The 54,259-nt window shown below is 71.1% G+C and carries 59 protein-coding genes and 1 riboswitch (1 of these 60 cut by a window edge); of the genes, 22 read left to right on the forward strand and 37 right to left on the reverse strand.

From position 1 onward, the window contains the following. Positions 1-115: 115 nt before the first annotated feature. From ACFWPS_RS25080 to ACFWPS_RS25105, 6 genes are all read right to left on the reverse strand, one after another. A complete protein-coding gene (locus tag ACFWPS_RS25080) occupies positions 116-736 on the reverse strand; it encodes a DUF305 domain-containing protein (protein ID WP_383708403.1) in 621 nt (206 codons plus the stop codon). An 82-nt stretch (positions 737-818) separates the two neighbouring features. Next, complete coding sequence (locus ACFWPS_RS25085; RefSeq protein WP_383708404.1) at positions 819-1,226, reverse strand: DUF6153 family protein; 408 nt, start codon at positions 1,224-1,226, stop codon at positions 819-821. 166 nt (positions 1,227-1,392) lie between these two features. Continuing rightward, positions 1,393-2,556, reverse strand: a complete 1,164-nt coding sequence (gene mtnK / locus ACFWPS_RS25090; protein WP_383708405.1) for an S-methyl-5-thioribose kinase — start codon at positions 2,554-2,556, stop codon at positions 1,393-1,395. Positions 2,557-2,569: 13 nt separating this feature from the next. Continuing rightward, positions 2,570-3,616, reverse strand: coding sequence for an ABC transporter permease (locus tag ACFWPS_RS25095; protein ID WP_383708406.1), 1,047 nt, complete (start codon positions 3,614-3,616; stop codon positions 2,570-2,572). A gap of 35 nt (positions 3,617-3,651) precedes the next feature. After that, positions 3,652-5,187: a sugar ABC transporter ATP-binding protein gene (locus ACFWPS_RS25100; protein WP_383708407.1), complete on the reverse strand. Its 1,536-nt coding sequence runs from the start codon at positions 5,185-5,187 to the stop codon at positions 3,652-3,654. After that, positions 5,174-6,271, reverse strand: a complete 1,098-nt coding sequence (locus tag ACFWPS_RS25105) for a substrate-binding domain-containing protein (protein WP_383708408.1) — start codon at positions 6,269-6,271, stop codon at positions 5,174-5,176. The genes ACFWPS_RS25100 and ACFWPS_RS25105 overlap by 14 nt, the downstream gene beginning before the upstream one ends. Positions 6,272-6,844: 573 nt before the next feature. Between ACFWPS_RS25105 and ACFWPS_RS25110 the strand changes: the two genes are divergently transcribed. From ACFWPS_RS25110 to mtnB, 3 genes are read left to right on the forward strand one after another with little or no spacing between them, the layout of a single operon-like run. After that, on the forward strand, positions 6,845-7,444 hold the full coding sequence (locus tag ACFWPS_RS25110; protein ID WP_383708409.1) for an acireductone dioxygenase: 600 nt from the start codon (positions 6,845-6,847) through the stop codon (positions 7,442-7,444). Between the two features lie 2 nt (positions 7,445-7,446). Further along, complete coding sequence (gene mtnC, locus ACFWPS_RS25115; protein ID WP_383708492.1) at positions 7,447-8,181, forward strand: acireductone synthase; 735 nt, start codon at positions 7,447-7,449, stop codon at positions 8,179-8,181. Next, complete coding sequence (mtnB, locus tag ACFWPS_RS25120; protein ID WP_383708410.1) at positions 8,178-8,786, forward strand: methylthioribulose 1-phosphate dehydratase; 609 nt, start codon at positions 8,178-8,180, stop codon at positions 8,784-8,786. The genes mtnC and mtnB overlap by 4 nt, the downstream gene beginning before the upstream one ends. A gap of 66 nt (positions 8,787-8,852) precedes the next feature. Here mtnB and mtnA read toward each other — a convergent pair whose 3' ends face one another. Next, a complete protein-coding gene (gene mtnA, locus ACFWPS_RS25125) occupies positions 8,853-9,884 on the reverse strand; it encodes an S-methyl-5-thioribose-1-phosphate isomerase (protein WP_383708411.1) in 1,032 nt (343 codons plus the stop codon). A gap of 326 nt (positions 9,885-10,210) precedes the next feature. Here mtnA and ACFWPS_RS25130 point away from each other — a divergent pair, with 326 nt between their 5' ends. The 8 genes from ACFWPS_RS25130 to ACFWPS_RS25165 are packed head-to-tail and all read left to right on the forward strand — an operon-like array spanning position 10,211 to position 18,285. Continuing rightward, a complete protein-coding gene (locus ACFWPS_RS25130) occupies positions 10,211-11,263 on the forward strand; it encodes a BMP family ABC transporter substrate-binding protein (RefSeq protein WP_383708412.1) in 1,053 nt (350 codons plus the stop codon). Then, positions 11,244-12,812 (forward strand): ABC transporter ATP-binding protein, encoded by a 1,569-nt coding sequence (locus ACFWPS_RS25135; protein ID WP_383708413.1) that lies wholly within the window; start codon positions 11,244-11,246, stop codon positions 12,810-12,812. Before ACFWPS_RS25130 ends, ACFWPS_RS25135 begins: the two co-directional genes overlap by 20 nt. A gap of 19 nt (positions 12,813-12,831) precedes the next feature. Then, positions 12,832-13,890, forward strand: a complete 1,059-nt coding sequence (locus ACFWPS_RS25140) for an ABC transporter permease (protein WP_383708414.1) — start codon at positions 12,832-12,834, stop codon at positions 13,888-13,890. Next, positions 13,890-14,804, forward strand: a complete 915-nt coding sequence (locus ACFWPS_RS25145) for an ABC transporter permease (protein WP_383708415.1) — start codon at positions 13,890-13,892, stop codon at positions 14,802-14,804. Before ACFWPS_RS25140 ends, ACFWPS_RS25145 begins: the two co-directional genes overlap by 1 nt. Next, positions 14,801-15,577 carry a nucleoside phosphorylase gene (locus tag ACFWPS_RS25150; protein WP_383708416.1) on the forward strand — a complete coding sequence of 259 codons (777 nt, stop codon included), beginning with the start codon at positions 14,801-14,803 and terminating at the stop codon, positions 15,575-15,577. The genes ACFWPS_RS25145 and ACFWPS_RS25150 overlap by 4 nt, the downstream gene beginning before the upstream one ends. Continuing rightward, positions 15,574-16,917, forward strand: coding sequence for an amidohydrolase (locus ACFWPS_RS25155; protein ID WP_383708417.1), 1,344 nt, complete (start codon positions 15,574-15,576; stop codon positions 16,915-16,917). The genes ACFWPS_RS25150 and ACFWPS_RS25155 overlap by 4 nt, the downstream gene beginning before the upstream one ends. Beyond that, a complete protein-coding gene (locus ACFWPS_RS25160; protein WP_383708418.1) occupies positions 16,914-17,525 on the forward strand; it encodes a sulfite oxidase-like oxidoreductase in 612 nt (203 codons plus the stop codon). Before ACFWPS_RS25155 ends, ACFWPS_RS25160 begins: the two co-directional genes overlap by 4 nt. Then, positions 17,518-18,285 carry a ferredoxin reductase gene (locus ACFWPS_RS25165; RefSeq protein WP_383708419.1) on the forward strand — a complete coding sequence of 256 codons (768 nt, stop codon included), beginning with the start codon at positions 17,518-17,520 and terminating at the stop codon, positions 18,283-18,285. The genes ACFWPS_RS25160 and ACFWPS_RS25165 overlap by 8 nt, the downstream gene beginning before the upstream one ends. A gap of 25 nt (positions 18,286-18,310) precedes the next feature. Here the strand turns inward: ACFWPS_RS25165 and ACFWPS_RS25170 are convergent, their stop codons facing one another. Genes ACFWPS_RS25170 through ACFWPS_RS25185 form a run of 4 tightly spaced genes read right to left on the reverse strand, consistent with a single transcriptional unit; the run spans position 18,311 to position 22,126 of the window. Continuing rightward, complete coding sequence (locus tag ACFWPS_RS25170; protein ID WP_383708493.1) at positions 18,311-19,588, reverse strand: LLM class flavin-dependent oxidoreductase; 1,278 nt, start codon at positions 19,586-19,588, stop codon at positions 18,311-18,313. Beyond that, complete coding sequence (locus ACFWPS_RS25175) at positions 19,543-19,761, reverse strand: hypothetical protein (protein WP_383708420.1); 219 nt, start codon at positions 19,759-19,761, stop codon at positions 19,543-19,545. The genes ACFWPS_RS25170 and ACFWPS_RS25175 overlap by 46 nt, the downstream gene beginning before the upstream one ends. A gap of 35 nt (positions 19,762-19,796) precedes the next feature. Further along, positions 19,797-21,101, reverse strand: a complete 1,305-nt coding sequence (locus tag ACFWPS_RS25180; protein WP_383708421.1) for an O-acetylhomoserine aminocarboxypropyltransferase/cysteine synthase family protein — start codon at positions 21,099-21,101, stop codon at positions 19,797-19,799. Then, a complete protein-coding gene (locus tag ACFWPS_RS25185; protein ID WP_383708422.1) occupies positions 21,098-22,126 on the reverse strand; it encodes an isopenicillin N synthase family dioxygenase in 1,029 nt (342 codons plus the stop codon). The genes ACFWPS_RS25180 and ACFWPS_RS25185 overlap by 4 nt, the downstream gene beginning before the upstream one ends. Positions 22,127-22,755: 629 nt before the next feature. Between ACFWPS_RS25185 and ACFWPS_RS25190 the strand changes: the two genes are divergently transcribed. Both ACFWPS_RS25190 and ACFWPS_RS25195 read left to right on the forward strand, forming a co-directional pair. Next, complete coding sequence (locus ACFWPS_RS25190) at positions 22,756-23,790, forward strand: MDR family NADP-dependent oxidoreductase (protein ID WP_383708423.1); 1,035 nt, start codon at positions 22,756-22,758, stop codon at positions 23,788-23,790. A gap of 49 nt (positions 23,791-23,839) precedes the next feature. Continuing rightward, complete coding sequence (locus tag ACFWPS_RS25195) at positions 23,840-24,211, forward strand: MerR family transcriptional regulator (RefSeq protein ID WP_383708424.1); 372 nt, start codon at positions 23,840-23,842, stop codon at positions 24,209-24,211. A gap of 35 nt (positions 24,212-24,246) precedes the next feature. Here ACFWPS_RS25195 and ACFWPS_RS25200 read toward each other — a convergent pair whose 3' ends face one another. The 11 genes from ACFWPS_RS25200 to ACFWPS_RS25250 form a co-directional block, all read right to left on the reverse strand. Then, positions 24,247-24,579, reverse strand: a complete 333-nt coding sequence (locus ACFWPS_RS25200; protein ID WP_383708425.1) for a 4Fe-4S binding protein — start codon at positions 24,577-24,579, stop codon at positions 24,247-24,249. After that, on the reverse strand, positions 24,576-26,180 hold the full coding sequence (locus tag ACFWPS_RS25205; RefSeq protein WP_383708426.1) for an FAD-dependent oxidoreductase: 1,605 nt from the start codon (positions 26,178-26,180) through the stop codon (positions 24,576-24,578). The genes ACFWPS_RS25200 and ACFWPS_RS25205 overlap by 4 nt, the downstream gene beginning before the upstream one ends. Before the next feature lie 35 nt (positions 26,181-26,215). After that, on the reverse strand, positions 26,216-27,034 hold the full coding sequence (locus tag ACFWPS_RS25210) for an ABC transporter permease (RefSeq protein ID WP_383708427.1): 819 nt from the start codon (positions 27,032-27,034) through the stop codon (positions 26,216-26,218). After that, complete coding sequence (locus tag ACFWPS_RS25215; protein ID WP_383708428.1) at positions 27,031-27,777, reverse strand: ABC transporter ATP-binding protein; 747 nt, start codon at positions 27,775-27,777, stop codon at positions 27,031-27,033. Before ACFWPS_RS25215 ends, ACFWPS_RS25210 begins: the two co-directional genes overlap by 4 nt. Beyond that, a complete protein-coding gene (locus ACFWPS_RS25220; RefSeq protein ID WP_383708429.1) occupies positions 27,770-29,140 on the reverse strand; it encodes an LLM class flavin-dependent oxidoreductase in 1,371 nt (456 codons plus the stop codon). Before ACFWPS_RS25220 ends, ACFWPS_RS25215 begins: the two co-directional genes overlap by 8 nt. Further along, on the reverse strand, positions 29,137-30,192 hold the full coding sequence (locus tag ACFWPS_RS25225; protein ID WP_383708430.1) for an aliphatic sulfonate ABC transporter substrate-binding protein: 1,056 nt from the start codon (positions 30,190-30,192) through the stop codon (positions 29,137-29,139). Before ACFWPS_RS25225 ends, ACFWPS_RS25220 begins: the two co-directional genes overlap by 4 nt. Before the next feature lie 82 nt (positions 30,193-30,274). Then, positions 30,275-31,006: an ABC transporter ATP-binding protein gene (locus tag ACFWPS_RS25230; RefSeq protein WP_383708431.1), complete on the reverse strand. Its 732-nt coding sequence runs from the start codon at positions 31,004-31,006 to the stop codon at positions 30,275-30,277. Next, complete coding sequence (locus ACFWPS_RS25235; RefSeq protein ID WP_383708432.1) at positions 31,003-31,893, reverse strand: ABC transporter permease; 891 nt, start codon at positions 31,891-31,893, stop codon at positions 31,003-31,005. Before ACFWPS_RS25235 ends, ACFWPS_RS25230 begins: the two co-directional genes overlap by 4 nt. Then, entirely contained in the window at positions 31,890-32,615 is a 726-nt protein-coding gene (locus ACFWPS_RS25240; protein WP_383708433.1) for a TauD/TfdA dioxygenase family protein, read from the reverse strand. The genes ACFWPS_RS25235 and ACFWPS_RS25240 overlap by 4 nt, the downstream gene beginning before the upstream one ends. Positions 32,616-33,226: 611 nt before the next feature. Then, on the reverse strand, positions 33,227-34,042 hold the full coding sequence (locus ACFWPS_RS25245) for a DUF427 domain-containing protein (protein WP_383708434.1): 816 nt from the start codon (positions 34,040-34,042) through the stop codon (positions 33,227-33,229). A gap of 22 nt (positions 34,043-34,064) precedes the next feature. Further along, on the reverse strand, positions 34,065-34,979 hold the full coding sequence (locus tag ACFWPS_RS25250) for a 2OG-Fe(II) oxygenase family protein (protein ID WP_383708435.1): 915 nt from the start codon (positions 34,977-34,979) through the stop codon (positions 34,065-34,067). Between ACFWPS_RS25250 and ACFWPS_RS25255 the strand changes: the two genes are divergently transcribed. Further along, positions 34,978-35,763, forward strand: coding sequence for a winged helix-turn-helix domain-containing protein (locus ACFWPS_RS25255; protein WP_383708436.1), 786 nt, complete (start codon positions 34,978-34,980; stop codon positions 35,761-35,763). The two genes, ACFWPS_RS25250 and ACFWPS_RS25255, sit on opposite strands and share 2 nt — an antisense overlap. Positions 35,764-36,023: 260 nt before the next feature. Beyond that, positions 36,024-36,749: a lysophospholipid acyltransferase family protein gene (locus ACFWPS_RS25260; protein WP_383708437.1), complete on the forward strand. Its 726-nt coding sequence runs from the start codon at positions 36,024-36,026 to the stop codon at positions 36,747-36,749. A gap of 67 nt (positions 36,750-36,816) precedes the next feature. Here ACFWPS_RS25260 and ACFWPS_RS25265 read toward each other — a convergent pair whose 3' ends face one another. From ACFWPS_RS25265 to ACFWPS_RS25300, 8 genes are all read right to left on the reverse strand, one after another. After that, positions 36,817-38,421 (reverse strand): alpha/beta hydrolase, encoded by a 1,605-nt coding sequence (locus ACFWPS_RS25265; RefSeq protein WP_383708438.1) that lies wholly within the window; start codon positions 38,419-38,421, stop codon positions 36,817-36,819. Positions 38,422-38,560: 139 nt separating this feature from the next. Then, positions 38,561-39,322, reverse strand: coding sequence for an urease accessory protein UreD (locus ACFWPS_RS25270; RefSeq protein ID WP_383708439.1), 762 nt, complete (start codon positions 39,320-39,322; stop codon positions 38,561-38,563). Beyond that, complete coding sequence (ureG, locus tag ACFWPS_RS25275; protein ID WP_383708440.1) at positions 39,319-39,999, reverse strand: urease accessory protein UreG; 681 nt, start codon at positions 39,997-39,999, stop codon at positions 39,319-39,321. Before ureG ends, ACFWPS_RS25270 begins: the two co-directional genes overlap by 4 nt. A gap of 208 nt (positions 40,000-40,207) precedes the next feature. Continuing rightward, positions 40,208-40,885, reverse strand: a complete 678-nt coding sequence (locus ACFWPS_RS25280) for an urease accessory protein UreF (protein WP_383708441.1) — start codon at positions 40,883-40,885, stop codon at positions 40,208-40,210. A gap of 15 nt (positions 40,886-40,900) precedes the next feature. After that, the gene (locus tag ACFWPS_RS25285) at positions 40,901-42,622 is read right to left on the reverse strand and encodes an urease subunit alpha (protein ID WP_383708442.1); all 1,722 of its coding nucleotides are present in this window, start codon (positions 42,620-42,622) and stop codon (positions 40,901-40,903) included. Further along, complete coding sequence (locus tag ACFWPS_RS25290) at positions 42,615-42,926, reverse strand: urease subunit beta (protein ID WP_383708443.1); 312 nt, start codon at positions 42,924-42,926, stop codon at positions 42,615-42,617. Before ACFWPS_RS25290 ends, ACFWPS_RS25285 begins: the two co-directional genes overlap by 8 nt. An 11-nt stretch (positions 42,927-42,937) precedes the next feature. Continuing rightward, positions 42,938-43,240, reverse strand: a complete 303-nt coding sequence (locus tag ACFWPS_RS25295) for an urease subunit gamma (RefSeq protein ID WP_037782101.1) — start codon at positions 43,238-43,240, stop codon at positions 42,938-42,940. A 163-nt stretch (positions 43,241-43,403) separates the two neighbouring features. Beyond that, positions 43,404-43,976 carry a TetR/AcrR family transcriptional regulator gene (locus ACFWPS_RS25300; protein ID WP_383708444.1) on the reverse strand — a complete coding sequence of 191 codons (573 nt, stop codon included), beginning with the start codon at positions 43,974-43,976 and terminating at the stop codon, positions 43,404-43,406. Between the two features lie 74 nt (positions 43,977-44,050). On the opposite strand from ACFWPS_RS25300, the gene ACFWPS_RS25305 reads away from it, so the two are divergent. Continuing rightward, positions 44,051-44,737, forward strand: a complete 687-nt coding sequence (locus tag ACFWPS_RS25305; protein WP_383708445.1) for an SDR family oxidoreductase — start codon at positions 44,051-44,053, stop codon at positions 44,735-44,737. Between the two features lie 69 nt (positions 44,738-44,806). Here ACFWPS_RS25305 and ACFWPS_RS25310 read toward each other — a convergent pair whose 3' ends face one another. After that, complete coding sequence (locus tag ACFWPS_RS25310; protein ID WP_383708446.1) at positions 44,807-45,097, reverse strand: type II toxin-antitoxin system Phd/YefM family antitoxin; 291 nt, start codon at positions 45,095-45,097, stop codon at positions 44,807-44,809. A 139-nt stretch (positions 45,098-45,236) separates the two neighbouring features. Here ACFWPS_RS25310 and ACFWPS_RS25315 point away from each other — a divergent pair, with 139 nt between their 5' ends. The 3 genes from ACFWPS_RS25315 to ACFWPS_RS25325 all read left to right on the forward strand — a co-directional run bounded on the left by ACFWPS_RS25315 (position 45,237) and on the right by ACFWPS_RS25325 (position 47,211). After that, a complete protein-coding gene (locus ACFWPS_RS25315) occupies positions 45,237-45,872 on the forward strand; it encodes an ATP-dependent Clp protease proteolytic subunit (RefSeq protein ID WP_383708447.1) in 636 nt (211 codons plus the stop codon). A gap of 7 nt (positions 45,873-45,879) precedes the next feature. Next, on the forward strand, positions 45,880-46,188 hold the full coding sequence (locus ACFWPS_RS25320) for a hypothetical protein (protein ID WP_217551763.1): 309 nt from the start codon (positions 45,880-45,882) through the stop codon (positions 46,186-46,188). A gap of 361 nt (positions 46,189-46,549) precedes the next feature. Beyond that, positions 46,550-46,734, forward strand: a riboswitch (cyclic di-AMP (ydaO/yuaA leader). A gap of 3 nt (positions 46,735-46,737) precedes the next feature. Further along, entirely contained in the window at positions 46,738-47,211 is a 474-nt protein-coding gene (locus ACFWPS_RS25325; RefSeq protein WP_383708448.1) for a C40 family peptidase, read from the forward strand. Positions 47,212-47,241: 30 nt separating this feature from the next. Here ACFWPS_RS25325 and ACFWPS_RS25330 read toward each other — a convergent pair whose 3' ends face one another. Continuing rightward, the gene (locus tag ACFWPS_RS25330; RefSeq protein WP_383708494.1) at positions 47,242-47,700 is read right to left on the reverse strand and encodes an ATP-binding protein; all 459 of its coding nucleotides are present in this window, start codon (positions 47,698-47,700) and stop codon (positions 47,242-47,244) included. 211 nt (positions 47,701-47,911) lie between these two features. On the opposite strand from ACFWPS_RS25330, the gene ACFWPS_RS25335 reads away from it, so the two are divergent. Together ACFWPS_RS25335 and ACFWPS_RS25340 are read left to right on the forward strand one after the other, a co-directional pair. Beyond that, positions 47,912-48,772: a helix-turn-helix domain-containing protein gene (locus ACFWPS_RS25335; protein WP_383708449.1), complete on the forward strand. Its 861-nt coding sequence runs from the start codon at positions 47,912-47,914 to the stop codon at positions 48,770-48,772. A gap of 9 nt (positions 48,773-48,781) precedes the next feature. Then, a complete protein-coding gene (locus tag ACFWPS_RS25340; RefSeq protein WP_383708450.1) occupies positions 48,782-49,009 on the forward strand; it encodes a DUF397 domain-containing protein in 228 nt (75 codons plus the stop codon). A gap of 128 nt (positions 49,010-49,137) precedes the next feature. Here ACFWPS_RS25340 and ACFWPS_RS25345 read toward each other — a convergent pair whose 3' ends face one another. From ACFWPS_RS25345 to ACFWPS_RS25360, 4 genes are all read right to left on the reverse strand, one after another. Continuing rightward, positions 49,138-50,265 carry an 8-amino-7-oxononanoate synthase gene (locus ACFWPS_RS25345; protein ID WP_383708451.1) on the reverse strand — a complete coding sequence of 376 codons (1,128 nt, stop codon included), beginning with the start codon at positions 50,263-50,265 and terminating at the stop codon, positions 49,138-49,140. A 603-nt stretch (positions 50,266-50,868) separates the two neighbouring features. Beyond that, positions 50,869-51,114, reverse strand: a complete 246-nt coding sequence (locus tag ACFWPS_RS25350; protein ID WP_383708452.1) for a hypothetical protein — start codon at positions 51,112-51,114, stop codon at positions 50,869-50,871. A gap of 19 nt (positions 51,115-51,133) precedes the next feature. Then, a complete protein-coding gene (locus ACFWPS_RS25355; protein WP_383708453.1) occupies positions 51,134-51,886 on the reverse strand; it encodes an IS3 family transposase in 753 nt (250 codons plus the stop codon). Between the two features lie 3 nt (positions 51,887-51,889). Then, the gene (locus tag ACFWPS_RS25360) at positions 51,890-52,138 is read right to left on the reverse strand and encodes a transposase (protein WP_383708454.1); all 249 of its coding nucleotides are present in this window, start codon (positions 52,136-52,138) and stop codon (positions 51,890-51,892) included. 75 nt (positions 52,139-52,213) lie between these two features. Here ACFWPS_RS25360 and ACFWPS_RS25365 point away from each other — a divergent pair, with 75 nt between their 5' ends. Continuing rightward, positions 52,214-52,477, forward strand: coding sequence for a hypothetical protein (locus tag ACFWPS_RS25365; protein WP_383708455.1), 264 nt, complete (start codon positions 52,214-52,216; stop codon positions 52,475-52,477). A gap of 107 nt (positions 52,478-52,584) precedes the next feature. On the opposite strand, the gene ACFWPS_RS25370 is transcribed toward ACFWPS_RS25365, so the two are convergent. Further along, a protein-coding gene (locus tag ACFWPS_RS25370) for an alpha-L-fucosidase (RefSeq protein WP_383708456.1) crosses the window boundary here: on the reverse strand, positions 52,585-54,259 show its 3' portion. It continues 251 nt past the right edge of the window; 1,675 of the gene's 1,926 nt are visible here — the last part of the coding sequence; its start codon lies beyond the right edge, outside the window; the stop codon is at positions 52,585-52,587.

Below are 54,259 nucleotides of genomic sequence, written 5' to 3' on the forward strand. Positions count from 1 at the left end.
GAGGCACCCTGCAAGCGCCGGTAAGCGAGGCGCCCCCCCCCCCCCCCCCCCCCCCCCCGGACGGGCCCCCCCGGGGGGGGGCGGGGGCGGCCGCCCCCCCCGCCCCGATCGGTGATCAGCCCTTGCCGAGGAGCTTGTTCATCTCCTTGATCTCGGCGTTCTGGGCGGTGACGATGCCGGCGGCCAGGCTCGTGGCCGGGGCGTAGTCACCCTTGGCCTTCTCGGTGCCGGCCATTTCGACGGCGCCCTGGTGGTGCTCGACCATCATGGTCAGGAACATCGTGTCGAAGTCCGTCCCCTTGGCCTGCTTGAGCATGGTCATGTCCTTGTCGGACATCATCCCGGCCATGCCGGCGTGACCGCTGTGGTCCATGCCCGCCATGGGCACCTCCTCGCCCCACGCCGTGAGCCAGCCGGTCATGGTCTTGATCTCCGGGTCCTGGGCCTTCTCGATCCGGGCGGCGAGGTCCTTCACCTGGGCGGAGGAGGCACGGTCGGCGGCGAGCCCGGCCATCTCCACGGCCTGCTGGTGGTGGGGGATCATGGTCTGCGCGAAGGACACGTCCTGCGCGTTGTGGGCACCGGCGGTGGCGGTGGCGCCGGCTGCCGCCGAGTGCGACGCGTGTGCGGTGCTGGCGGTGTCGGCACTGTCGTCGCCGCTGCCGCACGCGGTGAGGGCGAGGGCGGCGGTCGCGGTGAGCGCGACGAGGACGGCACGGGTACGCGTGGTGGTCATGCTGGATCTCCTGCGATAGGTCTGAGCGGGCACGCGGGAGCACGACCGCCGCGCTGTCCGCGCGCGGCCGGCTCGGGTGCCTCTAGATCCGCAGGAGCTGGAGTTCGGCCAGGTCGGGGGGTGCCCGTGCGCCTTCCGGTGCCGTGACCGGGCCGACGGGCACGGGGCAGGCGGTCACGAGTACGGGACCCGGGTCCGGGACCAGCGCGGGCAGCGCCGGTCCGCCGCTCACCGCACCGGAGGCGCAGGTCGCGTCGGCGTGGTGCGCATGGTGGTCGCCGCAGTGGCCGTCGTCGTCGGAGCAGCCGTCGTACGCGGTGATCATGGCCGCCGTGGCGGAGACGGCGCGCTCGTGGCCGCCGTGCCGTCCCATGACACCGCCGGGTGCCAGCGCGTGCATGCCGAGCAGTCCGGTCAGCAGTCCCAGCACGAGCAGGGCGCGCCACCGCCGGTACGGCGGTCGCGGGGCGGGCTGCTCGGTGGGGCGCATCGGGGCCATCCTATGCATGCCCTGAGAGCCGGCCGGCACAGGCCCGCTTCAAGACGAGCCGTTCGGAGGCAGACTCACCCCGTGCCGCCCCGCGCCCGGGAGACGTGGGCCCGGTCGTCCCAGGTCTTCAGGCGGTCGGCGTGGAGGTATCCGGTTCGCGGCTCTGTCACCGTACGCGGATGGACTCGGGGTCTCCCAGTTCGGCGCGGCGGACGACGAGTTCGCGGCCCAGCAGCAGGGCATGGCGGGAGGCGGCCACCTGAAGGGGGTCGGGCAGTGTGGTCAGGTCGGTGAGATGGGCGAAGCCGATGACGCGGCGGATGATCTCCGTACCCGCGAAGCCGACCGACTCCGTCCAGACCCGGCCCAGGAACCGCTCCAGATAGGCGTCGTCGAAGAAGGTGTCGACACGCGACGGCCACAGGCGGCGGAACTCGGCCTCGAACCCCTCCCAGCTCAGCCCCAGTTGACCGGCGTGATCGCCCTCGGCGCCCAGCGCGTGCGCACGGGCCCCGGAGACGAGGACGTTCGCCCAGTACAGGCCGAGGTCGAAGCCGACCGGGCCGACGAAGGAGAACTCGGGGTCGAAGACCCGGACGACGTCGGTGCCGTCCCGTCGGCCGACCATGACGCTGCCGGTGTGCAGGTCGCCGTGGAGCAGTGCCTGACCGCTCGTCATGAAGACGTGGCGGAGTTCGGCGACCTCGGTGCGCAGCCGGGTGTCGGCGCGGAACTCGGCGGCCAGGTCGTCGAGTCCGGGGTGCCAGTGGTTGTGCTCGTGCTCGACGTACGGCTCCGACAGCACCACGTCCTCGGTGATCTTGCAGAGTTCGGGGTTGACGGAGGCGGCGATCAGGGCCTTGCGTTCGGCGGAGGGCATGCCGAAGTCGCTGGTGGCGAAGGAGAGCTGGGCGACGAGTTCGCCGATGCGGGCCGAGGTGTGCGGGCCGTAGGAGCCGCCCTCGTTGAGGTGCGTGCGGAGGACCTTCAGGTCGGACAGGTCCTCCATGACGAGGGCGTGGTTCTCGGCGTCGTAGCCGTGGATCGCGGGGATCTTGTCCGGGGCGACCTTGGCGATCTGCTCGTAGGCGCGGGCCTCGGCGTCTGAGCGGTCGGGGCTCAGCGGCCACGAGGGGCCGGCGACGCGGACCCAGGGCAGGGCCTGCTTCACGGCGAGGCTACGGGTGCCGGCGCTGTTCGCCGCCAGGAACACGCGGTTGAGATTGCCGTCGGAGACCTCGCGGACGTGGATGTCGTCGAGGTCGTCCCAGTGGCCGCGCTCGCGCAGGTAGCCCGGGATGTCGTCGGTGTCCAGGATGCGGTAGCCCATGGTGTCGGTCTCCTTATGCGATACGGCGCTTGGACAGGGTGAAGCTGAAGACCAGGGCCAGGATGAGGACGGCGCCCTCGACCACGTCCTGTGTGTAGTACGGCAGGCCCTTGATGGTCAGGCCGGTGGTGATGATGCCGATGAGGACCGCGCCCAGGGCCGTGCCCCAGACGTTGGGGCGGCCCCGGCCCAGCACCGAGGTGCCCACCAGGGCGACGGCGACCGCTTCCAGGAGCTGGGAGGTGCCGGCGCTCACGTCGCCCTGGCCGATGCGGGAGGCCAGGATCAGGCCGCCGACCGAGGCGAGCACACCGGAGATGACGTAGGCCAGCGCGCGGTAGGCACCGACGCGGATGCCGGCCAGCCGGGAGGCCTCCGGGTTGGCGCCGATGGCGTACAGGATCCGGCCCCAGCGGGTGCGGGCGAGGAAGACCCAGGCGGCGACCGTCAGCGCGCCGAAGATCAGGACCGAGACGGGGATCCCCAGGACCGTGCCGCGGTCGATGCGCAGGAAGCCCGCGGTGAACTTCCCGGGTGCCGTGCTGCCGTCGGACATCGTCATGCCCGGGGTGATGGACTGGCCGTCGACCAGGATGAGTTTGCCGCCCTGGATCACGAACATGGTGCCGAGGGTGGCCAGCATGTCGGGGATCTTGAGTACGACGATCAGGAGCGCGTTGAGCAGGCCCGCGAGGGCGCCGGCCGCCAGCACCGCGACGATCGCGACCGTGCCGATCTGGTTGTGGACGACCATCGTCTGGGCGGCGACCGAGACGCCGAGTCCGGCGACGGCACCGACGGACATGTCCATTCCTCCGACGGCCATGGTGAGGGTGACACCGAGTCCGAGGATCGCGGCGACGGAGACGTACCGGAGCGTGTCGAGGAGGGTCGCGGACTCGCGGAAGGTGCCCTCGCTCAGCGCGAAGTACAGGAAGAGCGCGACCGTGACGAGGATGAAGCCGTACTTGATCACGACGTTCTGGACGCGTGCGGCGGCGGTGGCCGTGGGCCGGGTCGCCGCCTTGGCGGGGGTCCCGGTGCTCTGGGTGGTGGTCATGGGTGCTGCTTCCTTCGGCGGCCGGTGTCGGGGGCTCAGACGGACCCGGCGATGGTCTGGATCACGCGGTCGCGCTCCGCTTCCTCGCCGTACGCGTCGAGGTGGACCTCGCCGGCCGCGAGGACGACGACCCGGTCGGCGATCTCGAGGATCTCGTCGACGTCGGCGGACAGGACGAGCACGGCCGCGCCCTCGGCGGCCAGGGTGCGGGCGCGGCGGCCGATGTCGCGGCGGGCGCCGATGTCCACTCCTCGGAACGGCTCGTCCAGGATGAGGACACGGGGGGTCTCGGCGAGCCAGCGACCGACGACCACCTTCTGCTGGTTGCCGCCGGAGAGTTCCTCCACGGTGCTGTGCTCGTCGCGGGCGACGACCCCGAGGGCGTCGATGGTGGCGCGGCCGAGGGCGTCCTCGCGGGAGCGGTTCACCAGGCCCGCGAGGGAAAGGGACCTGAGGAACGGCAGCGAGATGTTCTGCGCCACCGACCAGCCCGGGACGAGCGCGTCGGCGTGCCGGTCCTCGGGGACCAGGTGGACACCGGCCCGGATCGCGTCGGCCGGGCGGCGGGGCGCGTAGGCCCTGCCGTCCAGTGCGACGGTCCCGGTGCGGAAGGGCTCGGCGCCGAACAGGCCGCGGGCCAGCTCGGTCTTGCCCGCACCCAGCAGGCCGACGACACCGGTGACTTCGCCGGTGCGCAGGTCGAGGTCGAGCGGGGCACTGCCGTCGAAGAGCTGCACCCCGCGCAGGGAGAGGACGGTCCCGCCCTGGTCGCCCTCGCGGGTGGGGCGGGCCGTCCGGGCCTCGTGCGTCTGGGCGAGCATCGCGCGCAGGGCGGCGTCCCAGTCGAAGGGCCTGGCCTGGTCCTCGGTGAGACGGCCGTCGCGCAGCACGACCAGCCGGTCGGCGAGGGCGTCGATCTCGCCGAGGCGGTGGGAGACGTAGAGCACCGCGATGCCGTCGTCGCGCATCTTCGCGACCAGCGCGAAGAGGCGTTCGGCCTCGGCCGCCGAGAGCGCGGAGGTGGGTTCGTCGAGGACGAGGAGGCGGGGGCGGGTGGCCAGGGCGCGGGCGAGGACCAGCAACTGGCGGTCGGAGATGCCGAGTTCGGTGACGTCCTGGCGCAGGACCGCGTCGCTCCAGTCCAGGCCGAGGCCTGCCTGGATCTCGCGGGCACGGGCCAGGGTGCGGCCGCCGCTCAGGAACGGGTTGCCGCGCCTTTGGGCCAGTTCCTCGAAGACCAGGTTCTCGGCCACGCCGAGGCCGGGCACGATGCCCTCGCCGATGCGCTGGTGGACCGTCTGGATACCCAACTGGCGGGCCTCATGGGGGGATTGGAGAGCTACGGGCTCCCCTGCGACCCGTACCTCACCGCCGTGACCCGCGTGCACGCCCGAAAGGATCTTGATCAGCGTTGATTTTCCGGCGCCGTTCGCGCCGAGCAGCGCGACCACGCTGCCCGGGGCGATGTCGAGCGACACGCCGGCGAGCACCGTCCTGCCGCCGAAGGCCATGCTGACGTCCGTCAGGCTGACGGCGGGCGTCCCCTCAAGTGCCGTCTCAGTGGGCGACATCGGGGATCCAGTCCGCGGTGCTGACCTTGGAGAGGTTCAGCGCGGGCAGGGCGGTGCGCAGCTGGTCCATGTTCTCGATCTTGTTCTTGACCAGGAAGTCCCGGGTGATGGCGACGGCCGGGAACTCGACGGAGGACTTGTCCAGCTGACCGGCCAGTTCCAGCGCGGCCGTGCGGACCACGGCCGCGCCCACGGCGGACGGGTCGGTGCCGGCGGTGGCGACCCAGGGGCTGCCGGCGGCCGTCATGTTCTGGATGTCGGCGTTGGAGACGTCCGCGCCGAAGACCTTCACCTTGTTCTGCAGCTTCTTGTTCTGCACGGCGAGGACGGTGCCCTTGGCGAGCTCGTCGTAGGGCGCGAAGACGCCCGTCACGTCGGAGTGCTGGGTCAGCGCGGCGGAGACCAGCGGGACGTTGTCGGTGGCGGTCGAGTCGGTGACCTTGCCGACCTTGAACTCCTGGGTCCAGCCGTTGGCGGTGAGCGCCTTCTTCCAGACCGAGTCGCGCTTGTCGAGGGCGGCGTAGCCGGCCACGTTGACATAGCCGACCTTGGTGTTCTTGCCGACCGTCTTGGCCATCACGTCGAGGACGGCCTGCGCCATGCTGGCGTCGTCCTGCTCGGTGCTGACCACGGACTTGTTGGTCTGGTCGACGTCGTACACGACGACCTTGATGCCCTTCTTCACGGCCTGGTCGATCTCCGGCTGGATGGTGGCCGGGAACCCGTGGTCGATGATGATCGCCTGTGCGCCGGAGTTGATGGCGGAGGAGAGGTCGGTGGCCTGCTTGGCGTTGTCGGCCTGGGCGTCGTACACCGTCAGGTCGATACCGAGGGCCTTGGCCTGGGCCTTGGCACCGTTGCCCCACTGCTCGAAGTAGTCGCCGGCGCCGCTCTGCCGGACCAGGGCGACCTTGACCGTGCCCTTGCTGAACGGGGCGGGCTTCCTGCCGGTGGCGGCCGAGGCCGAGGCGGCGGTGTCGCTGCCCGTCCTGGTGGAGGCGTCCGAGGACTGCGAGCAGCCGGAGAGGACCAGGGCGGAGACGGACGCCAGGGAGAGCGCGAGAGGCAGGCGGACACGGGACATGACGGGCTCCAGGTGCAAGGGGTGGTGCGAGGGGTACGCGGAGAGGGAACGCGGGACAACGCGCGGAAACGCGGGACAACGCGCCGAAGAAGACGGTGGCTTGGACCGGAGCGGGAACAGGAATGCGCCACTGCACCACATGCGGCATGCGGGCGTGCGGGGGCTCCGGGAGAGGTCAGCGACAGCTGGCCGTGGTCGACCGGAGCAGGTCCACGTACAGCCGCCGCACCAGCAGCAGCGTCTTCATAGGCAGATCATGGGAACGTTTTCAGCCGTCCGTCAAAGAAATGGAAGCGGTTTCTCAGCACGTGAGACGACGAAGCGTCACAGCCGGTGATCGTCCGGCCGGGAGTTACCATCACGGAACCGGCACCCGATCCGGCACAGTGAGGCCCCGATGACGACACCCTGCGCGAACGCGCTGCCCATGCATGGCATGTGCCGCTGTACCCGCGCGCACTGTCGCGGCTGATCCGCCGTCCGCCGCTGTTGCGTGCCGTCTCCGATTCCCCTCCCGCTCGTCCGGTCCGTCTCGGTATCCGGACTTTCCTTCCCTCTCCTGGAGTTGCTCCCATGACGCTGCTGACGACGTGGTCCGAGTCCGGCCCCGAGACCCCGATCCGCCGCACCTCGGACCCCACCGAGATCGCGGAGGCGCTCAAGCCGCTCGGTGTGCGCTACGAGCAGTGGCCGATCCGCGAGGACGTGCCGTTCGACGCCGACAGCGAGACCGTGTTCGCCTCGTACGGTCCCGAGATCGACAAGCTGAACGCCGAGGAGGGCTTCACCACGGTCGACGTCCTCGGCCTGCACCCCAGCGACGACCCCGAGTTCCCGGCGAAGGCGAAGGCCGCGCGGGAGAAGTTCCTGCAGGAACACACCCACGACGACGATGACGAGGTCCGCTTCTTCGTCTCCGGCTCCGGCATCTTCTACCTGCACGTGAACGGGGAGGTGCACGCGGTCTTCTGCGAGAAGGGCGACCTGCTGGGCGTGCCGCGCGGCACCACCCACTGGTTCGACATGGGCACGAAGCCGTCGTTCACCGCGATCCGCTTCTTCCACGAGGAGGACGGCTGGATCGGCAACTTCACCGGCGCGACCATCTCGTCCCGCTTCCCGGACTACGACACGATCGCGGCCGGGTACGAGGCGGACAAGGGCGCGGTGTGAGCCTGCCGGTCCCGGCCCTCCGGTTCGACGTGGACGCCGTGGTGCTCGACATCGAGGGCACCACGAGCGCCACCGGCTTCGTCGTGGACGTGCTGTACCCGTACTCGCGCGCTCGCTTCGCGGCACTGCTCGCCGAGCGGAGCGGCGATCCGGAGGTGGCACGGGCTCTCGCGCAGGTGCGCGAGCTGACCGGCGACCCGCACGCCGACGCGGCCGCGGTCGTGAAGACCCTTGACGCCTGGCTCGACGAGGACCGCAAGGCGACCCCGCTGAAGACACTGCAGGGCCTCATCTGGTCGGAGGGCTTCGCCCTCGGCGACCTCGTCTCGCACTTCTACGACGACGTCGTACCGGCCCTGCGCGCCTGGCACGCTGCGGGCCTGCGGCTGTACGTGTACTCGTCCGGTTCGGTGGCGGCCCAGCGGGCGTGGTTCTCCTCGACCCCCGAGGGCGATCTGCTGCCCCTGGTCTCCGGCCTGTACGACACCGAGAACGCCGGTCCCAAGCAGGAGCCGGAGTCCTACCGCCGTATCGCGGAGTCGACGGGTCTCGCGCCCGGGCGGCTCCTGTTCCTCTCCGACCGGCCCGGCGAGCTGGACGCGGCCCGCGCGGCGGGCTGGCGCACCGTCGGGATCCGGCGCCCCGGAGAGCCCTTCTACCAGCAAGGCGTCGGCGACCACGCACAGGCCGGGACGTTCGACGAGATCAGCATCAGCACGACCGGGAGCACCACGTGAGCGCCGACATCACCGCATCCGACCTTGAGGAGGCGGGGGCGGTCCTCGCCGCCGAGTCCGCCCGGTTCGCCTCCTTCGGCTGGATGCGCGGCACGTCCGGCAACCTGTCCGTGGTGCTCTCCCGGGAGCCGCTGCGCCTTGCGGTCACCGCGAGCGGCCACGACAAGGGCGAACTGACGCCCGCGGACGTGGTGCTGGTCGACGGTCAGGGCGCTGCCGTGGGCGAGGGCAGGCCTTCGGCGGAGGCCGAGCTGCACGCGCGCGTGGCCGCGCTGACGGGCGCGGGCGCGGTGGTGCACGTGCACACCGTGGCGTCGGTGGCGATGGGTCACCGGCAGCCGGGCGGGATCGTCTTCCGGGACCTGGAGATGCTCAAGGGCGTCGGACAGCCGGCCCATGACGTCGAGGTGACGCTCCCGGTCATCGCCAACAGCCAGGACATGAAGGTGCTCGGGGACCGGCTGGCGGCGGCGCGGGAGCCGCGGATGCCCGCGGTGGTCGTCGCCGGGCACGGGCTGTACGTGTGGGGCGCCGATCCGCGGCAGGCCCGGCACCACACGGAAGTCGTGGAATGGCTGCTGGAGTTGGAGCTGACGCGGCGTTGAGTTGAGTCTGGTCGAGCGGTGAGAGGAACGAAGGCCACGGTCGGTCGACCGTGGCCTTCGGCGTGTTCAGCGCAGCCGGTCGCCGGGCAGTTCCCCCGCCGACACCTCCAGGACGCCGCGCTCGGTCACCAGCCCCGTCACCAGCCGGCCCGGCGTCACGTCGAACGCCGGGTTGTGGCCGCGTGACTGGGCGGGCGCAGTGCGGACGCCGGCCCACTCCAGCACCTCGTCCTCGCCGCGGAGTTCGATGTGGATGTCGTCGCCGGTCGGCGTGGACAGGTCGACCGTGGTCGTCGGCGCCGCCACCAGGAACGGGATCCCGGCGTACGCGCACGCGAGGGCCACACCCACCGTGCCCACCTTGTTCGCCGTGTCGCCGTTGGCCGCGATCCGGTCGGCGCCGACGATCGCCGCGTCGACCTCGCCGCGCAGAATGGTCCCGGCGGCGGCCGCGTCGGCCTGGACGTAGTGCGGGATGCCCTCCTGGACGAGTTCCCAGGCGGTCAGGCGGGAGCCCTGGAGCAGCGGGCGCGTCTCGTCGGCGTGGACGACCTCCAGGCGCCCGCGCGCGTGGAGTTCACGGATGACACCGAGCGCCGTGCCCCAGCCGGCCGTGGCCAGTGCGCCCGTGTTGCAGTGGGTGAGGATCCTCAGCGGCCGGTCCGCGCCGGCCTTCTTCAGCAGCCAGTCGGCTCCGTACGCGCCCATCGCGCGGTTGGCCTCGACGTCCTCGCGCTGGACGGCGACGGCCTCCGCCAGCACGGCGTCGAGGCCCTCCGCGAAGCGGGCCATGACCCGGTCCACGCACACCATCAGGTTGACCGCGGTCGGGCGGGCTTCGCGTATGCGGGCCACGGCCGCACGCACCTGGGCCTCGCTCCAGCCCTCCCGCTCGCCTTCGAGCAACGCGAGAGCGACGCCGTAGGCGCCCGCCGCCCCGATCGCGGGCGCGCCCCGCACCACGAGCCGCTGGATCGCGTCCACCAGGGTGTCCACATCCCGGACATCCACCGTCTCGGTGCGATGCGGCAGCCGGGTCTGGTCTATGAGCGTGAGACCGGTTCCCGTCCAGTCGACGGCACGCAGTTCCTGGGACATAACGGGACACTCCTGATGTTCTGACGGCGCTTGCCACCGTACATGACCTGGGAGAACCACAGTTCGAGACAGATGGGCGGTTGGCCGGATCCGGGTGTTACAGTCCAGCACCCGCATTCCACGGGGCGATACCCCCGTTCCGCGGTTCGAGACGACGAAGGAGGACACATGCCGATGCTCACCCGGCGTCTGTTCCTCGACTTCGGCCGCTGCACCGGCGACTGCTGTCCCTGCTGAGCCTTCCCCCCTCAGCACACCGTCGTCCGATCACCCACTCTCACGCGCCCACCGCCGAGCGCGCCTTGCCGTATCCGGAAGGTCCCCCGATGCACCGCAGACACCGCCGTACCCTCCAGCTGACCGCGCTCGCCGCCGGCACCGTCCTCCTCGCCACCGCCTGCAACGCGGCCGCCAAGAAGGACGACACGTCCGCCTCCGCGGGCAGCAGCGGCAAGTCCTTCACCCTCGTCACCCCGGACTCCGTCGGGGAGAACGAGTTCCTGAAGCTGGCCGTCAGCGGCATCAAGGAAGCGGCGGAGCAGCATGACGGGACCTCGAAGGTCTACGAGTCCACGGACACCGCCTCCCAGCAGCAGAACGTGCAGGCCGCCGTCGACGCCAAGCCGGACGTCATCGTGCTGGTCGGCTTCGAGTTCGCCGACATCGTCGCGCAGCAGGCCGAGAAGAACCCGAAGCAGCAGTTCCTGATGGTCGACGCGTGCACCACCAAGACGTACAAGAACGTCAGTTGCGCGGTCTTCCGCGAGCACGAGGGTGTCTACCTCGCGGGCGCCGAGGCGGGCCTGCTCAGCAGGTCGGGCAAGGTCGGCGCGGTGGACGTGCTCGACACACCCCAGTTCCGCCGCTACAGCGACCCGTTCGCGGCCGGCGCCGAGAAGGTCGCCGCGAAGACCGAGACCTCCACCCGCTTCGTCGGCGGCCAGTCCCCGTTCGACGACTCCGCCCGCGCCAAGGAGCAGGCCAACACCCTGCTGTCCAAGGGCTACGACCAGATCATGGCGGCCGCCGCGGCCGGCAACTACGGCGTCTTCGAGGCCGCGAAGGCCAAGGGCGCCTTCGCGTACGGCGTCGACGTCAACCAGTGCCCGTCGGCGCCCGGCACCGTCGTCGACAACGTGATCAAGCGCACGGACGTCGCCGTGGAGAAGGGCGTCGAGACGGTCCTCGGCGGCAGGACGGGCACGACCGTGTCGTACGGCCTGAAGGAGGGCGGCATCAGCCTGACGGGGCTGGAGGCCGGCGTCGACTCGTCCAAGTGCGTGATCGCCCAGCACAAGGACGTCCTGACGAAGGTCAAGGCGCTGCGTGACCAGATAGTTTCCGGTGAGCTGACGGTCGATGACCCCGCAGCCAAGTGACCGGCCGGCCAGGGCCGTCGAGGCCCCGGCCGTCGAACTCCGGGGCGTCACCAAGCGGTTCCCCGGCACGCTCGCCAACGACGCCGTCGACCTGACCGTCCGCCATGGCGAGATCCACGCCCTGATGGGTGAGAACGGCGCGGGCAAGTCCACGCTGATGTCGGTGCTGTACGGGATGGAACGGCCCGACGCCGGTTCCGTACGCATCGACGGGCGCGAGGTGTCCTTCGGCGACCCGGGGGACGCGATGGCCGCCGGGCTCGGCATGGTCCACCAGAGCTTCAAGCTGTTCGACTCGCTGACCGTCGCCGAGAACGTCGTCTACGCGGCCGAGCCGCGCCGGTTCGGTCTGGTGGACCGGGCCGCCGCGCGCAGCCGCGTACGCGAACTCGCCGAGGAGCACGGCCTCTCCGTCGATCCGGACGCCCGGGTCGGCGACCTGCCGGTGGGGCTGCGGCAGCGCGTCGAGATCCTGAAGCTGCTCCACCGCGGCGCCCGCACCCTCATCCTCGACGAACCGACCGCGGTACTCACACCGGCCGAGGCCGACGCCCTGTTCGCCGTCCTCAGGTCGCTCGCCGCCGAGGGCCGCACGGTGATCCTCGTGACGCACAAGCTGCGCGAGGTGCTGGAGGTGAGCGACAACGTCACAGTGCTGCGCGACGGCCGGGTCGCCGCACGGCTGCGTACCGCCGAGACCACCGCCGACGAGATCGCGGCGGCGATGACCGGCCGCTCGGTGGAACTGGACCGCGTGCACGCACCCGGCACCCCCGGGGACGTCGTGCTCGACGTCGCCGGACTGAGCGCGGGAGACGCCGTACGCGACGTCGACCTGACGGTCCGGGCGGGCGAGATCGTCGGTGTCGCGGGCGTCGCGGGCAACGGCCAGAGCGAGCTCGTCGAGGCACTGGCCGGGCTGCGACCGGTCACCGCCGGCCGAGTCACCCTCTCCGGCCAGGATGTCACGCACGCCTCGGCGGCCGGCCACCGCGCCGCGGGCCTCGCCTACGTACCCGAGGACCGGCACGCGGTGGGCACCGCACCCGCCGCGTCCGTCGCGGACAACCTGGCGATGGGTCACCACCGCACGGCGCTGTCCTCCCGGCGCGGTCTGCTGCCGCGCGCGGCCGTACGCGCCCATGCGCGGCGTCTCGTCGAGCGCTTCGGCATCAAGGCGGCCACGCCCGAACTGCCCGCGGCGACGCTCTCCGGCGGCAACCTGCAGAAGCTGCTGATCGGACGCGAACTCGCGCACGAAGCCCCGCTGCTGCTGGTCGAGCAGCCCACCCGTGGCGTCGACATCGGCGCCGTCCAGAACATCCACGACCGGATCGTCGCCTACCGCGACGCGGGCCACGCCGTCCTGTTGGTCTCGGCCGAGCTGAGCGAGATCCGCGGGCTCTCGGACCGGGTCCTGGTGATGTACGAGGGCCGGGTCACGGCCGCGTACCCGAAGGACGCGGCGGACGAACGCACGCTCGGCCTGGCGATGGCCGGCGGCACGGTGCAGCGGTCCGCCGCCGTGCAGGACGGAGACGAAGACTGACATGGCCCGCATACCGGACGTGACGTGGGTATCGAAGGCGCTGCGCTCCCCCGTCACCTTCTCCCTGCTCGCCGGAGTCGTCATCGGCGCGCTGTTCCTGATCGGCACCGGCGCCGATCCGCTCGCGGCCTACGGCGCCGTCATCTCGGGTTCGCTCGGGGCCGACGGGATCGACGCCACACTGAGCACCCTCACCAGCGTGCTGGGCATGGCGCTCGCCCTGGCCGTCCCGCTGCGCGCCGGGCTCATCAACCTCGGCGGAGACGGGCAGATGGTGCTGGGCGGGATCGCCGCCGCCGTCACCGGGCTGTACTCGCCGCTGCCCCCGTCCCTCACCGTGGTGCTCGCGCTGCTCGCCGGCATGGCGGCCGGCGGCGCGTACGCCGCGCTCGCGGCGCTGTGCGAGAACCGCCTCGGGGTCCCGCTCCTGGTGAGCAGCCTGCTGCTCAGCTATCCGGCGGTCAGCCTCGCCTCCTACCTGGTCCGCTATCCGCTCAAGGAGCCGGGTTCCAGCCTGCCGCAGACGCGACAGCTTCCCGGGGGCGTGGCGCTGCCCGCCTTCGGCTCGTCCACCGTGACGGTGGGGCTGTTGCTGGTGGCGCTCGCCGCGGCCGCGTACTGGTTCACCGACTCCCGTACCGCCGTCGGCTACGAGATCCGGATGACCGGCCTCAACTCCCGCTTCGCCGCCTACGCGGGCGTGGACCGCAAGGGTCTGACGCTGCGTCTGATGGCGACCTCGGGGGCGCTGGCCGGGCTCGTCGGCGCGATCGGTGTGCTGAGCTTCCCGTACCGGTTCCTCGACGGCTCGCTCACCTCGCCCGGCTACACCTGGACGGGGCTGACCGCCGCGCTGCTCGCGTCCGCCGCCCCGCTGGGCACGGTCCTCGCGTCGTTCTTCTTCGCCGTGCTGCAGGTCGGCGGGCTCGCCATGGAACGCACCACCGAGGTGCCGCGGGAGCTGACGCAGGTGCTGCAGGCCATCGTCATCGTCTTCCTGGCGGCCCGGCTGCGCTTCCCGCGCAGGCGCAAGGCAGCCGACAGCCGGGAGCTCGTCGCCCAAGGGGAGCCGGCCTGATGTTCTTCGACTCCGATCTCCTCATGTCCGTGCTGCGCGCGCTCACCCCGATCCTGCTGGCCGCGCTCGGCGGCGCACTGTGCGAGCGCGCGGGCGTCTTCAACATCGGCCTCGAAGGCCTGATGCTGGTGGGCTGTTTCACCGCCGTGTCCACCAGCTGGTTCACCGGCAGCCCGTGGCTCGGTGTGCTGGCGGCCGCTGTCGCCTCCGCCGCGTACTCGCTGATCCTCGCCGTGGGCGCGGTCACGCTGCGCGGTGACGCGGTGGTCCTCGGGGTGGCCATGAACCTCCTCGCGGCGGGCCTGACCAGCTACCTGCTCCGTACGGTCTTCGGAGTCCAGGGCACCTTCGACGACCCGAGCCTCGCCGGGCTCCCGCTCGTCGGAGGCTTCTCGCCCCTGACCTACCTGGCGTGGGCCGCCGTCGTGGTCGCCGCCGTGCTGCTGTCCCGGCACGTCTGGGGGCTGCGCCTGCGCGGTGTCGGCGAGGCTCCGGACGCCGCGGCGTCGCTCGGCGTTAGCCCGGCCCGCCACAAGTACGCGGCGGTGCTCGTGTCCGGGGTGCTGTGCGGGCTCGCCGGGGCGCAACTCGCCCTGGGCAACGTCACGTTGTTCTCCGAGAACATGACGGCCGGGCGTGGCTGGATCGCGGTCGTGGCGGTCATGCTGGGCCGTGCGATGCCGCTCGGCGTGCTGCTCGCCGCGCTGCTGTTCGGCATCGCGGAGGCCGTGGGCTTCCGTCTTCAGGGCCTCGGCCTGCCGCAGCAGGCGACCGACGCCGCGCCCTACGTCGTCACCCTCGGGGCCCTGTTCCTCACGACGGCACGGCGCCGTGGCCGTACCCCCCGTACCACCGGTTCCACCGGTTCCACCGGTTCCACCCGTTCCACCGGACCTTCCGGAGTCGCCTCATGACCCACGACCTGCTGCCCGTCACCCGCATACCCCGCACCGGCCTGCCACCCCGTGCCCTGGTCGTGGGCGACCCGGCGCGCGCGGCGGACGTCGCCGCGCTGCTGGAGGGGGCCGAGGAGATCTCGTACCACCGCGAATACCGGGTCTTCAGCGGCAGTTGGAAGGGGCTGCCGGTCACCGTCGCCTCGCACGGGGTGGGTGCGCCGGGCGCGATCCTGCTCTTCCAGGAGCTGGCGGACGCGGGTGTCCGCACGCTTCTGCGGTTCGGCACCGCGGGCGCGATGAAGCCCGGGATCCGGGACGGCGACCTCGTGATCGCGGAGGCGGCCGTGCGCGACGACGGCGTGACCCAGCAGCTGCTGCCGCCCGAGTACCCGGCCGTGTCCGCCCCCGAGGCGGTGTTCGCGCTCCGGCGCGCCGCACGCGAGGCGGGCGCCCCGCACCACCGGGGCATCGTGTGGACCCGGGCCGCCTTCCAGCCGGGGCTGTTGCCGCTGAACGCGTACGACAGGGCCGGGCTCGCCGCGATCGAGATGGAGCTGTCGGCGCTGCTCGTGACCGCCTCGCTGCGCGGGCTCGTCGCGGGCGGGGTGCTCGTCGTGGACGGCGCGAACGCGGACGAACTGGTCGACGAGGAGGCACCTTTGTCGACAGGTCACTACAACCCCCACCGCGAGGTCGTGGTGCGGGGCGTGGAGCGCGGCGCCGTCGTCTCACTGGAGGCCCTCCGGCTGCTGGCGGAGGATCCTGCGGAGGAAGGGGATGGGGCGTGAGCGTCCCTGCCGACCTCCTCGTTCACGGCGGTGACGTCCTCACGGTCGACGACACCGGCACCCTCGTACGCGACGGGGCCGTCGCCATCGGCGACGGCGAGATCCTGGCCGTCGGCCCCGCGGAGGTACTGCGTGCCCGGTACGCCGCCGCCGACACGCTCGACGCGACCGGCTGCCTGGTCATGCCCGGCCTCGTCAACACCCACACCCACCTGGCGATGACGCTGCTGCGCGGCCGCGCGGACGACGTGACGCTGCAGGGCTTCCTGGAACGGGTGATCCGCTGGGAGGGCGAGCTGCTGTCGCCGGAGAACGTGGCCGCGGCGGTCCGGGTGGCGGTCGCCGAGAGCGTACGGGCGGGCGTGACCTCCGCCCTGGACATGTACTGGTTCCACGAGGCCGCAGAGCGCGTCGCGCGGGAGTCGGGCTGGCGGCTGCACACCGGTCCCACCTTCATGGACGTACCGGACCCCGCGGACGGCATCGCCTACGAGGACCGCCTCGACTGGGCCCGCCGCGACCTGGCGGCACGCCGGGCCCGGCCCGGCACCCGGCCCGTCCTCTTCGCGCACTCCGCCTACACGCTGTCTCCGCAGCAGCTGACCGACATCGCCGCGCTGGCCCGGGAGTTCGGCGCGCTGCTGCACATCCATGCCGCGGAGAACGCCATCGAGGTCGCCACGGTCGAGGTGGCGCACGGCAGGCGCCCCGTGGAGCTGCTGGACTCGCTCGGACTGCTCGGCCCCGATCTGCTGCTCGCCCACGCCGTGGACCTGACGGGACCCGAGATCGTGGCGCTGGCCCGCAGCGGAACCTCGGTCGCCCACTGCCCGGTGTCGAACCTCAAGCTCGGCTGCGGCATCGCTCCCGTGCCCCGGCTGCTCGGTGCGGGCGTGACCGTCGGGCTCGGTACGGACGGCGCGGTCAGCTCCAACACCCTCGACCTGCTGGGAGCGGTGCGGCAGGCCGCGCTCGTGCACAAGGCGGGCGGCGACCCCACGGCGGTCGGCGCCGAGCAGGCCGTGCGCATGGCGACGATCGAGGGCGCCCGCGCACTCGGCCTCGCCGGGCAGCTGGGCTCTCTGGAGCCGGGCAAGCGCGCGGACCTCATCGTGCTGGACCTCGGCAAGCCTCATCTCACCCCGCGCCACGACGAGTGGTCGATGCTCGCCTACGCCGCCCACTCCTCCGACGTACGGGACACGGTCGTCGACGGGCGGGTGCTGATGCGCGACCGCGCGCTCACCACCCTCGACGAGGCCGCGGCCCTCAAAGCCCTGTCGGACCTGGACGCACGGTCCGGCCTGGACGCAGAGTCCGACCTGGAGGTCCTGGCATGACCGTCACCCGGGGTTTCACGGGACGCTCACGCGCCGACGACCGCGATCCACGGCTGCCGCCCGGCCAGTACGACGCGGGGGACTCGTGGCCCGTGCTGTCCGCCGAGGTCACCCCCGACCTCACGCCCGACGACTGGACGTTCCGCGTCGACGGACTGGTGGCCGAGGAGCGCACCTGGTCGTGGGAGGAGGCGCACGCGCTGCCGCGGTCCGGGTACGAGGGGGACATCCACTGCGTCACCAGCTGGTCGAAGTTCGGGGTGCGGTTCGGCGGAGTGTCCCTGGACTCGTTCCTGGACCTCGCCCGCCCGCACTCCTCGGCCACGCACGCGGTCGCGTACGCGCACACCGGGTACACCACGAACCTGCCGCTGTCCGACCTGACGGGCGGACGCGCCTGGATAGCCTGGGAGTTCGGCGGTGAGCCACTGGACCCCGGGCACGGCGGCCCGGCACGGCTCGTGGTGCCCCACCTGTACTTCTGGAAGAGCGTCAAGTGGATCGCAGGCCTGCGCCTCCTCGACCACGACGAGCCGGGCTTCTGGGAGCAGAACGGCTACCACGCCCGCGGGAACCCCTGGAACGAGGAGCGGTACGCCGGTGACTGAGAGCACGACCGGGGCCCTCGCTCCCCCGACCCGGTTCGCCGTGCCGGGACGGATCGCCGTGAGCAACCGTGCCGCGGCCACCTGGCAGCCGGCCCGCCTGGTCGAGGTCCGCCGCGAGACGCCGCGCGCCTCGACGTTCCGGTTCGCCGTGCCCGGCTGGGCGGGCCACCTGCCCGGCCAGCACCTGATGCTGCGCCTGACGGCCGCCGACGGATACGTCGCCCAGCGCCACTACTCCATCGCGTCACCGCCCGGCGACAGCGGCCACGTCGAGCTCACCCTCGACCACGTCGAGGGCGGCGAGGTGTCCGGCTGGTTCCACACGGTGGCGCGGCCCGGCGACACCGTCGAGGTACGCGGCCCGCTCAGCGGGTTCTTCGCCTGGCCCGGTGACCGGCCGGCCCTGCTGCTGGGCGCCGGGTCCGGCGTGGTACCGCTGATGTCGATGGTCCGCGACCACCGTCTGCGCCGGCTGACCGTTCCCGTGCGCCTGCTGGTCTCGGCGCGCACTCCCGAGGACCTGATCTACGCGGACGAGTACGGGGAGGAGACCACGCCCGTCTTCACCCGCACGGGCCCGCCCGGAGTGCGGCCCGGCCGTCTCTCGGCCGCCCACCTGGAGCCATACCTGGCGCAGCCTCCGGCCGGGGGCTGGGAGGCGTACGTCTGCGGCTCCAACGCCTTCGCCGAGCACGCCTCCCGGCTGCTCGCCGGGCTGGGCCAGCCGGTGGCGCGGATCCGCGTGGAGCGCTTCGGCTGACCCCGGACCCTGGGCTCCGGAGGGTTCACGGCCCTTGTGCGGGCCGCCCGGCCGGCCGCGGCAGACCCAGGTGTTCGCGCAGCGTGGTGCCCGTGTACCGGGTGCGGAACAGGCCGCGCCGGCGCAGTTCGGGGACGACCAGGTCGGCGAAGTCGTCGAGGGTGCCCGGCAGGTAGGGGAAGACCACGTTGAAGCCGTCGGCGGCGCGGCCGTGGAACCACTCCTCGATGTGGTCGGCGATCTCCTCGGGTGTGCCGGTCAGAGTGCGGTCGTCGTCGGCGACGCGCCGGACGAGGTCGCGGATGGTGAGGTTGTCGCGGCGGGCGTCCTCGTAGATCTGCTGCTGGGCGGTGTGCGACTGGTTGGAGACGGGGAGTTCGGGCAGCGGACCGTCGAGCGGGTAGCCGCTGAGGTCGAAGCCGCCCAGCCAGTAGGAGAGGTCGGCCAGGGCCACCTGCGGGGGCAGCAGTTCGGTGAGGCGGGCCAGTTCGGCCTCGGCCTCGGCGGCGGTGGGGGCCGTGACCACGGACAGGGCCGGAAGGACCTTGAGGTGGTCCGGGTCGCGGCCGTGGGCGGCGGCGCGCTCCTTGATCTCCGCGTAGAACTCCTGGGCCCGGCCCAGGTCCCTGATGCCGGAGAAGATCACGTCGGCGACACGGGCGGCGAGGTTCTTGCCCGCCTCGGAGGCGCCCGCCTGCACGATCACCGGGTGGCCCTGCGGGGGCCTGGCGATGTTGAGGGGCCCGGCGACCCTGAGGTGCTTGCCCTCGTGGTTCAGGGCGTGCAGCTTGGCCGGGTCGAAGTAGATTCCGTCGGCCTGGTCGTGGCGGAAGGCGTCGTCCTCGAAGGAGTCCCAGAGCCCGGTGACGACGTCGTGGAACTCCTCGGCGCGTTCGTAGCGGGTGGCGTGGTCGAGGTGGGTGTCCAGGCCGAAGTTCTGGGCCTCGCCGTCGTTGAGGGAGGTCACCACGTTCCAGCCGGCCCGGCCGCCGGAGATGTGGTCGAGGGAGGCGAAGGTGCGGGCCACGTGATAGGGCTCGTTGTAGCTGGTCGAGGCGGTGGCGATGAGGCCGATCCGGGAGGTGCCGGCGGCGAGCGCGGCGAGCAGGGTGGTCGGTTCGAAGGAGTCGTTGACCACGCTGACCCGGCTGAGCACGTCCTCGCTCGCGAACGGCACGCCGACGAGGTCGGCGAGGAACACCGCGTCGAACGCGGCCCGTTCGGCGGTCCGGGCGAAGGAGAGGACCTCCCGGATGTTCACGCCCGCGTCGGCGGCGGTGTCCGGGTGCCGCCAGGCGGCCAGGTACTCCCCCGGCGGCTTGAGAAAGGCGTTGAGGCGATGGCGGTGGGCTGGGCCGCCTGGCTGGTCTGTCCGGCGTTCGCGGGGTCGTCGGCCGCGCCGGTGCCGCAGGCGGTCGCGGCCAGGCCGGCGAGGACCGCGGTGGCGGCGAGGCGGAGTGCGGTGCTGCGGCGCATGGCGGATCGGGCTCCTCGGGCGCGTGCGGTGGATTTCATACGGCGGCTGCTCGCAGGCCTGCGTCGAGGTCGGCGATCAGGTCTTCGACGCCTTCGATGCCGACCGAAAGCCGTACCAGGCCGGGGGTGACCCCGGCCGCGGCCTGCTGGGCGGGGTCCAGCTGGGCGTGGGTGGTGGAGGCGGGGTGGATGACGAGGCTGCGGACGTCGCCGATGTTCGCGAGATGGCTGAACAGCCGGACCCCTTCGACGAAGCGCCTCCCCGCCTCCAGACCGCCCGCGAGTTCGAAGGCGAGCACCGCTCCGGCGCCGCGCGGCAGGTAGCGCTTGGCCTGTGTCCGCCAGGGGCTGGAGGGCAGCGCCGCGTAGTGGACCCGCGTCACCTGGGGCTGTTCCTCCAGCCAGGTGGCGAGCGCCTGCGCGTTGGCGACGTGCCGTTCGATGCGCAGGCTCAGCGTCTCCAGGCCCTGCAGGAGCAGGAAGCTGTTGAAGGGGGAGACGGCCGGGCCCAGGTCCCGCACCAGCCGGGTGCGCAGGCGCAGTGCGTAGGCGAGTCCGACGTCTGCGAAGGAGTCCCAGAACGACAGCCCGTTGTAGGTCGGGTCCGGGCCGGTCAGTCCGGGCCAGCGGCCGGGGTCCGCGCCGAAGTCGAAGCGACCGCTGTCCACGACGACCCCGCCGATGCCGGTGCCGTGGCCGGAGAGGAACTTGGTGGTGGAGTGCACGACGATGTCGGCGCCGTGTTCGAGGGGCCGCAGCAGGTAGGGGGTGAGTACGGTGTTGTCGACGACGAGCGGGACACCGGCCTCGTGGGCGATGCGGGCGACCGCCTCGGTGTCGAGGACGTTGCCGCGCGGGTTGCCGAGGGTCTCGCCGAAGAACGCCTTCGTGGTGGGGCGTGCGGCCGTGTACCAGGCGCCCAGGTCGTCCGGGTCGTCGACGAAGGTGACGTCGATGCCGAAGTCGGCGAACGTGTGCTCAAGGAGGGTGCGGGTGCCGCCGTACAGGGACGACGAGGCCACGATGTGGTCGCCCGCGCGGGCCAGGTTGAGCAGGGCGAGGCTGGTCGCGGCCTGGCCGCTGGCCACGGCGACCGCGGCCGAACCGCCTTCCAGGGCGGCGATCCGCTCCTCCGCCACCGCGGTGGTCGGGTTCGACAGCCGGGTGTAGGCGTGGGTGGCGAGGTCGGCCAGTTCGAAGGCCGCGGCGGCGTGCCCGGTGTCCCGGAAGACATAGCCGGCGGTCGCGTGGATCGGTACCGCCCGCGCGCCGGTGGCCGGGTCGGGGACCGCGCCGGCGTGCACCTGCCGGGTCTCGAAGGCCCAGTTGCCGGCGCTCATCGGTCGCCCTCCTGCCTGGCGAGGACGTCGGACCACCAGCGCTCGGCGACCCGTGGATGCGAGCGGAGCCAGCCGACGACCGCGTTCTCGCCGAAGGCCGCGAGCAGCGGGTTGTCCGGGTCGTCGGTGACGCCCCGGCTCAGCGCGGCCAGTTCGGCGGGGAGTTCCAGCGGTTTGACGACCGCGTCGAGGCGCGGGCCGAGGAAGAAGGGGATCGAGTAGCGGTCGACGCCCGGCTGCGGGCTGACCACCCGGTGCTGCGTGGCCTTCAGATAGCCCTGGGTGGCGATCTCCAGCATCTCGCCGATGTTGAACACGAAGGCGTCGGGCACCGGCACCGCGTCGATCCAGCCGCCGTCCTCGCGCTGCACCTGGAGCCCGCCGACGTCGTCCTGCTGGAGGAGGGCGAGGTAGCCGTAGTCCTTGTGCGCGCCCACCCCCTGGTCGGCGTCCTGCGCGGCCCGTGGCGGGTAGTGCACGATCTTCACATGGACGGCCGCCTCGTCGTCGAACCACTGGTCGAAGTAGCCCTCGTCCTGTCCGAGCGCGGCCGCGAGGGCCCGCAGCACCTCCCGGCTGACCCGCAGCGCCTCCGCCTGCCAGCGCAGCACGATGCCCTTCAGGTCCGGGAGGGCGGAGGGCCATTGGTTGGGGCCGATCAGGCGCAGGTAGTCGGGATCGTCCGGGCCGGTGTCCGACGCCGCGCGCTCCGGACCGATGTCGATCTGCTCCCGCCAGTCGGCGCTGCCCGCCGTGTACTCGGTGCCGGTGCGGGTATAGCCGCGGAACTGGGGCGAGTTGAGGTTCTCGATCTGCAGTCGCTGCTGCTCGGGCAGGGCGAAGAAGGCGCGTGCCGCGGTCAGCGCCTCGTCCCGGAGGGCTGCGGGGACACCGTGTCCGGTGACGTAGAAGAACCCCACCTCGTGGGCCGCGGACCGGAGTTCGGCGAGAAAGGCGGCACGATCGGTGTCCGCGGCACGGAAGCGGGAGATGTCGATGACGGGCAGGGCTGTGGGCTGGGCCATGGGGGATCCTTCGCGGCAACGGCGGCCGGCTGCCCTCACAACTCGCCCTGGACATGGGTTGGTCGGAGGCAGCCGGAACCAGCAGGCAGAAAGAGGGGAACGAGGTCGCGAGCCGTGGGACGGCGGTCAGCAACAGACCTGGTCGAACTGGTCCGCGCGGCGGCTCACCCAGAACGGGTCGAGCAGCACCGTGTGCGCCGGGCCAGTGGTCTTCATGGCCGGATGAAAGCACACCGGGGATCGGTGCGTCCACCACGCGTCCCGGCGGGCGAGACAGGACGGCTCCGCCGACGCGCAGTCCCCCCCCCGGATTCGTGTACCCGCCTCGCGGTAGGCCCGAGCTTCCGCGCGCCTGGCTCGTACCGACGCCAGGAGGACAGCCGGCCGAGGGTGTGCGCGAGCTACGGGGTCACCGCCGGGCCCGGCGTTGTGCGGACATGTCACTCTCGCGCTGCCGGTCGCGGACGTCGTCGGCCGGGCAGAGCCCGCGATCGAGAGGCATCACGACCGACTTGCCCTTGACGTACGCGTCAGGGGTTAGGTTCTGCGCTCCGGCAGCCCGACCGGTCCGGCTGCCCAGCCCTCGCTCGCGCCCTCGCTCACCCTCGAACCCGTTCAGGAGCCCCGACATGGCAGCCGACCTGCCCTCCACGTCCCGCGACATCCTGCTGGCCGACACACCCGGCGGGCTGCCCGGACCCGAACACCTCACGATCACGCCAAGGCCGGTCCCCCACCCCGGGCCGGGACAAGTCCTCGTCCGGAACCAGTACTTCCTCGTCTTTCCCGGGCTGCGCACGCTGATCGGCGACGAGGCCGACGGCATGCCGCTCCCCCGCATCCACCCCGGCGACGCGCTGTACGGTCCCGCGGTGGGCGAGGTCGTCGCGGCCGGGCCCGGCGGTCCGTTGCGTCCGGGGGACACGGTCACGCATCTGCTCGGGTGGCGCGAGTACGCACTCGTCGCGGCGACGGACTGCACTCCGCTCGGCGACCTCCTGCCCGACCCGGTGGCCCATCTCTCGTCCGGGTCGGCCGCCTACGGGGCGTTGACCCGGCTCACCGAAGTCCGCCCCGGCGACACGGTGTTCGTCACGGGAGCGGCCGGAGCCGTGGGAACGCTGGCGGGCCAGATCGCCCGGCTGCTGGGCGCCGGGAGGGTCATCGGCAGCACCCGGTCGCCGGCCAAGGCCGAGCGGCTGCGGGCCGAACTGGGCTACGACGCGGTCGTGGTGCCCGGGGCGAGGCCCCTCGACCAGCAACTGGCCGCGGCGGCACCCGACGGCATCGACGTGCTCCTGGACAGCGTCGGCGGTGAGCAGCTGACCGCGGCCGTGCGCACCGCGCGCCGGGGCGCCCGCTTCGCCCTGGTGGGAGCGCTGTCGGGACAGCTGTCGCCGAGCCGCGGCGGTGGCAGTTCACCCGCGGAGATCGACACCTTCCGCCTCGTCGGCCAGGGCGTCTCGCTGCACGGCTACAGCGGACAGGACCATCCCGGCGTCGGGGCGGAGTGGACCAAGCGCTTCGGGGGCTGGCTGCGCTCCGCCGAGATCACCTTCCCGCATGCGCGGATCCCGGGCATGGATCGGGCCCCTCGGGCGTTGCAGGAACTGTTCGAGGGGCGGCACTTCGGAACCGTCGTCGTGGAGTTGCCGCCACGGTGACACGTCGGCGCGCGGTCGCGGCGGCGGAGGCTGATGCTCGGGGGCGGACATGCGGATCGGGGATGCGGCGGCAGCGGCGGGGACGACTCCGCGGGCACTGCGGTTCTACGAGCAACGGGGGCTGCTGCCGCCACCGCGGCGCACGGCCGCCGGGCAGCGTGAGTACGGGCCGGACGAGGTGGCCAGGGTCCGTGTCATCCGTGAACTGCTGGCACTCGGTCTCACCGTCGAGGACCTGCGCAGTCTCGCCGACCGGCTCGCCCGGCTCGGCGAGATCCCTCCGGGGCGATGCGGGCACCCCGACAGCGACCGACCCGGCTTCGGGGTGATCGCACGCAGGCTCGCGGCCCTCGACGCCGAGATCGACCGGCTGACCCGACTGCGCGAAGGACTGGCTCTGCGCACCTTCCGTCAGCCGTGACGACACGTCGCCGTCGGCGGGGTCGGCGCCGGTTCTCAGTCGGGGTACACGGGCCCGACCGCCGTACGGGCGCCGAGTGCCCGTCCCCTGCCCCAGCCGAGTTCGCGGCGGTATCCGCCGAGCAGGCCGGACTCCGCCAGCTCGCCGACATCGTGGAAGCGCGAACCCGGAGCGGCCGGGGTCACCAGCGGCGCGACGAAGAGGGCGTCGGTGGGGCAGTACGCCTCGCACTGGAAGCAGGTCTGGCAGTCTCCCTGTCGCGCGAGCACGGGGACGCCGTCCGGGCCGCGGTCGAACACGCGCGTCGGGCAGACGTCGATGCACAGGTCGCATCCGATGCAGCGGTCCGGTTCGACGATCTCGATCACGCGGCCAGCCCTCCTTCGACGAGCGTCGCCCGGGGTGCGGACTCAGGACGGCTCCAGACGTCGTCCAGCCCGCCCGTGAGCAGCCGGTAGTGCTGGGCCGGGTCCTGCGCCGGCCGGTCGATGCGCTTGTGCATGCCGCGCGACTCGGTCCGCTGCAGGGCCGCGTGGTACATCCAGCGGCCGTGCGCCGTCATCGCGGCCGCCTCCCTGGCCCGGAACAGGTCCTCGCCGCGTGCGCCCAGCCCTTCGCGCGCCGCGGTCCACGTCCCGTGCAGGGAGCGCAGTGCCGGGCCCAGCCGATCGGCATGCCGCAGGTAGTTGCGGTCGTACGGCAGCACCTGGCGCTGTACGTCGGCGACGACCTCGCGGTGGCCGACCGTCACGGCGCCGGTCGGACGCAGACCGGCCGTGCCGACCGCCCGCAGCCCGTGGCCGGGACGGCCTCGCCGGGTGGCGAACGCGGCGGCGCCCCGGCCCGCCCAGCTGCCCGAGGAGGCGGCCCACGCGGCGTTGTGGCTGCCGCCCCCGGTGAAGCCGCCGCAGATCAGCTCGCGTGTCGCGGTGTCGCCGGCCGCGTACAGGCCGGGGACGTCGGTCGAGCAGTCGTGGCCTGCGATGCGTACCCCGCCCGTCCCGCGCACGGTGCCCTCGGCCAGCAGGGTGATCTCGAAGAGGTCCGTGAACGGGTCGATGCCCAGCCGGTCGAAGACGAGGAAGGTGTTCGGCTGCCCCTTGCGCATCGCTCGCCGGTCGTCGGGTGTCGCCCGGTCGAAGCGGGCGTAGACCGGTTCCCTGAGAAGCGCCCGCGCGATCGCCGACCTGCCGCCCTTGCTGGCCGCCCCTTCGAGTACCGAACCGTCGGCACGGTAGAAGCTCGCCCAGGAGTAGTAGGCCGTCTTCGTCAGTGACGTGCCCTTGGGAGCGATGGCGTAGGCGTTGGAGAACTCCATCCCGGACAGCCGTGCTCCCGCCTCCACGGCCATAAGGGCGCCGTCCCCGGTGTTGACGTCACAGCCCAGGGTCTTGGACCGGAAGGCGCATCCGCCGGCGGCGAGCACGACCGCGCCCGCCTCGATGCGGACGCTCTCACCGGACCTGCGGTCCAGCGCCCGCGCGCCCGACACGACCGAGTCGGCATCGACCAGCAGCTCCAGCGCGGGTGTGTGGTCGAGGATGCGTACGCCCAGGCGCTGTACGCGGATCCGCTGCCGGCGCATGTACTCGGGGCCTTGGAGGTCACCGCGGAGCTGACGGCCGTGAGCGTCCACGGGGAAGGGGTAGCGCTGGACCCGGGCGAGCTCGTCCATGCGGGCGTGGGTCTCGTCGAGGACCCGTGCCATCCAGTCCCGGTCGGCGAGAAACCCGCCGAGGCCTTCCCTGCTCGCCATGGCGGCCTCGCGCAGTTCGGGGACGTCGTCGACGTACCAGATACCGGTACCGACCGACGCGGTCGCTCCGCTCGCACCGGTGTGGCCCTTGTCGGCCAGGACCACGTCGGCGCCGGCCTGGGCCGCCTTGATCGCGGCCCAGGTACCGGCGGGGCCGCCGCCGACCACCAACACGTCCGTACGGAGGGTCTGTTCGGAATCGGGGCTGGTCATGGCATGCGTTCCTTCCCGTGCCGGGAATCAGGGGATCAGGGCTTGAGGCGGCCCGTGGCGAACATGACGGCGGACCACGCCGAGAGTCCGGCGGCGAGGGCCCAGACCACGAGCAGGGCCCATGCCGAGCCGACGTCACCCCGGCCGAGGAAGCCGATCCGCTCGACCTGGACCAGCCAGAAGACCGGGTCGAGGTGGCTCAGGACGTCCCAGACCGGCGGGAGCCGGCGGACCGAGTAGAAGACGCCGCCGAGGAAGCCCAGCGGCAGCAGGATGATCGACTCCATGGAGTAGACATGGTCGAGGGACTTGGCGAGGCTGCCCGCGATCACGCCCACCTGCGCGGCGACCACGAGCACGCCGAGGGTGCCGAGCAGCAGGACGAAGGGGCGGGCGACACTGCCGCTTCCGGTGAGCGGGAGAGCCACCGCCAGAACTCCGCCGCCCACGACGGCGCCTCGGGCGATGCCGCCGCTCACCAGTGCCGCGTTGATCTCCCACCAGCGCAGCGGGCTGGCGAACACGTCGTGGATGTACCGGTCGCGCCGGGCCTCGAAGAGGCTGGTCGTCCCGTTGAAGTAGCCGACGTTGACGATCGCCTGCGCGAACAGGCCGGGCACGATGAAACGGCCGTAGGAGACACCGTCGATCGTGTCGACGTGCCCGCCGAGGGCGGAGCCGAAGACGACGACGAACAGCACGGTCGACAGCACCGGGCCGACGACGCTGTAGCGCCAGATGGTCAGGAAGCGGAGGATCTCCCGCTCCAACAGCCAGAGGAACGGGGAGCGTTCGGGCTTGAAGGGCTCGTCGTACGACGGGCGGGCAGCCGCGTCCGCCGCGGTGTCGGTCACGCCGCCCCCTCCTCCGTGATCACCCGGTCGTAGACCTCCGAGATGTCCCGCGCCGCGTAACGGCTGCGCAGGGACGCCGCGGAGCCGCGGTCGACGAGCCGGCCGGCCCGCAGCAGCGCGATCTCGTCACACAACGTCTCGGCCTCCTCCAGGTAGTGCGTGGTGAGCAGGACGGTGGTGCCGGCCGCGTTGAGGCCCTTGACCAGCCGCCAGATCTCCGAGCGCAGCTCCACGTCGACGCCGGCCGTCGGCTCGTCGAGGATGAGCAGGCGGGGGCGGTGCATGAGCGCCCGCGCGATGACGAGCCGGCGCTGCATGCCGCCGGACAGTTCGTAGGCGCGGGCGTCCGCCTTGCCGTCGAGGCGGAACACCGCGAGCAGTTCGTCCGCTCGCCGGACCGCCGCCCGCCGGCCGATGCCGTGGTATCCGGCGTGGTAGATCAATATCTGACGGCTCGACAGGAACCGGTCGACGTTGATCTCCTGTTCGGACAGACCGAGCAGCCGGCGCGCCTCCCGGGTCCGGTGGTCGTGGCCGAAGACGGTGAGCGTGCCGGTGGTGGGCCGGACGATGTTGCACACCGAGCCGATCAGCGTGGTCTTGCCCGCCCCGTTCGGGCCGAGCAGACCGAAGAACGCCCCGTCGGGGATCTCCAGGTCCAGCCCGGCCACCGCGGTGAAGCCGTCCTCGTACGTCTTGCTGAGCCCCTGGACGCACAGGGCGGGAGGTCCGGTGTCAGCCACCGGACACATGCGTCTCTGCCCGGTGGAACTGGTTGGCCGGTACCGGCAGTCCGTAGTGCTCGCGCAGCGTCGTGCCCTCGTACTCCTCCCGGAACAGGCCCTTGCCGCGCAGGATGGGCAGCACGTGCTCGACGAAGGCCGCCAGGCCGGACGGCAGGGCCGGTGCCATGATGTTGAAGCCGTCGGCGGCACCGCCCTCGAACCAGGCGACGATCGCGTCCGCCACCTGCTCGGGCGTGCCGATGAACTCGAAGTGGCCGCGGCCGCCCCCGAGCCGCGAGATGACCTGGCGGACCGTCAGTTTCTCCCGTACGGCGAGCTCGATGACGAGGTCGGAGCGGCTCTGCGAGCCCTCCAGCTTCGGTCGGGCGAGGATGAAGTCCGGCAGCGGGGCGTCGAGTTCGAACACCGACGGCTCGGTCTCGAAGATCGATGCCAGCTGGCGCAGCCCGTACTCCGGTACGCGCAGCTCGTCGAACTCCTTCGCCAGCGCCCGGGCCTCGGCCTCGGTCGACCCGATGTACGGGACGATCCCCGGCAGCACGATCACGCCGTCCGGGTCCCGCCCCGCAGTGCGGGTCCTGGCCTTGATGTCGGCGTAGAAGGCGGCCGCGCGCTCGTACGTCCGGTGGGCGGTGAAGATCGCCTCGGCGTGCCGGGCGGCGAAGTCCTTGCCGTCCTCGGAGGAACCGGCCTGGACGAGCAGCGGGTAACCCTGTGGCGGGCGCTCGACGTTGAGCGGTCCTGCCACCGAGAAGTGCGTGCCCCGGTGGTCGAGCGTGTGGAGCCGGGCCGGGTCCGCGTAACGCCCCGTGGCCTTGTCCGCCACGACGGCCTCGGACTCCCAGCTGTCCCACAGTGCCTTGGCGACCTGGAGGAACTCGTCGGCCCTGGCGTAGCGCCTGGCATGGTCGGGACGGTTGACGAGGCCGAAGTTGGCCGCTTCGTCGGCGCCCGCCGAGGTGACGATGTTCCAGCCGGCGCGGCCGCCGCTGACGTGGTCAACCGAGGCGAGGCGACGGGCCAGGTTGTAGGGCTCGTTGTACGTCGACGACACGGTCGCGATCAGGCCGATCCTGCTGGTCGCCTGGGACAGGACGGTCAGCAGCGTCAGCGGTTCGAGCTGGCCCGGCGGCCGGAACTCACCGGTGCCGTTCAGGGCCGGGCCGTCGGCGAGGAACAGCGAGTCGAACTTGGCGCTCTCGGCCAGCCGGGCCAGCTCGATCCAGTGCCGCAGGTCGAAGTCGGCCCGCGGGTTGCTGTGCGGGAGCCGCCAGGCGGCCTCGTGGTGGCCGGCCTCCATGAGGAACGCGTTGAGGTGGAGCCGGCGTCGTCTCTCGCCCACCGGGCTCGCGAGGCTCATGAGGTGACTTCCAGCTTCGAGCTGTCGTACCCGGCCGGGAGGAGATTGTCGGTGATCGATGCGACGTCGACCGTCTTGGTGATCTGGCCCGCCTCCAGGAAGGCGTCGGCGAGCTTCTGTTCCGCCGCGATGTCCGACTTCTCCACCGGGGTGACCCGGGTCTCGAAGGACTTCAGGGAGGCCTTCGCGTCGGCCAGCGGGATGCCTTCCTCCTTGGAGACCGCCTCCGCGTACTTGTCCTCGTGCTTGATCGCCCAGGCGAACTCGTGGGCCAGCCTCTTGAGGACGTCCGTGAGAGCCGCCCGCTTCGTCCTGTCGTTCAGCGACTTCTCGCTCGCGACGTAGTAGCTGCTCGTCTGGTCGATCGGCGGAAGGCCCTTCGCCAGGATCCGCGCACCGCCCTTGACCGCGATCGCCGACTGCGGGTTCCAGATCGACCACGCGTCCACCTTGCCGGTGTTGAACGCCGTGGCACCGGCCGCCGGGTCGAGGAAGACCAACTTCACGTCCTTGGGGCCGAGACCGACGCTCTTGAGCGCGTTCAGCGCCAGGCCGTGCGCCGAACTGCCCTGCGGGACAGCGAGTTTCTTGCCCTTGAGGTCCGCGATTGTCTTCAGCGTCGAGCCCTTCGGCACGATGACGTTCTCGTTCGCCTGGTCGGGCCGGAGGGAACGGTTCACGGCGACGACCTTGAAGCCGTACTCCTTCGCGGCGCCGGTGATCGGCGGTACGTCGCCGACGCTGCCCAGGTCGATGTCGCCCGACGCGGCTGCCTGGACGAGCGGCGGGCCGTAGGTGAAGCGGGCGAACTTCACCTTGTACGGCGCGTTGTCGAAGACGCCGGTGATCTTCGCCAGCTCCTGGCTGCCGTCGCCGCCGTTGTCACCGATGGTGAACGTGTACTTCTTCCACTCGGGGTGGCTGTCGGCGCTCGATCCGCTCACGTTGCTCAGCGGTGCCGCCGCCTCCGACTCCGATCCGCATGCGGCGAGGGGACCCGCGAGGGCGAGCAGGCCGAGGGCGCCGACTGTTCGGGAGAATCGTGTGGGCATGGTTCTCACGTGCTTTCTGTGCAGGGACGGGAGGAAGCGGGGGGTGGATGACGCGCTTGGATTCAGTCGGGTTCGGTTGGATTCAGTCCTGGTTGGCGAGACCGAGGTCTTCCAGGAGCGCGGAGCGGATCTCCTCGCGGGCGATGCTCGCCTCGCGGTCGGCGGCGGACAGCTCGACGCGGTGCGAGGTGCCGATGCGTCCGTTGCTCATGACGACGACCCGGTCGGCCAGGGCGATCGCCTCGTCGACGTCGTGGGTGACGAGCAGCATGGCCGCGTGGTGCCTGCTGCGCAGTGCCCGCACGAGGTCGTGCATACGCAGCCGGGTGATCGCGTCGAGCGCCGCGAACGGCTCGTCGAGCAGCACGAGTTCGGGCTCCGAGACCAACGCCCGTGCCAGGGAGACCCGTTGCGCCTCGCCGCCGGAGAGCTCCTTGGGCCACGCCTTCTCGCGGCCCGCGAGCCCGACCTCGGCGAGCACGTCGAGGGCCCGCCGGTCGGCGTCCGGCCCGTGCAGGCCGAGAGTGACGTTGCGCAGCACCCGCTGCCACGGCAGCAGCCGGTCGGCCTGGAAGACGATCGCGCGCCTGGCCGGGACCTCCACCCGGCCGCCGTCGGGCCGGTCGAGACCGGCGAGCAGGCGCAGGAGGGTGCTCTTGCCGCAGCCGGAGGGTCCCAGCAGGACGACCAGTTCCTCGTCGGCGATGGTGAGGTCCAGCTGATCCAGGACGACCCGGTCGCCGAACCGCCGGACGACCTTCTCCACGACGGCTCCGGACTGCTGCCGGAGCTGTGCCTCGACAGTGGTGCTCATGACGCCTCATAACTGGGACGCCACCGCAGCAGCACCCGCTCGAGAACCCGGACGAACTGGTCGGCGAGCAGACCGAGGAGCGAGTAGATCACCAGCCCCACGAACACCTGGTCGGTCTGCAGGTACGTCTGCCCCTGCGTGATGAGGAAGCCGAGGCCCTTGTCGGCGTTGACCGTCTCGGCCGCGACCAGGCCCAGGACGCTGTACGCGAGCGAGAACCGCAGGCCCACCAGGAATCCCGGCAGGGCGCCGGGCACCAGCACCCGCGTCACCAGCCGCCAGGTGCCGGCGCCCGTCGTCCGCGCCATCTCGATCAGCCGCTGGTCCACACCACGGATCGCGGCGAAGAGGTTGACGTACATCGGGACGCCGGCCCCGAACGAGATCAGCAGCACCTTCGTGAGCTCGTCGATGCCGAACCACACGATCATCAGCGGCAGCACCGCCAGCAGCGGGATCGTGTTCAGGATCTGCACCACGCCGTTGAACAGGTACTCGCCGCTGCGCAGCAGCCCGCCCAGTACCCCGCTGACGATGCCCACCGACAGGCCGACGGCCAGGCCGATGCCGGCGCGTTGCAGCGAGATGGCCAGGTCGGGCCCGAGGACGCCTTGTCGCCACAGGTCGACGGCGGACTTGACGATGGAGGTCGGCGCCGGGGCATAGGTCTTCTGCAGCACTCCGGCCCTGGCCAGGACCTCCCAGGCGATGAGGATCACGGCCGGAGTGGTGTAGATGCCCAGCGGCCAGCGCAGCCGCTCGCGGAGTGTGCGCAGCGGGGTCCGGCGGCGGGCGTCGCCCGGCAGGAAGACCTCGCGTCCGGACGCACTCGTCGTCCCGCCGACCGCCGGGACGACGGCCGGCCTCTTGAGGCTGACCTCGGTCATGCCGCCACCTCCAGCACCCTGCTGTAGTGCGAGGCGTCGCCCACGAGTTGCTCGCTGCGCCGGCCGTCGACACCGACCGGCACGTCCCCGGCGACGGTCACACGGTTGAGTCGGCGGGGGTGGTCGTCGTAGTTGTCGACCCCGTAGTGCTGGGTGATCCTGTTGTCGAAGACCAGCAGCTGACGGGGGCCCCAGGTCCAGCGCAGGATGTTCTCGGGGCGGGTCACATACGACTGGAAGATGCGCAGCAGATCGGCCGAGTCACTGTTCGGCAGGCCGGCGATGCGCTTGGCGAACCCGCCGATGAACAGCCCGCGTTCACCCGTCAGTGGATGCACGCGCACAAGAGGATGCTCCGTCTCGTACGGCGTCGAGACGAAGACCCGGTCGTACTCCCGCCGTTCGGGCGTCGTGGCGGCGGGGTGCGCGTAGTCGTACTGGTTGGTGTGCACGACCCGCAGCGAGTCGGCGAGAGTCCGCAGCGGTTCGGGCAGGTCGCGGTAGGCCGCGACGGCGTTCGCGATGAGCGTCTCGCCGCCGTGGGGCGTGGTCACGACGGACCGCAGTGTCGTGAGCTGCGGCGGGTTGAGCACGAAGGTGACGTCCGTGTGCCGGGCGCGGCGGAGCGCCGTGATCGTCGAGGGATCGGCGGGCGCGGCGAGGTCGACTCCGTCGACGAGGGCGCCGATGCGGCCCGTGAGCTTGCGGATGGTCGGAGGCATGAGGAGGTCCCTCTCCAGGAATGGGGCGCACTGCGGTGAACGGCTGCGAAGCCGGTACTCGGTCCGGTCGCGATGCCAGGGCCCGACGGCCTCGCGAGAAGTGCCGGACGAAGGTCAAGCTGTGTGGCGGAGGTGTGGCGACGGCGTCGATGGGCAGCCGACAGCCCATCCCCTCGCCGATCGCGGGTGGCGCCATGCGCACCGCTCCACGAGGGTGCCGGGAAGCCAGGAGGGAGAAGCAGTCGTGGGGTGGACACCGCTGAGGCGGAGTCTTCGCACCGCCCCTTGCGGAAGTACGCCTGCGGCGCACACCGGCCGCTGCCTGGATCCGCTCAGCGGATCAGCGGCACGCCTTCCGGATCAACGACAACAGAACGCGCTGGAGACGTGCGCCAGGTCGATGTGGCGCCTCCGGGTCAGATCCGTCCGCGGGTTCATGGAACGTGAGTTGAGCAGACGTCCACGCTGTCGGTCAATATGTTCCGGACAGCTCTCACATTGCGGAAACATCGACCACCCTGGAGAGGGGCGCTGCGGCCGTGGCACGGCCTCACTCCACCGACGGGGCCCCGCTGTCGGGTGACACGCCGGGCCCCGTCGGCCGTCTCCCGTCAGCTGCGCCGTTGCTCCGAGAGCGCCTTGGTGAAGTGGGTGACGGGACGCTCCACCCGTTCACCGTCGAGGGTGATGTCGACCGCCTCGTTGTAGAAGGCGAGGAGCCCCTGGACGGCCCCGACCGCGGGCAGCGGGTCCGGGTAGCTCCACACGACGTTCGGGGGCACGTCGGACTCGCCGCGCCACGACCAGTACTCGGCGGTGCCCTTGTAGGGGCAGCCGGTGTGGTGGTCGGTGGGTTCGAGCAGGCCGAGGCGGACGTCCTCGCGCGGGATGTAGTAGCGCGTGGGCAGGCCGGTCTCGAACAGCAGGACCGGCCGGTGGGTGTCCGCGACGACCGTGCCGTCGATCTCGACCACGAGGTGGCGGCTGCTCGGGATGGCGTCCACCCGCTTGTGCGGGTCACGGGGGTGGACGAAGATCTCTTCCTCCTCCTCGTACCAGTGGTCCAGGCCCCGCCCGACGCGCCGGAACCACTCGAAGGCGATGTGGTCGGCCAGGTCGGCGGCCGGGAAGGTCCAGGCGGCGTTCTCCAGCAGCTCGCCGTCGACCTCGACGTCGTAGAAGATCCGCGAGCCGGTGTGCGTGCCCGTCGGGGGGTTCTTCGCCGGGCGGAGCAGGTCCTCGCGGACTTCCGTGCGCGGGAACGCGTACAGTGGGACGGGCACACCCGGCTCCCAGACGAGGACGGGGTGGCGGCTGTCGACGACCGTGACGTCGCCTCGGCGGCCGCGCACCCAGCGCTCGCTCGGCTCCCACAGGAGCCCTTCGGGAGTGGTCCGCACGGCCTGTGCGGTGGGGAACGTGGTCATGAGCGGCTCTCCTCCAACTGGTTCACGCGGTGACTTCGGCGACGTAGGGGCGGTTCTCCCGCCAGGCCGCGAGCTGCTCGGGGCGGCCGAAGACCCGCAGGTACTCCTCGACGTTGCCGCTGGCACGCTCCCACACCGAGACGGGTTCGAAGTCGGACCCGTCCGGGTCGGCGAAGGCCGGCAGCGGTGCCACGACCGTGTCCAGGCCCGGATGGACGAACACCGCGGAGGAATAGCGCGTCACCGAGCCGCCGGCCACCACCCGGTGCCGTCCGGGGCGCAGCCTGCCGTCCGTCCAGTTGGTGAGCAGGGTGCCGGTGAACACCTGCAGGGCGTCGGGCCGGATCGGTACGGGGGTCCAGGTGCCGTCGGGACGCTGGCCCTGCAGGCCCGCGTAGTCACCCTCCTGGTGGAGCACCGTGAGCGCGGAGCCGTCGGCGTGTTCCAGGAGGAGGAGCTTCTCCTCGTCCGACGCGCCGTCGTAGGGCCACTTGGGGTAGTTGTTGACGACCAGCGTCGTGTAGACGTCGTCGCCGAGCGGGAAGGTCTCCGCGGGCACGTCCAGCACGCGTGCGTACAGGGTGAGGACGCGGCGGGCGACGTCTACGAACGCGTCGTGGTAGCGGTGGGCCGCGCTCCGCAGGGCGGGCTCCTGCGGCGGCCACACGTTGGCGTGTGCGTAGAGGGTGGCGTGTTCCGGGGTGAGCCCGGCGGCCTCGGCCGCGTCCGTGTCGTCGTACTGGCCGATGTTGAACCGTTCGAGTTCCAGCCGGCCGAAGTCGTCGGGCCACTGCCGCCAGCCGCGGTAGGGGTGCCCGGTGGGGCTGGCGAGTTGTTCCTTCTCGTCGCGGGGCAGGTCGAGGACGCGGCGGAAGCCGTCGTTGAACCCGACGACCACCGGCCGTCCCCGAGGCACGACAGAGGAGTTGTCCCCCATGCAGCCACCGGCGCACATACCCATCGAAGGTCCGCCGGACTCTGACACCGGGAGCCGCGTCCCGTTCGGCCACCCGTCGATCGACGACCTGCTGGCCCGGGCCCGCGTCCGCCTCGACCGGCTCACTCCCGAGGACGCGGCCGGCGAACTCGCCGACGGCGCCCTGCTGGTGGACGTCCGCGCGGATCTGGTGCGGCGGGCGGAGGGCGAGATCCCCGGTTCCCTCGTCATGGACCGCAACGTGCTGGAGTGGCGGCTCGACCCGTGCAGTGCGTGGCGCATCGAGGAGGCCGCCGACCACTCCCTGCGCGCCGTCATCATGTGCTCCCAGGGCTATATGTCGAGCATGGCCGCCGCGGGACTGCACGACCTGGGCCTCGTGCGGGCCACCGACATCATCGGCGGCTACGAGGCGTGGCGCGCCGCCGGTCTGCCGGTGGTGCCCGGTGGCACCATGCCCGGCTCGTACGTGGCCACCGCGCCGTCCCCGATCAGCCTCGACCCGGGCGGGCAGCGCATGCTGGTCGACGGCGCCCCCGTCGCCCTCACTCCACTCGAATTCCGGCTCCTGACCGCGCTGCTGCGCGGCAACGGCCGCGTGATCCCCCGCGAGGACCTGCGCGCGGGCCTGGGCGAATGGGCCGGCAGCCGCAGCCGCTCCGTCGACCTGCACGTCCACCGCATCCGCCGCAAACTCGGCCCGCGCGCCGCAGCCCTGCTCACCACGGAGCGAGGCGTGGGCTTCCGCCTGCGCGCGACACCGGCACCCGGCACTGCTCCTTGACCAGACCCCCCGTCAGAACGGGGGTCACGAGGAAGGCATGCCCAGGTGGCCGCGCCTAGTGACTCGCCCTCGTATCGCTGGGAGACTGGCCGAAGATCCAGAAATACTCGACCGTGCATGTCCCCGGTACATTGAAGCCCTTCGAGCACAGCCGCCGCCGAAGTCCCACGCATGGCGCACCTGGGCCGACTGCCGTGAAACCAATACTGACCTGGGATGAGACCAGCTCTCAGGGGAGCTGGTGAAGTGAGGGGCGAGCCGTGTTCTACTACCTGCTCAAGTACGTACTGCTGGGGCCGCTGCTCAGAGTGGTGTTCCGGCCCCGGATCGAGGGCCTGGAACATGTGCCGCCGTCGGGACCGGCCATCGTCGCCGGAAACCACCTCTCCTTCTCCGACCACTTCCTGATGCCGGCCGTCCTCAAGCGGCGCATCACCTTCCTCGCCAAGGCCGAGTACTTCACGGGGCCCGGGGTGAAGGGCCGGCTGACCGCCTTCTTCTTCCGCAGCGCCGGGCAGATCCCGGTGGACCGCTCCGGCAAGGACGCGGGCCAGGCCGCGATCCGGGAGGGGCTCGGGGTGCTGAGCAAGGGCGAGCTGCTCGGCATCTATCCGGAGGGCACGCGCTCGCACGACGGCCGCCTGTACAAGGGCAAGGTCGGGGTCGCCGTGATGGCGCTGCGGGCCGGTGTCCCGGTGATCCCCTGCGCGATGATCGGCACGTTCGAGGCGCAGCCGCCCGGCAAGGTCATCCCGAACGTCCACCCCGTCGTGATCCGCTTCGGCAAGCCCCTCGAGTTCTCCCGCTACGCCGGGATGGAGAACGAGAAAGCCGTCCTGCGCGCCATCACCGACGAGATCATGTACGCCATCCTGACCCTGTCCGAGCAGGAGTACGTCGACCAGTACGCGGCCGTCGTCAAGGCCGAGCAGGCGGAGGCGAAGGGCGAGAGGGAGCGCAAGTTCCCGCGGGCTCCGCTCAGTTGAGGTCCCAAGAATGAGACGAGGGGCGGCCGGAGTGTTCCGGCCGCCCCTCGTCGTCGTACGGGAGCGATTACGGCTGCGGGGTGGCGTGCGGGGTGCAGGTGACGTCCGCGCTGTCCAGCTGGCCGGTGAGCAGGTAGGTGTCGACGCGGCTGTTGATGCACGGGTTGACCAGGCCGGTCACACCGTGCGAGCCGGCGCCCTGCTCGGTGATGAGGCGGGAGCCCTTGAAGCGCTGGTGCAGTTCGACGGCGCCGGGGTACGGGGTGGCGGCGTCACGCGTGGACTGCACGATCAGCACCGGCGGCAGGCCCTTGTGGGTCTTGACGTTCACCGGGGTCTGCTGCTTGACCGGCCAGGTGGCGCACGGCAGGTTCAGCCATGCGTTGGCCCAGGTCATGAAGGGGTACTGCTTGTTGAGCTCGGTGTTGTCGCGGTCCCACTTCTTCCAGCTGGTGGGCCACTTGGCGTCGGTGCACTCGACGGCCGTGTAGACGGCGTTGCCGTTCTCCGAGGTGATGTTGCCGGCGGTGTCGGTCAGGTCCGGGGCGGCCGCGTCGACCAGGGCCTGGGTGTCACCGGCGAAGTACTTGCCGAACACCGTGGCGACCGGCACCCACGAGGAGTCGTAGTACGGGGCGCTCTGGAAGAAGCCGATCAGTTCGGCCGGTCCGACGACCCCGCCGATCGGGTTCGCCTTGGCGGTGGCGCGCAGCTGCAGCCACTTGGCCTGGACGGCGTCCCGCGTGGTCCCCAGGTGGAAGGCGGAGTCGTGCGCGGCGACCCAGTCCTCCCAGTCCTTCCAGCGGCCCTCGAAGGCGACGTCCTGGTCCAGGTTGGCCTGGTACCAGATGTTCTTCCGCGACGGGTTGACGACGCTGTCGACGATCATCCGGCGGACGTGTCCCGGGAACAGTGTCCCGTACACCGCGCCGAGGTAGGTGCCGTAGGAGACACCGAGGTAGTTGAGCTTCTTCTCGCCGAGCGCGGCCCGGATGACGTCCAGGTCGCGGGCGGTGTTCGCGGTGGTCATCTGCTGGAGCATCGCGCGGCCGGTGCGCTCGGCGCAGCCGTCCGCGTACTCCTTGGCCAGCCCCCGCTGCGCGGTCTTGTCGGCCTCGGTGTCCGGCACCGGGTCGGCCTTGGGGGCCTTCACGAACTCCTGCGGGTCCTCGCAGGAGATGGGCGCCGAGTGGCCGACACCGCGCGGGTCGAAGCCCACGAAGTCGTACGCCTTCGAGGCGTTGACCCACAGGGGGTTCTTGTTGGTGACCCGGAGCGGGAAGCGCATCCCCGACCCGCCGGGGCCGCCGGGGTTGTAGACGAGCGCGCCCTGGCGCTCCGCCGGCGTCCCCGTGCTGCCTATTCGGTCGACGGCGAGCCTGATCTGCTTGCCGCCGGGATTCGTGTAGTCGAGCGGCACGCTGACCCAACCGCACTGGACGGGCTTGGTCAGAGCCCAGTCGGCCGGGCAGTCGGCCCAGTCGATCCCGGCCTTCGCGGCCCGTGCTGCCGCGAGCGCCGCGCCCTGCTGCGCGCGGTCCTGGCCGCCGTGCCGGGCCTCGGCGCCGGCGGCGGGTGCCGCGAGCGCTCCGGTGATCAGGCTGGCCGTGACGAGCGCTCCGGCCGAGCCGAGCGCCAGCACCCGGCTTCTCGATCTGAAGTTGTCCCTCAAGTGAGCCCCTCCCCGTACATGATGACGAATGGTCAGGGGAGATCCTTCCGGCTGTGAGCCTCCTGAGAACAGGGCCCGACAGCCGTCTTTACCAATCCGATAACCGGACGTTCACATCCCGCCCGTCCCGCTCAGCGGATCACCCGCCCAACTGGGCCAACGCCTCGTCCAGCACCCGGCGCAGGCGCAGCGCATCGCCCGCCACCGCACTCACCAACACGGCGGGCCCGGCGAGCGGAGTGAGCGCGGCGCACTCCCCCAGCATCCGTGCCGCCATCGGCTCCACTGCGAACTCAGGCCGCACGACGACGAGTTGGCCCACCGCGCGATGTCCCGCCAGCACGGCGGGCCCGTCCCAGCCGCCGGGCGCCCCGGGCCCGCAGGCCAGTTCCTGATCCAGTACGGCCCTCCCGGCCACGCGCACGGTGAGCCGGCTGCCGAGCCGCCCGGGCTCCTCCCCGACCCGCCCGAGCACCTGCTCCTCCCGCAGCACGAGCCGTCCCCGGGCCCCGACCTCGACACGCGTGGAGACGCGCAGATCACTCCCCTTGGCCGAGATCAACTGCTCGGGCAGCCACCGCAGTTCACCTCCGTCGGCGACATCGAGCCGGACGTCGTACCGGGCCTCCTCCTTCCCCTGTCCCGGCAGGGCGATGGTCGCGGCGGCCGACCCGACCCACAGCCGGGCCCCTTCCTCGACCCGGGCCTCGATCCCGAACCGGTCCCCGCCGAGCGGCCCGCTCATCGCCCCGACGACCATCACCCGCGCCTCGGCCCCGCTCCCCCGGGTGCGCCGCAGCGCGAGCGGCCCCTCGCCCTCCAGCACGGGGAGCGAGGTACTGCCCCGGCCGTCGTCCCGGGCGACGATCCGAGCGGTCGCGCGCACCCCGGTGAGCGTCATCCGGTCCACCCGGCGAGCCGCTCCCGCACCCACGCGGCCACGTCCGCGACACCGGTCTCACCGCGCAACGACTGGAAGACGACTGGCAGTTCGGCCCGCTGCGCCTTGGCATCGGCCGCCATCCGCGCCAGATCCGACCCGACGTACGGAGCGAGGTCCGTCTTGTTGACGACGAGCAGGTCGGCCGTGGTGACCCCCGGCCCGCCCTTCCGCGGGATGTCGTCGCCTCCGGCCACGTCGATCACGAAGATCTGCGCGTCCACCAGCCCCTTGGAGAAGGTGGCGGTGAGATTGTCCCCACCGGACTCGACGAGGATGAGGTCCAGCGGCCCGACCTCGTCCTCCAGGTCCTCCACGGCTTCCAGATTGGCCGAGATGTCGTCCCGGATCGCGGTGTGCGGACAGGCCCCCGTCTCCACGGCGGTGATCCGCTCCGGCGGCAGCACGGCCTCCCGGAGCAGGAACTCGGCGTCCTCGCGGGTGTAGATGTCATTGGTGACGACGGCCAGGGACAGCTCCTCGCGCAGGGCCCGGCACAGGGCGGCGACGGTAGCGGTCTTCCCGGACCCGACAGGACCCCCGAGCCCTATACGGAGAGCACGACGGGACCCGTCGGGCCGGTGGGCGTCGGCACTGAGGGCGACGGGACCGTGGTGGTGATCGTGATCAAGATGCATGTGCGGCTCCTATTTCAGTAGGCCTTGTGTTTCAGCCCGTCCGGCTTCCGACGACGAGGCGGCCAGCACCCCCGCTCTCCAGCCCGTCCGGCGTTTGAGGACGAGGCCGTTCAGGCCGAAGCGGGGGTCCGGGGGCGGCAGCCCCCGGGACGGGACGGGTAGGGGCGGCGGGGGCGCTCCAGCCGTCGGCGGCCCCGCCTCGCGCCCCCTACGACGCGAACAACCGCACCGCCCACCCCGCATGCCACTCCGCCCCGATCTCCGCCAACGGCGCCGACGCCGCAGGCAACGCGTCGATCCCCGCACCGCCGACCACCCCCCGCGCCGCCTCCACCGCCCGGTCGGCCACCCGGTCCACCTCCGCCGTCAACCGCGCCAGCACCCCTGTCGCCTCGAACGGATCCAGACTCAGCAACCGCACCACCGCCGTGGCCGGCCCGCTCACGCACTCGTACGCCGCGCAGTAGGCCGCGTCCTCCGCCGAGAGCCCCGCCGCCCTGGCCACCACCCCCAACACCACAGGCTGATGGGCCCCCTTGGGGAACTCCCTTGCCAGGGCGTCGAGTTCGGCACCCGGCCAGGCCACCCGCGCGGCGCGCAGCAGCTGCCGCCCGAGTCTGCGCGCCGCACCCCGGAGCGCGGCCGACGGCGTCCGCGCATCGGCCGCCGCGTCCAGCTCCCGTACGTCCGCACCGAGTACCGCGGCCGCGGCGACCGCACCCGCCACCAGCCCCGCCGTGTGCAGCCGACCCCGGCAGTACTCCTCCAGGCTCGCCGCCCCCGTGATCCGCCCGGCCTTGACGGCCGCCTCCGCCCCGCCGGAGTGCGCATGCCCTCCGGCGGGAAAGCGGCCGTCGGCCAGTACCAACAACGCTGCCCGGGACATCACAGACCTCGGCTCTCAGAACAGGAAGTAGCGCTGGGCCATGGGCAGTTCCGCGGCCGGTGTCGCCTCGACCAGTTCCCCGTCGATGTACACGGCGAAGCTGTCGGGATCGACCCGGACGGTGGGACGCGCGTCGTTCTCCCGCATGTCCGCCTTGGTCACCCCACGGGTCGACTCGATGGCGACGAACCGCTTCCCGAGCTGGAGCCGCTCCGGCAGCCCGTCCTCGATCGCCAACGGGGCGACGAAGTTGAAGGAGTTGGCGGCCGGTGCCCGTCCCATCGCCCCGTACATCGGGCGCGGCAGGATCGGCTGGGGCGTCGGGATCGACGCGTTGGCATCGCCCATCTGCGCGTAGGCGATCTGCCCGCCCTTGAGGACGAGGTGCGGCTTGACCCCGAAGAACGCCGGCTCCCAGAGCACGAGGTCGGCGAGCTTCCCGGTCTCCACCGAGCCGATCTCCCGGGCCAGCCCCTGCGCGAGGGCCGGGTTGATCGTGTACTTGGCGACGTACCGCCGTACCCGGTGATTGTCGGCCCGCCCGTCGCCGGGCAGCGCGCCCCGTCGCCGCTTCATCACGTGCGCGGTCTGCCAGGTCCGCAGGATCACCTCGCCGACCCGCCCCATGGCCTGTGCGTCGGAGGAGATGATGGAGATCGCGCCGAGGTCGTGGAGTATGTCCTCCGCGCCGATGGTCGAGGGCCGGATCCGCGACTCGGCGAAGGCCAGGTCCTCCGGCACCGCCGGGTTCAGGTGGTGGCACACCATCAGCATGTCGAGGTGTTCCTCGGCGGTGTTCACCGTGTACGGCCGGGTCGGGTTCGTCGAACTCGGCAGCACGTGCGGTTCGGAGACGACGGTCATGATGTCGGGGGCGTGCCCGCCGCCCGCGCCCTCGGTGTGGTACGCGTGGATGCCCCGCCCGCCGATCGCGGCGAGCGTGTCCGCCACGAAACCCGCCTCGTTGAGCGTGTCCGTGTGGATGGCGACCTGGATGCCCGTCCGGTCGGCGACGGTCAGGGAGGCGTCGATGACGGCCGGGGTCGATCCCCAGTCCTCGTGCAGCTTCAGGCCCAGTGCCCCGCCCCGGATCTGGGACAGCATGGCCTCGTGCGAGACGGTGTTGCCCTTGCCGAGGAATCCGATGTTGAGGGGGTACTGCTCCATCGCCTCCAGCATCCGGGCGAGGTGCCACGGACCGGGGGTGACGGTGGTCGCCTTGGACCCCTCGGCGGGGCCGGTGCCACCGCCCACCAGTGTCGTGATGCCCGCCGACAGCGCCTCGTCGGCGATCTGCGGGCAGATGAAGTGGACGTGCGCGTCGACCCCGCCCGCGGTGAGGATGCGCCCGTTGCCGGCGATGACCTCGGTCTCGGGGCCGATCACCAGGTCGGGGTGGACACCGTCCATGGTGTCGGGGTTGCCGGCCTTGCCGATGCCGGTGATCCGGCCGTCGCGGATGCCGATGTCGGCCTTGACGATGCCCCAGTGGTCGATGATCACGGCACCCGTGATGACCGTGTCGGGGGTGCCGTCTGCGCGCGTAGCGCGCGACTGGCCCATGGACTCACGGATGACCTTGCCGCCGCCGAAGACCGCCTCGTCCCCGGCGAGTCCGGGCCCGCCGGAGCGGTCCTCCTCGATCTCGACAATCAGGTCGGTGTCGGCCAGCCGGATCCGGTCGCCGGTGGTCGGCCCGAACAGGTCGGCGTAGGCGGCGCGGGAGATCTCAGGCATCGAGGGCACCTCCGGTCTCGCCGCGCAGCCCGGGGACCACACGGGCGCCGGTGAGCGGGACGAGTTCGACGTCGACGGGGATCCCGGGCTCGAAGCGGACGGCGGTGCCGGCGGCGACGTTCAGCCGCTTGCCGCGCGCCGCGTCCCGGTCGAACTCCAGTCCGGGGTTGGCCTCGGCGAAGTGGTAGTGGGAGCCGACCTGGACGGGCCGGTCGGCGGCGTTGAGGACGGTCATCCGGGTGACCTCGCGGCCCGCATTGAATACGACGGGTTCGTCGGCGAAGAGAACCTCTCCGGGAATCATCGGCGGCCCCCTCAGACGATCGGGTCGTGGACGGTGACGAGTTTGGTGCCGTCCGGGAAGGTCGCCTCGACCTGGACGTCGTGGATCATCTCGGGGATGCCCTCCATGACGTCGTCCCTGGTGAGCAGCTTGCGCCCGGAGGCCATGAGTTCGGCGACGGTACGGCCGTCGCGGGCCCCTTCGAGGATGTGCGACGTGATGAGGGCGACCGCCTCGGGGTGGTTCAGCCGGAGCCCGCGGGCCCGGCGCTTCTCGGCGACGTCGGCCGCCACATGGATCAGCAGCCTCTCTTGCTCGTGCGGGGTCAGTTGCACGTCCCACCTCACAGTCCTCGCTCCGGACCGTGCGGGGTCCGGTTGCCGCAGCCACCCGTCCGGACACAAAACCGCTGGTGGCGTGGATGGGCAGGCTAGTTCGCCGGAGTTTCAACGACGTTAACCGGGCCGTGGTCGCGCCGAGCGGCCGCCGGAACGGCGTTCAGCGCACCGCGCGGACCACCAGATCGGCCAGCTGCCGGCCCGCCGCCTCGTCGAGGGGTGCGTGGTCGAGGAGCAGGCGGTACCAGAGCACGCCGTAGACGACGTCGATGAGCAGTTCGGGGTCCAGACCGGCGGCGATCTCGCCGCGCACCTTCGCCCGTTCGAGGAGTTCACCGAGGGCGGCGCGGCGGCTGAACAGGAACCGTTCCCGGAACGCGACCGCGAAGACCGGGTCGAGCAGGGCCTGGGCCATCAGCCCGATCAGGACCGGCCGCCGGCCGCGCTGCCGGAACGTGGCGGTCAGGAAGGCCGTGAGGTCGGCGGGCAGTGACCCCTCGTCCGGGACGGCGATCTCCGTCTCCGCCAGGTCGAGCATGGCGTCGAGCACGACGTCGGCCTGGGACGGCCACCAGCGGTAGATCGTCTGCTTGCCCACGCCCGCGCGGGCGGCGATGCCCTCGATGGTGAGCCCGGCATAGCCGTGCTCCTGCAAGCCGTCCATGGCCGCCGCGAGGATCGCGCGCCGCGCCTCCTCGCTGCGCGGCCTGCCCTGCCGTCGCTCACTCGTCATGGAACCCACTTTACAAGACGCCACGTCTCGATAATCCTAATAACGAGACGTGGCGTTCCGAAAAGAGGTCGAGCATGCGCGTTGTGATCATGGGTGGGACTTCCGGCATCGGTCTGGCCACCGCACGGAGGCTGGCGGACGACGGCGCCGAGGTGATCGTCACCGGGCGTGATCCGGAAAGACTGGCCGCCGCCAAGCACGTCGTGACGGCGGCGGAGCAGGTGGACAGCACGTCAGAGGAGGCGGTGACGGCGTTCTTCGACCGGACCGGGCCCTTCGACCATCTGGTGCTCGCGTTCAGCCCGGGCGCGGTGGGCCTCGGCCCGATCGCCGACGTCGGGCTCGCGGACGTCAGGGCGGCGTTCGACGGGAAGCTCTTCCCCAATCTGTTCGCCGTCCAGCGCGCACAGGTGACCGGCTCGATCACGCTGATCTCGGCCTCCACAGCGCGCTCGGCGCTGGCCGGGACGGTGACCCTGGCAGCGGTCAACGGGGCGATCGAGCGGATGGTTTCACCACTGGCGGCCGAGCTGGCGCCCGTTCGGGTGAACGCGGTCTCGCCGGGCGCCGTCGACACGCCCTGGTGGGACTTCCTGCCCCAGGAGCAGCGACAGGCACAGTTCGCGGCGGCCGCGGACACGGTGCCGGCCGGACGGGTGGGGCGCCCCGAGGATGTCGCCGCCGCCGTCCGCTATCTCGTGGACGCCACCTACGTGACCGGCTCGGTCCTGCCGGTCGACGGGGGCTTCACCATCGCCTGACGAGGCCCCGTGACACCCGATCGGCCCTCCCCCGGACACTCCGCGGGAGGGCCGACGTCATGCCGGTGGTCAGGAGCCCGCGGCTCCCCGGTGCTCCGCCGCGATGCCGAAGCGGCCACGTTCGGGGCGTACGGCGGTGGCGGTCTCGCGGACCGTGGAGACCGAGCTGACCACGTGGTCGGCGTGCTCCTCGGCGGGTTCCGGGAGCCCTTCGAGGCGCTCGAGGTCGGCGGCGGAGACGAGGGCGACCAGGGGCTTGCCGTGGCGCGTCACCACGACGCGCTCACCGCCGTACACCACCCGGTTGATCAGTTCGGCGAGCTCAGCCCTGGCTTGGGTCACCGGAATCTCGTAGGCCATGAACCCAGCTTACGGGGCACCCCGGGCAACGCCTTGTGTTCGGCGAGAGCGGAATCCCCACCCCAGGCTATGTACGTCCTGTACATTTTTTACAGAGGGCTCGGCCGCCGAGCCGCCCGGCCATGAGGAGGGGTACGCCATGACCCGACCGTCCGCCCGCTACGTCCTGCCCGAGTTCACGGAACGCACGGCCACGGGGCAGCTCACCCTGGATCCGTACTCGAAGCTCCTGGAGGAGCGGATCGTCTTTCTCGGCACACCCGTCGACGAGACCTCGGCCAATGACGTGATGGCGCAGTTCATGTATCTGGAGTACGCGGCTCCGGAGCGGGACATCTCGCTGTACATCAACTCCCCGGGCGGGTCGTTCAGCGCGACGGCCGCGATCTACGACACGGTCCAGTACGTGAGCTGTGACGTGGAGACGATCTGCCTCGGGCAGGCCGGGGCGTCGGCGGCGGTACTGCTCGCGGCCGGCACACCGGGCAAGCGGTCCATGCTGCCCGGCGCGCGCATCGTGCTCCAGCAGCCGTCACTGCCGGAACCGGTGCGGGGCCAGCCGAGCGATCTGGCCATCCAGGCCGAGGAGTTGGACCGGGTCCGGACACTGCTCGAAGGGATGCTCGTGCGGCACACCGGGCGCACGGCGGAACAGGTGCACCGGGATCTGGAGCGGGATCTGGTCCTGGACGCGCAGGAAGCGCTGGCCTACGGGCTGGTGGACCGGGTCGTACCCAGTCGCCGGTCCTCGCTCGGCCTGCCGGACGCGGGGTGAGCCGCCGATGCTGCCGCCGGAACTTCCGCCGCTGCCCGCGCTGACCCGCGCCGAGGGCGAGCTGATCGACCGTTACCTGGACGTGGTGGATCTGCTGGGCCGGATCAATCCGGCGCAGAACGAGGACACCTACCGCGGGCTGCGCGCCGCGCAGGCGCTGGTGCGCGCGGCGTCCGAGCTGCGTGACGCGCTGACCCTGATGCATCGTCGGGGCGAGACGGAGCTTCACGGGGACACGCTGGCACGGGCGTTGCGGGTGCTCGACGGTGAGCGCCGGACCGCTCGCGTCGCACTCCCGCCCGACTGCGTACGGTGACACCCGGCGGACTCCGGCCCCGCGCGTCGACGGCGCGACCGGGCCGGAGTCGAAACGACCCAACGGAGTTACCGCCGTTCGGCGGAGCATGGCGTGGTTTTACCTGCCCGCAGAGGCCGCTCAGCCCGCCCGTGCGGGGGTGCCCGCGAACGGCTTCCGCGCAGGTCCGGGGCTACGCAGGGCAGTTGACGGAGAATCGAACAAAGGATTGTCCACCCGAACGGGTGGGTGGTGAGTAACCCCACAAATCCCCGATTCCGTTGGGATTTTCGGACACGAGTGAGTGAAGATCCCTGTCTGACGACAAGCCCCCGCCACAGCGGCGGGGCGGTCCGGGCGGACGCCGAGTCCTGCCGCCGCCCGGATTGACCCGTCGACAGAAGTGCATCGGCAGGAGTGGAGGACCCAAGCACGACGGGTCGCCGGAACGGTCACACCACGACCGGGCCGAGCGGCCCTTGGGGTGAAGCCGTGGCAACACGGCCGGGCAACTTCGCCAGCCCGAATCCGACAGGTCATCCTTCACAGGCGGCTGACGAAGGGTTGCGCATGACTGCGCTCAATCGTGTTCCGTCGCTGATGGCCCGGGCCGGTACGGCCTCGGCACTGACCATCGCCGCCGTGGGCGGCTCGATCGTGATCCCGGGTGTCGCCTCCGACGCCTCGGCCGCCACGATGGCGACGAAGGCACTTCAGGTCGCCGCCTCGAAGAAGGGCGCGCCCTACAGGTGGGGAGCCACCGGGCCGAACAGGTTCGACTGCTCCGGGCTCACGCTGTACTCGTTCAAGAAGGCCGGCAAGAGCCTGCCCCGTACGGCGGCCCAGCAGTACAACAAGACCCGTCACATCTCGGCCGGCAACCGCAAGGCCGGGGACCTGGTCTTCTTCCACTCGGGTTCCAGCGTCTACCACGTCGGCATCTACGCCGGGAAGGGAAAGATCTGGCACGCCCCGAAGACCGGGGACGTGGTGAGGCTCCAGAAGATCTGGACGCGGAGCGTCTGGTACGGCCGGGTCAGCTGATCCGCGGCGGCGGCCGGCGGGAACTCGGGGCTACGGTTCCTGCTGGCCGGCCGCGGTGACGGTGCCGGCCGGGACGGTCCAGGGAAGTTCGATGGACACTGTCTTGCCGCCCTCCCGGGTGGGGCGCACCCGGAGCTTGCCGCCGCACTCGGCGGTCAGCCAGCGGATGATGACCATGCCGCGCCCGTTGTCCTGCTGGACCGCGGCGGGAAGTCTCTTGGGAAAGCGCGGATGACTGTCCGTGACGCCGATGCGCAGTTGTTCGTCACGGTCGAGCACGAGGTCCACCGTGAAGGTGGGTGACTGCCCGAAGGTGTGCTGCACGGCGTTGGTGGCGAGTTCGGAGACGATGAGACGGATGGTGTCCGCGGTCTCCGTCTCCGGCGGCAGTCCCCATTCGGCGAGGATGTCCAGCACGTAGGAGCGGGCGGTGGAGACCGAGGCGGGATCGCTCGGCAGAGTGACGGATGCTTCCAGGTGGTCTGCCATGGCGACGTCGTCCCTTTCCTCGGGACCGGAGTCCGACACGGTGCGGATGGTTCGAGTACGGTCCCGGACTGGTGCTTCTTCGCCAGACTGCCATTACCGGGCCGGTCAGGGGAGCGATCCACCAAGATATGCATATATCTGTCGCTCGAAGCGGTGAACTCTGCTACCTCAGACCGTATTTGGGCGGCTCGGAAGGAGTAAGGAGTAGCCCATGCAGAACGGTCCCGCGGTACGCCGCCGGAAACTGGGCGCCGAACTGCGCACACTGCGCACCGGCGCCGGCCTCACGAGCGGTGAGGCCGCCCGTCTGGTGGGCTGGCATCAGTCGAAAGTGAGCCGGATCGAGACCGGCGCCAGCGGTGTGAAACCGGCCGATGTGCGGTTACTCCTGGACGCCTACGGCGTGGTCGAGGGGCAACTGCGCGAGTTGCTCCTGGTGTTGGCGGGGTCGGAGGATACAGCAGGACGGCACCACTGGTGGCACGCCTATCGTGGGGTACTGCCGCCCGCCTACCGGGATTTCATCAGCCTGGAGTCGCAGGCCAGCGCCATGCGCACGCTGGAGACCTCGGTCGTTCCCGGGCTGCTGCAGACCTCGGAGTACGCGCGTGCGGTGACCCGGGCCGCCGTGGACGGGCGTGACGACGAGGCCCTGGACGCCCTGGTGGAGGTGCGTCTGGCCAGGCAGGACGTACTGCGCAACGATCCGCCGCTGGAGCTCAGCGCGGTCCTGGACGAGGCGGTGCTGCGCCGGGAGGTGGGCGGCCCCGGCGTGATGGCGCGGCAGCTGCAGCGGCTGATGGAGGCGGCCCGCTTGCCCCAAGTACGGCTCCAGGTGCTGCCGTTCGCGGCCGGGGCACATATCGGCATCACCGGGCCTTTCGTAATCTTCTCATTTCCGAGCACTTCTGATCTGGACGTGGTTGTTATCGACCAGTTGACGAGTAGCCTCTACCTGGAGCGGAAAGAAGACCTCCAGGCCTACACGGAGGCCTTCGACACACTCCGGATCCACGCCCTTTCGCCCGAGGACTCGTTGGATTACATCGCCGTGATAGCTGACGGCGCGTAAGGAGGCACCATGACTGCACTGCCTCGGAACGTACCTTCAAGTGCTGATCTGCACGGATTGCGGTGGCTGCGCAGCAGCTACAGCACCGGAGCGAACAACTGTGTGGAGACGGCACGGCCGCGCTCCGGCCCGTCGGCCGGACTGCTCGCCGTGCGCGACTCCAAGGCTCCGGCAGGACCCGCGCTGCTCTTCTCCCCCGAGAGCTGGGCGGGTTTCATGACCGCGCTCGCCGACTGATCAGCCCAAGAAGAGTCTGATCAGATTCGAACGAAAGCGATCAGAACGAAACTGATCAGACGCCGACCCGTGTTCCATGCCCGACTCCGTATCCGCTTGCGAGCCAGGCCCGGCCGTGTCACGCCGACTCATGGTCGTGTCTCGCCGATCACACGTACAGCGCGTTCGATCTCGGCCCCGGAGAGGTCCGCACGGGCGGTCAGCCTGAGCCGTGAGATGCCGTCCGGCACCGACGGCGGACGGAAACAGCCCACGGCCAGGCCTGCCGTCCGGCAGTCGGCCGCCCACTGCACGGCCTGCTCCGGGGACGGGGCCCGCACGGAGACCACCGCGGCGTCCGGACGCACCGCTTCCAGACCCGCGGCGGTCAGCCGCGCGTGCATTTCCGCGGCCACCTCGCGGGCCCGGTCCGCGCGCCCGGGCTCACGGCGCAGCAGCCGCAGGGCCGCCAGCGCCGCTCCCGCCGCGGCCGGGGCCAGGCCGGTGTCGAAGATGAAGGTACGGGCCGCGTTGACCAGATGGTCGATCACCCGGGCCGGGCCCAGCACCACGCCGCCCTGGCTGCCCAGCGACTTCGACAGGGTCGCCGTGACCACCACGTCGTCGGCACCGGAGAGCCCGGCCGCGTACGGCGCGCCCCGCCCGCCGTCCCCGAGGACCCCGAGCCCGTGGGCGTCGTCGACCAGCAGTCCGGCGCCGCGCTCCCGGCACGCCTCGGCCAGCGCGGCCAGCGGTGCCGCGTCCCCGTCGACCGAGAACACCGTGTCGGAGACGGCCACCGCGGGCCCCTCGTGCGTCCCGAGCGCCTTGCGCACGGCGTCCGGGTCGGCGTGCCCGACGACCTGGGTGGTGCCCCGGGCCAGTCGGCAGCCGTCGATCAGGGAGGCGTGGTTGAGCGCATCGGAGACGATCAGGGAGCCGTGCGGACCGAGCGTGGTGACGGCGGCGAGGTTGGCCGCGTAGCCGGAGGAGAAGACCAGGGCGGCCTCGAACCCGCAGAATCCGGCCAGCTCCCGCTCCAGTTCGGTGTGCAGCTCGGTGGTGCCGGTCACCAGCCGGGAGCCGGTGGAGCCGCCGCCCCAGGTCCGGGCCGCCCCGGCGGCGCCCTCGGCGACCTCCGGATGGTGGGCGAGGCCCAGGTAGTCGTTGCTCGCCAGGTCCAGCAGCGGCGAGTCGGCGGGGCGGGGGCGCAGGGTCCGTACCAGTCCGGCGCGGCGGCGCTGCTCCGCCTGGTCGTCGATCCAGCCGAACGCCATGGCCCCTCCGATGATTTTGTAGGCAGTGGACAGACCCTAGCGGGGCCATCGGCCCCCCACTGTGTGGCAATACCCACACGTGGTTTCATCAAGCAAGGAAAACATCCAGGTCAGAGGCTATATCACGCCCTGGACTGAAGATCGTCTCTCACATCACGGACCGGCCGCGCTCTCAGGCGGCGCCGATTTGAGTAAGTGGCTGCTGCTGCGCGACCGCACAGCCAAGCGCCTGTAACCGGCGCACCACCAGCAGCCTCACTTCAGGAACGCGTCAGTCGCCCAAGACGCCGTCGAGGCAGTCCTGCACCGGCCCGTACAGGCCGCGCGGAACCAGCCTGCGGACAATCGCCCTGCGAGGCCCAGACGACCCCTGTGACTTCCCTGACGCTCACCGGGGCGTTTTCGTGTGTGCGCTCAGGTCAGCGCAGGCCGTCTGTGTCGTCGTGCTCTTCGCCGACTGGGAGTGGCCGACGGTCGTCCCACGGGCCCTCGCTGTAGATGACCGCGGAGACCGCGCTGTCGTAGGCATCATTGAGGCCGTTGCCGCATGTGCCGAGCACGTTCTCCCGGAGCTGTCGGGAAATCAGTGAGATGCGTGTCGGGTCAGGTTGCCGTTGACGCTGCGGCCATGACATAGCGGGCGAGGTCGCAGGGGTCGACGGGTCGGACGGGGAGCGGCTCGCTGTGGTGGCCGTGCCGCTCGAGCAGGGGGCGGACCTGCTTCAGGAGGGTGCGCATCTGGTTTCCGCCGATCTTCAGGAGATGGGCCGTGGGTGAGACGGGCAGGCCGCGCTGGTCGGCCCAGACGATGTTCTCGGTGCCATACCGCCGTGCGTCACTTTCCGGCACTGATCAGGCCGGGATACGCTCATTCACAGCCCGTAACGATCGTGGATGTCCCGCGCCCGACAGCGATCCGCCGGGTTCTGGACGAGCTAGTGCGCCTGCGCGGCCTCCGCCTTCTCTTCGGCGAGCCGGCTGTCAATCCCCTCGCAGTGTGGAGACGATCTATGCGGCTAGTCCCTCGACGAGGGTGGCTCGGTAGTCTCGTTCGTAGTCGATCGGGCTCTTGAACCTGCATACGCTGTGTAGCCGCCTGGCGTTGTAGAAGTCGGTGATCCAGGTGGCGATCCTGATCAAGGCCCTCACCGGTGTCGATCTCCGTCATATCGCCCGCCCAGACGAGGTCCAGCTCCTCGGCACTGAAGTCCCGTCGCCCGAAGTCCTGGGCCGCGAGCCTCTTGCCCGGCCTGGTCAGCGACCGGCGCCGACGGACCTTGCGCCCGGCCAGCCCGAGCTCGGCCATGGCCTTGGCGACGGTGTTCACCGATACCCGCCAGCCCCGCCTGACCAGCTCGATGAACACTTTCGGCAAACCGTAGGTGCCGCCCGAGTCGTGGAAGATCTCCTCGATCTCCTCGGCCAGGTGCTGCCGGCGCACCGCACGGGCGGTCGGCGGCCGATCCCGCCACTTGTAGTACCACGACTCGGACACGCCCAGCGCCCGGCAGGCGGTGCGATACGGAATGCTGTCCTCGGCCTTGCAACTGCTGATCACCCCGACCGCCACTGCCGGGTCCGCTTCAGCTACTTCACCCACAAGGCCACGAATCGCTTGCACACATCACGCCATGACCAGTTCCTGGTTGTCCCGCTTGAGCTGGGCGTTCTCCCGCCGCAACCGCTCCAGCTCGTCACTCTCACCGACCGGAGCGGTCCCTGCCCGGCAGGCACGGGAGACCCAGCTCGCCAGGGCGGTCTCGTTGATCCCCAGGTCGTCGGCAACCTCGGCGATCGTCTTGCCGGTCTCCGTGACGATCCGCACCGCACCCTCACGGAACTCCGGATCGAACTTCCGTCGCTTCTCCGCCATGACTCCCGACTTCCCCGGCAGTCACGGTCTTCACGCTACGAGGGGAGGGACAAACGGCTGCTCGGAATCGCGGCCATGGTCGCGATCAGGAACAAGAACTCCTACCTCGGCGTCTTCTTCCGACGCCTGGCCGCCCGACGTGGCGGCAAACGAGCCCTGGTCGCCGTGATGCACAAACTCGCCATCGCCATCTGGCACGTCCTGCACGACAAGACCCACTACCGGGAACTCGGCGCCGACCACTTCACCCGCCGCGACCCGGAACGCGCCATGCGCCGCATGCTCAAGGAGGCCAACAGCCTGGGCCTGACCATCCGCTTCGAACCCATCACGGCCTGACCGGCTGACTCACCCACGAGTCATTTTCGTGTCAGTCCCCACCGCGGCGCAGGTGCGGCGACCGGCTGCGCCCGTGCCACGCATGACACGGACGCGGCCGGAACAGGTCACGTGGACACGATCCGCCACTGTTGCCGCTCTGCCCGGGTGTAGGTCCACTGGTTGACGGCCGCCCCGTCCGCCGTCGATCCGTTGTCGACGTTGAGCGCGAGCCCGGAGAGCCTGTTGGTGAGGTAGAAGTAGCCGTCGCCAGTCGGGGTCACCGCCCAGTGCTGTTGCGGAACAATGTCGTCCGACCAGATGTCGGTCTTCCCGCCGTTCACCCGGGAGAGTCCGCCCACCTCCAGAACCTTGCCGCTGCTCACACTCCGGATTGTGTAGTAGCCGTCGCCGCTGGAGACGAAGGTCCACTTCTGGTTGTCCTGGTCGCGCCACGGTTGCTGGCGTACTTCGGTGCCGTTGGCGGTTCCGTCGGCGAGCACATCGACCACCTGGCCGCTGGCACGGTTCACCAGCCGGTACACGGTCGAGTCGCCCGGCAGTGCGCGCGACACCAGGGTGGGCTTCTTCCTCCTGCCACCGATCCGCACACCGCCCACGTTCGCGTAGCCGCCGGTGCCCTCCTCGACCTCGATCCGCACGTACCCCACGTTGCGCGGACTCCATTCCACGACCTTCAGGGCCCGGCTGCCGCCCCAGATACCGCCCCCCACCTCCGTGAAGCGGGTGCCGTCGGTACTGGTGTGGACCTTGTACGAGATGATGTCGCCGTCGCTGGTGTTGTTGCGACCCCACTGCTTGGGCAGGTACTCGAGCGTGGACACGTTGCTCCAGACCCCGCCGAGGTCGATGGTGATCGAGTGCGGCAGGTCCAGGCTCCATGTCGACCAGCAGGTCTCGAAGTTCTTGTCGCTGAGCCCGTCGATCGCGTTCATGGGGCCCTCGCCGTCGTGGAAACCGCTGGCGTAGGCGCTGACCGGTGTCACCGGGTGTTCGGCGCGCGGCAGTTGCGCGGGGAGCGGCGGGCGGGACTTGTCGGGCCGCCAGGCCGAGCCCACCTCGGCCAGTCTCTTCACGATGTTGTCGTCGAGTCTGCCGTCTCGGTTGGGCGGGCAGTTGAGAATGAACGACGTGTACTTCGGCTCCAGGTCGACCAGATGGGACAGGATCGACGCCTTGCTGACGGGGTTGGTGGTGGGCGTCGAGGGGTGCCAGAACCATCCGTTGCTGATCGTCTGCCCCTGCAGGGCGGCGTGCGTGTTCCCTTCCGGCGCGGTGATGCCCAGGGGCTCCTCGAAGTAGATGGCGTCACCGAGGAACGGCACGGACAGTCCACCGTGGTCGATCATCACGATGTCCGGCTGGAGGGACTTCACATGTTCGCGGATCCGCTGGTACGAGACTGCCTGCTGTCCCATCTGCCAGGCGTAGCCGTCGGTGACGAACATGTCGATGTCGCCGTAGTTCGTCAGCAGTTCGGTGATCTGGTGGAGGATGTACGTCACATCACCGGGCACGATGGTCTGGTCCGCCCCCACCCCGTGCCGGGTGTCGTACCCCTGGACGCCGTACGAGCGGTCCCAGATCGAGAAGTACAGGCCGACGTGGAGCCCCTCCGCCCTGAACGCCTTCACGTACTGGGCGACGATGTCCTGCTGGTAGCCGCTCTTTGCAACGTTGTATTCGTTGTACTTGGTCGGCCAGAGGCAGAAGCCGTCGTGGTGCTTGGTGGTGAGCACGCCGTAGCTCATCCGTGCCGCCTTGGCCGCCTTGGCCCACTGC

Source organism: Streptomyces sp. NPDC058457 (assembly GCF_042720695.1).
Taxonomy (GTDB): Bacteria; Actinomycetota; Actinomycetes; order Streptomycetales; family Streptomycetaceae; genus Streptomyces.

Bases quoted from the DNA above. Each gene is read 5' to 3' on its own strand.
- ACFWPS_RS25080 (WP_383708403.1), bottom strand. From the start codon at position 736: ATGACCACCACGCGTACCCGTGCCGTCCTCGTCGCGCTCACCGCGACC.
- ACFWPS_RS25085 (WP_383708404.1), bottom strand. From the start codon at position 1,226: ATGCGCCCCACCGAGCAGCCCGCCCCGCGACCGCCGTACCGGCGGTGG.
- mtnK (WP_383708405.1), bottom strand. From the start codon at position 2,556: ATGGGCTACCGCATCCTGGACACCGACGACATCCCGGGCTACCTGCGC.
- ACFWPS_RS25095 (WP_383708406.1), bottom strand. From the start codon at position 3,616: ATGACCACCACCCAGAGCACCGGGACCCCCGCCAAGGCGGCGACCCGG.
- ACFWPS_RS25100 (WP_383708407.1), bottom strand. From the start codon at position 5,187: ATGTCGCCCACTGAGACGGCACTTGAGGGGACGCCCGCCGTCAGCCTG.
- ACFWPS_RS25105 (WP_383708408.1), bottom strand. From the start codon at position 6,271: ATGTCCCGTGTCCGCCTGCCTCTCGCGCTCTCCCTGGCGTCCGTCTCC.
- ACFWPS_RS25110 (WP_383708409.1), top strand. From the start codon at position 6,845: ATGACGCTGCTGACGACGTGGTCCGAGTCCGGCCCCGAGACCCCGATC.
- mtnA (WP_383708411.1), bottom strand. From the start codon at position 9,884: ATGTCCCAGGAACTGCGTGCCGTCGACTGGACGGGAACCGGTCTCACG.
- ACFWPS_RS25130 (WP_383708412.1), top strand. From the start codon at position 10,211: ATGCACCGCAGACACCGCCGTACCCTCCAGCTGACCGCGCTCGCCGCC.
- ACFWPS_RS25135 (WP_383708413.1), top strand. From the start codon at position 11,244: ATGACCCCGCAGCCAAGTGACCGGCCGGCCAGGGCCGTCGAGGCCCCG.
- ACFWPS_RS25145 (WP_383708415.1), top strand. From the start codon at position 13,890: ATGTTCTTCGACTCCGATCTCCTCATGTCCGTGCTGCGCGCGCTCACC.
- ACFWPS_RS25150 (WP_383708416.1), top strand. From the start codon at position 14,801: ATGACCCACGACCTGCTGCCCGTCACCCGCATACCCCGCACCGGCCTG.
- ACFWPS_RS25160 (WP_383708418.1), top strand. From the start codon at position 16,914: ATGACCGTCACCCGGGGTTTCACGGGACGCTCACGCGCCGACGACCGC.
- ACFWPS_RS25175 (WP_383708420.1), bottom strand. From the start codon at position 19,761: ATGCGCCGCAGCACCGCACTCCGCCTCGCCGCCACCGCGGTCCTCGCC.
- ACFWPS_RS25180 (WP_383708421.1), bottom strand. From the start codon at position 21,101: ATGAGCGCCGGCAACTGGGCCTTCGAGACCCGGCAGGTGCACGCCGGC.
- ACFWPS_RS25185 (WP_383708422.1), bottom strand. From the start codon at position 22,126: ATGGCCCAGCCCACAGCCCTGCCCGTCATCGACATCTCCCGCTTCCGT.
- ACFWPS_RS25190 (WP_383708423.1), top strand. From the start codon at position 22,756: ATGGCAGCCGACCTGCCCTCCACGTCCCGCGACATCCTGCTGGCCGAC.
- ACFWPS_RS25195 (WP_383708424.1), top strand. From the start codon at position 23,840: ATGCGGATCGGGGATGCGGCGGCAGCGGCGGGGACGACTCCGCGGGCA.
- ACFWPS_RS25205 (WP_383708426.1), bottom strand. From the start codon at position 26,180: ATGACCAGCCCCGATTCCGAACAGACCCTCCGTACGGACGTGTTGGTG.
- ACFWPS_RS25220 (WP_383708429.1), bottom strand. From the start codon at position 29,140: ATGAGCCTCGCGAGCCCGGTGGGCGAGAGACGACGCCGGCTCCACCTC.
- ACFWPS_RS25225 (WP_383708430.1), bottom strand. From the start codon at position 30,192: ATGCCCACACGATTCTCCCGAACAGTCGGCGCCCTCGGCCTGCTCGCC.
- ACFWPS_RS25230 (WP_383708431.1), bottom strand. From the start codon at position 31,006: ATGAGCACCACTGTCGAGGCACAGCTCCGGCAGCAGTCCGGAGCCGTC.
- ACFWPS_RS25235 (WP_383708432.1), bottom strand. From the start codon at position 31,893: ATGACCGAGGTCAGCCTCAAGAGGCCGGCCGTCGTCCCGGCGGTCGGC.
- ACFWPS_RS25240 (WP_383708433.1), bottom strand. From the start codon at position 32,615: ATGCCTCCGACCATCCGCAAGCTCACGGGCCGCATCGGCGCCCTCGTC.
- ACFWPS_RS25245 (WP_383708434.1), bottom strand. From the start codon at position 34,042: ATGACCACGTTCCCCACCGCACAGGCCGTGCGGACCACTCCCGAAGGG.
- ACFWPS_RS25255 (WP_383708436.1), top strand. From the start codon at position 34,978: ATGCAGCCACCGGCGCACATACCCATCGAAGGTCCGCCGGACTCTGAC.
- ACFWPS_RS25250 (WP_383708435.1), bottom strand. From the start codon at position 34,979: ATGGGGGACAACTCCTCTGTCGTGCCTCGGGGACGGCCGGTGGTCGTC.
- ACFWPS_RS25270 (WP_383708439.1), bottom strand. From the start codon at position 39,322: ATGACGCTCACCGGGGTGCGCGCGACCGCTCGGATCGTCGCCCGGGAC.
- ureG (WP_383708440.1), bottom strand. From the start codon at position 39,999: ATGCATCTTGATCACGATCACCACCACGGTCCCGTCGCCCTCAGTGCC.
- ACFWPS_RS25280 (WP_383708441.1), bottom strand. From the start codon at position 40,885: ATGTCCCGGGCAGCGTTGTTGGTACTGGCCGACGGCCGCTTTCCCGCC.
- ACFWPS_RS25285 (WP_383708442.1), bottom strand. From the start codon at position 42,622: ATGCCTGAGATCTCCCGCGCCGCCTACGCCGACCTGTTCGGGCCGACC.
- ACFWPS_RS25290 (WP_383708443.1), bottom strand. From the start codon at position 42,926: ATGATTCCCGGAGAGGTTCTCTTCGCCGACGAACCCGTCGTATTCAAT.
- ACFWPS_RS25300 (WP_383708444.1), bottom strand. From the start codon at position 43,976: ATGACGAGTGAGCGACGGCAGGGCAGGCCGCGCAGCGAGGAGGCGCGG.
- ACFWPS_RS25305 (WP_383708445.1), top strand. From the start codon at position 44,051: ATGCGCGTTGTGATCATGGGTGGGACTTCCGGCATCGGTCTGGCCACC.
- ACFWPS_RS25310 (WP_383708446.1), bottom strand. From the start codon at position 45,097: ATGGCCTACGAGATTCCGGTGACCCAAGCCAGGGCTGAGCTCGCCGAA.
- ACFWPS_RS25315 (WP_383708447.1), top strand. From the start codon at position 45,237: ATGACCCGACCGTCCGCCCGCTACGTCCTGCCCGAGTTCACGGAACGC.
- ACFWPS_RS25320 (WP_217551763.1), top strand. From the start codon at position 45,880: ATGCTGCCGCCGGAACTTCCGCCGCTGCCCGCGCTGACCCGCGCCGAG.
- ACFWPS_RS25325 (WP_383708448.1), top strand. From the start codon at position 46,738: ATGACTGCGCTCAATCGTGTTCCGTCGCTGATGGCCCGGGCCGGTACG.
- ACFWPS_RS25330 (WP_383708494.1), bottom strand. From the start codon at position 47,700: ATGGCAGACCACCTGGAAGCATCCGTCACTCTGCCGAGCGATCCCGCC.
- ACFWPS_RS25335 (WP_383708449.1), top strand. From the start codon at position 47,912: ATGCAGAACGGTCCCGCGGTACGCCGCCGGAAACTGGGCGCCGAACTG.
- ACFWPS_RS25340 (WP_383708450.1), top strand. From the start codon at position 48,782: ATGACTGCACTGCCTCGGAACGTACCTTCAAGTGCTGATCTGCACGGA.
- ACFWPS_RS25345 (WP_383708451.1), bottom strand. From the start codon at position 50,265: ATGGCGTTCGGCTGGATCGACGACCAGGCGGAGCAGCGCCGCCGCGCC.
- ACFWPS_RS25360 (WP_383708454.1), bottom strand. From the start codon at position 52,138: ATGGCGGAGAAGCGACGGAAGTTCGATCCGGAGTTCCGTGAGGGTGCG.
- ACFWPS_RS25365 (WP_383708455.1), top strand. From the start codon at position 52,214: ATGGTCGCGATCAGGAACAAGAACTCCTACCTCGGCGTCTTCTTCCGA.